Raw genomic sequence first — 57,671 nt, forward strand, 5'->3', positions numbered from 1 at the left:
TTTTACGCAGAACCTCTGGTACCTGGGCAACAAAATCGCCCCCTCCGCCCGCGAGCTGACGCTCAAGCGCCTGATCGACTTCCAGCTTGAGTTCATGCACGCCTTCGAGGATCTCATCCGCCGTCCCACCGACCAGGAGGCCGTCATGCGCGACCTCGCCATCCGCTGCCTCTCCTAGCAAACGCGCGGCGTTTGATCCGATTGAGGGGCTGCGCCCCTACGGAGCCAGAAAGGCTCCTACCCCCGGTCGGGGAGATGTTACCAGAGGATCCAGGGGATATACTGGTTGCCGTCGAGGGTGAGCCAGTCCGAGCCTTCGGTGCCCAGCGTGCGCACAAGATCCAGGGGTACGCCCCGCCGGAGCACGGCGTTGACCACGAGGCGGCTGTCGCGGGTGCCGCCGTCGCGCAGGTCCACGAGCTGGATTTCGGCCTCCAGGCGCAGCAGGTTTCCGCCTTGGGAGGGCTGGGGAATGAGCTTGATCGCGGTCACGCTGAGCACGTAGTCCTCAAAGGTCGAAAGGCTGGTCTCGCAGCCGGGACCGATGAGGGTGGAGAGCCGGACGGGCTTGCCCGCGATGATCGCGTCGAAGCCGATGAGGATGTTCTCGGCGTTCTTGTAGCGGGAGAGCAGCGGGTCGCTCAGGATCGGGTTGGCCTGGAGGAGTTCGCGCAGCTTGGGGCGGACGTTTCTGAGGTCGAGCCGGTCAAGGTAAGGCCGGGGCGCGTTCTGGACAAGCTCCTCGATGATGGCGTCGTTCGCCGGGAATGTCTCGGGCGGCAGCGGGGTGTCGTCGGCCCGTAGCTGGCAGGCGGCGACGATAAACAAAAAGGTGGCAAGCGGGCGTAAACTCAGGCGGGGCATGGGCGGGCAGATGAAAAGTACGAAACGCCACTGTGGCCGTTCCGCCGCCGGGGGACGAACCTTTTTTGCAAGGCGGAGGGCAGTGTGAAGCCGGAGGCTTGGGGCAGCCTGTGAAGGAAAGGAACGAGAGGTTGGTCCTGCTGTATCCAAAAACGGATACGCGATGAGAAACCTTACCACAGAAACCAGAATATACGCTGGCTTTGGCTGGTGGTTTCGTTGCCGTCCTTGTCGGTGCTGGTGTGGGTGGAGGTCAGTCCACCAAAGGAGTGTGCTTGGTCGCGCTGGAGCGTGAACTCTGAACGGATCCCGCTTTGAGGCGTGACGGGCTCGCCGGTGGCCTCGATTACGAGAGGCGTGCCGTCGGGAGCTGTTGCGTGGATCGTGCGCTTGGAGCCGGGTTGGGGCGCACAAAAAAACCGGCGCGGAACGGGCCGCGCCGGTTTTGCACACAGCATAAGGGACTTGGTTAATTGGCTTGGAAACTGGGGGCGGGGATGACCACGTTTTTGACCAGAGCGCGCGGGAGCGTGCGGCGGCGCGGGCGCGGCTCGCTGACTTCGGGCGAGCAGGTCAGATCGCTCCACGGGCACGGGTCGTAGTGACCGTAGTTTTCCAGGATCTCCTCGCCTTCGAAGATATCGCGCAGGGCGACGGAGCACAGCGGGTCGCCGTCAGCTGGAGCGCCGGAGTTAGGCTCGTTGGAGTGGTTGACGTAGCGGGCGTTGTCGAGGCAGACGATGATGCTGTCCAGCCGGGCCGAGTAGTAGCCGTACACGCGGGCGGCGTTGAGGATGCCGTTGATGGTTTTGTTCGTGCGCGAGTCGGCCACCGTCTCCAGATGGGCGCGGCTGAGCAGGAGCACGTTGTCGAGGGTGGCCTTCCACCAGACGGACCCGGCGGGAATAAACGTCCGGGCGAAAAGGCCGCAACCGTGGATGGGGCTGGGCCGGACTTGCGCGTAGCGTTCGAGGACACTGGCGGCGGGTTTGAGAGAGAGTACGTTTCTAGGCATGATGGATCAGTGAGGGAATCGACTGGCCGATCACGCAATCCCGACGGAGTTGACTCCGTCCGCAGCCGATATTTTGCTCCACTGTCCCTGTCTCCACAACGGGTTTGACCACAGGAACAAAAACCGGGCGTTCAAGCCAAGAATTGAAGGTGGTTGTGTTGCGTTGAGTAAGGTTGCCGCGGGTCCGGTAACGGACCGCTCGCGACGGTTATATCGACGGAGAAAATATGTGTCCTTATTTAGACGAAATGTCGAGATTTCAATGCAGGTTTTCTGCAAATTTTCCGGCGGGGGTGCGGACCGGTTTCCGGGTCGGGGGAGGGCATTTCCCGCCGTCAGCAATACGCTCGACAGCGGGTGGGAGAGGGGGCAGGCTTTGGGGGATGAAGTCCGTCCTGCCGCCCGCTGCCGTGCGCCTGTGTGCCGCGCTCGTCCTCCTGCTCTCGCTGGCCGCTCCGGCCTGGGCGTTGCCGGACCGCGAGATCGCCGGGCGCGAGGCGGTTGACACCTGGCTGGCGCTGGTGGACGGCGGCAAGTACGCCGAGAGCTGGGAAGCGACCGCGCCGGTCTTCCGCACCGCGATCCCGAAGGAGCAGTGGGTCGAGCTGTTGGCAAAGGTGCGGACCCCGCTGGGCAAGGTCGAGAGCCGCAAGCTCAAGGCACTCTTTTACACCGACGCGCTGCCGGATGCTCCGCCGGGGGAATACGTCGTCGTGCAGTTCGAGACGAAGTTCGCCGGGCGCGAGGACACCGCGCTGGAGACCGTCACCCCGATGCTCAACGCCGAGGGGACGGCCTGGCAGGTCTGCGGTTACTATATCAAGTGACGTCTCGTTTCTTTTTAACCGGCGGGGATAATGCGTTGCGGTTCGGGGGCGGGACTGTCAGGGTCGCCCGCCATGCAATCGAAGCCTCAACTGCTGATTTTTGCCACTTGCGACGGCGTGCACGTCGAGCCGTCCACCGGCAAGCACTACCTGATGGGCATTTTCTCAAGCCTGCGGGCGCGGGACTTTCCGGTCGTGCATCCGCAGATGGTCTGGTTCATCAGCCTGACCGATGTCAGCGTGGGTGAGCATACGCTGAATCTCTCACTGGGCCTGCCCGGCATGCAGCCGCTCATGTCCGTGTCGCGACCCTTCGAATCGAAGAGCCCGCTGCACCGCATCCACATTATCAACCAGCTCCAGAATGTCCATTTCGACCAACCCGGTGACTACACGGCGGCGATTGAGGTTGACGACGAGCCCATCCTTGTGACGTCCTTTGGAGTCATTGCCCTTGGCAATCCCCCGACATTATGAGTGAAAAACAGTTTGAACTGATCGGCGTTGGCTCGCCGATTGTTGATAGTCTTGCCCAGGTCGAAGAGACCTTCGTCGCCTCCATCCCCGGAGAAAAGGGCGGTATGGAACTGGTGGACGCCACCACGATGGGCGAATTGATGGCCCAGGTCGAGTCTCCCATGACCGAAGCCCCCGGCGGCTCCGCCGGAAATACCGCCGTGGCTGTGGCCCGGCTGGGCCTGCCCACGACCTTCCTCGGCAAGATCGGCAACGACGCCGGCGGCGAGTTTTACAAGGACCGCTTCGTAGAACTCGGCGGCGATGGCTCGCGCTTCAAGGTGGGCGCGGTGCCCAATGGCCGCTGCCTGTCCCTCGTGACGCCCGACTCCGAGCGCACCATGCGCACGGACCTGGGCGCGGCCATGACCCTCTCCCCGGATGAGGTGAGCGTGGAGGACTTCCGCGGCTGTCGGCACGCCCACATCGAGGGCTACATCCTTTTTAACCGCGAACTGATGTTCAAGGTGCTCAACTCGGCCAAGGCCGCCGGGTGCACGGTCAGCATCGACCTGGCCTCCTTCGAGGTGGTCGGGGCGACCAAGGACATCCTGCCCGACATCCTGAGCGAGTACGTGGACGTGGTTTTTGCCAACGAAGGCGAGGCGGGCGCGTTGTTCGACTCGACCGACTACGAAAAGATGGTGGCCGAACTGGCCGGGATGTGCGAAGTCGCCGTGGTCAAGCTTGGCAAGGCCGGTTCGCTCATTCAGCAGGGTAAGACCCTGGAGAAAATCGCTCCGGTGCTGGTCAACCAGTCGGTCGATACGACTGGCGCGGGCGACCTGTGGGCGGCGGGCTTCCTTTACGGCTGGCTGCGCGGGCGTCCACTGGCGACCTGCGGCCACTACGGCTCGGTCATGGGCGCGGAAATCGTCCAGGTCATGGGTGCGGCTATCCCGCACGACCGCTGGCCCGGCGTTCGCAAGCTGCTCGAAGCCTGAGCCACGTGGCCTGAGCGAGCCTGGTGTACCCTTACCGAAGTTCTTGCATTAAATTTGGGGGTTCTGCGCCCCCAAACCCCGGTGCGTGACCGCACAGGACATTGAGGGGCGCTGCCCCTACGGAGCCCATAAAGGCCGCTACCCCTGATAGCTGGTCCAGCCGGACTCTGCGTCGGCGTTGACGGGGCAGGGGCGGGTATTTAGGGTATCGGCATCTCCGGCTCTATGGACAACCCGCACTCAACCACTTCCTCCCTGCTCGTGACGGGCGGGCTCGGTCTCGACACGCTTGTCATGCCCGACGGTGAGGTGCGCCACGAGATCGGCGGCTCGGCCTGGTTCGCCTCGCTGGCGGCGGCGTTTTTCCTGAAGCCGCGCCTCCTCGGCGTGGTGGGCGGTGATTTTCCGCTGGCCGAGCGCGACCGTCTGGAATCACTTGGGGTGGATACTGCCGGGATGGTCGTGCTCGCGGACGAGAAGACCTTTGCCTGGAAATGCCTTTATCACGCGGACCCGGACAAGCGCAAAACCCTGGAACTGCACCCGAACGTGGAAGAGTCCTACCGCCCGCGCCTGAGCGAAGCCGAGCGGCGCTGCCCGTTTCTGCTGCTGGCCAACATGCGGCCCGACTTCCAGCGGCGCGTGCTCGATCAGATGGCGGGCGAACCGTTTGTCGCGCTCGACACCATTGACTTCTGGATCCGCGAGCGCCGGAACGAGCTTTTGCAAATGATCCGCCGGACCCGCCTGCTCCTGCTCAACGACGAGGAAGCCACCCTCCTTACCGGCGAGCCGGACCCGCACCGTGCTGGTCGCGCCCTGCTGGCGCTCGGGCCGGAGTTTGCCGTGGTCAAGCTCGGTTCGCGCGGCTCGCTGGGCTTTGCGCAGCGGGAGGATTGGCATGTGCCCGCGCAGTTGGTGGAAAATCCGGTCGATCCCACCGGGGCCGGGGACAGCTTCGCCGGGGCGCTCATGGCGACGCTGGCCGTTGCCGAGAAACGTGACGCCGCCGCCCTCCGCGTCGCTATGGAGGCCGGGGCGCGCATTGCCGCGATCACCGTGCAGGGCTTTTCCGCACGGGCGCTGATCGCCGGGTTGGAGAGGGAACGAGCCGGAGGCTGACGTTTTCGCTTTTTTAACCACGGATTTCCCGGATGCCGCGGATTATACCATTTGAAACCTGAAATGGTAAAATCGGAAAGTATCCTGTCCTTGTTGCTATTGTTAACAGGAAGGACGGGAAGTGAGGAAGGCAACATCTCCGAATGAGCTTGTCGTTCTTTCCGGCCTTCCTGTTAAATCCCAGCCTCTGTACGCGGTAGCCATGCGATTTCCCCGAACGCTTGTCCCCAAATGCAGGATCCCGGCGCCGCTCGGGAAGGGCCATGTCCGGCTTGCGTTTTGGGGAAGTGAGCGGTAGGGTGGCGGTTTTTATCGAGGCATACCCATGAAGGAGACGGACAGCATCCACGAACTGGTTGAAGGCATCGCCCGGCAGGCCCGCGCGGCCGCCTTGCAGACGGCTGTGCTCAGCACGGAGCAGAAAAACCGCGCCCTCAACATCCTTGCCGATCTGATCGAGGAAAACGCGGCCCTGCTCCTGAACGAGAACGCCCGTGACCTTTCGACCGCGCGTTCGCTGGAGTTGGCCAAGCCGATGATCGAACGGCTGACCTTTACCCCCGAGCGCATCAAGGCGATGGCCGCCGGTGTGCGCGAGGTGGCCGCGCTGCCCGATCCGGTGGGTGAGGAGCTGGAGCGCACCGTGCGCCCGAACGGCCTCGACATCCGCAAGGTGCGTGTGCCCATCGGCGTAATCGGAATTATTTACGAGTCGCGCCCGAATGTGACGGTTGACTGCGCCGTGCTCTGCCTCAAGAGCGGCAACGCCTGCATCCTGCGCGGAGGCAAGGAGGCCATCCATTCGAACCTGGCGTTGGCCGAGCTCATCCGCCAGGCCCTGCAAAAGTCCGGGCTGCCCGAGCACGCCGTGCAGATCATCCCCACGACGGACCGCTATGCGCTCAACGAGCTGCTCAAACTCAGCCAGTACGTCCACTGCATCATCCCCCGTGGCGGCGAGGGGCTGATCCGCTTTATCACGGAGAACAGCCGCATCCCCGTCATCAAGCACTTCGATGGCATTTGCTCGGTCTATGTGGACAAGGCCGCCGATCCGGCGATGGCCGTCGCCGTCACCGTCAACGCCAAGACCCAGCGCGTGAGCGTGTGCAACGCGGCGGAAAATCTTTTCATCCATCGGGCTTGCGCGCCTGAACTGTTGCCCGCCATCGCCCGCGCCCTGAGGGAGAAGGACGTGGAACTGCGGGTGGACGACAGGGCGGCGGCGATTCTGGAGCCCGCGGGCATCCCGACCGTGCCCGCGACTGAGGACGACTACCGTACCGAATACCTGGACGCGATCATCGCGATCAAGGTGGTGGACTCGGTCGAGGAAGCTATTACGGACATCAACCAGTACGGCAGCGGGCATTCCGAGTCGATCATCACCGCCGACGCGGAGGCCGCCCGGCTGTTCCTGGCCGGGGTGGACGCCTCCACGGTTTACCACAACGCTTCGACCCGTTTCACCGACGGTAATGAGTTTGGCCTGGGCGCGGAGATCGGCATTTCCACCGACCGCCTGCACGCTCGCGGCCCGATGGGCCTGCGTGAGCTGTGCACTTACAAGTACCAGGTCCACGGTACCGGCCAGATCAAGTAAAGCCGTTTCTCACGCGTTTTGATGCTCAAAGATATCAAACAGGAAGGGCGGAAAGTAAGGAAAGGGATACCACCTGTTTTCCTTGGCGTGCGTTTCGTGCTTCCTGTTTAATCCCTTGCTTGATCAAGGCGGTTGGTCGGTAGATCCCATTTCTGTGGAGAAACTGTATAAGGGCGGGGGCATATCCTTCCTTACTTTCCGCCCTTCCTGTTAAACTCTTTTTGAATATCAAAAAACGGGCGGTGTGGCCTGAGTTGCAAGTTCTCGTGGGGTTCATTCTTTCTGCGTGTGCCAAGTGGCCGCATTTTATAATGCCAGCGAGGTCAAAGACGCTTGGCAAGGCCGGGCCGGGCGCTCACAGTGTGGGAAATGGAATGGATTCTCCTAGCCGTTGTCGGGGGCGCGTTCGTCATCGTGTGCGTGGCCGCCGTTATGACCCACCTGCGCAATTTCCGTAAAATGGAGGTGCAGATGCGCCAGCTTGGCGAGACGCTCGGGCTGGAGTTGACGGTTCCGCCCGCCTCCATGCTGGGGCTCTACCGGCGTAACCCGACGCTCTACGGCCGCTTCCGGGGGCGTGAGATCTCGATCTTTCCCAAGGGCTACGGGCTGGACAACACACGCCAGACGGATATCGCCATCCGGGTGGCGACCCGTGCTCCGTCGAAACTGCGCTTCACCGTTGCCCGGCAGAAAGCGCTGGCCAAGCTCGGTCAGGTCGGGCGGCTCAAGTACACCCCGACAGGCGATCCCGATTTTGACCGGGAGTTTTCCATCCGCTCCAACGATCCGGAGAAAGTGGCCAGCTTCTTCGGCCGCGAGCGCCAGCGGGTTTTTGAAACCGAATGGGTCGAGGGCAACGGCTTTCTCGAACTCAGCGACGGGACCCTGACCTATCTGGAGTTCGGGCTACCCTACGACGAGAGCAAGCGGCTCGTGCTCGAACACATGGCGGTGCGCTGCTGCGACCTGGCCGAGGAGCTTGACTTGCTGCGCGGTTAATGGAGGGCCCCGAATCCCTGTTGGAAACATACGGGCGCGCGGTCAACGCCCGAGATGCTGCCGCCGTAGCCGCGTGTTTCGCCGCCGGGCACAGCTACCGGGTTCACGGGCTGGGCGACGGCGCCAGCGCCTGGAATTCCAAGGCCGCCTCCACCCCCGCGGCGATTGAGGAGGAGTACCGGCGTTTCTTCGAATTGGTGGAAAGCTTCGAGGCCCGCTACACCGACCGCATTGTGGACCTGCCCGGCCGCAGTATTGCCTGTGTCGTGCGGGTAGCCGGTAAGAACCGCGACGGCTCGACCTTCGACATGGCCAACGCGCTGCACCTGGCCTTCGACCCGGATGGCAAAATCAGCGTTTTCCGCAACTGGTACGGCTGCGCCTGAGCTCAGGTCGCTGGATGCTGCGCATCCGGACGGGATGCCTTTGGAGAAATGCCCCGAGTGCCTGCTGACGCGCTCAGGCTGCGGGCGCTTCGGGTTCGTCGGCTCCTCTGTTTTTGCGGTCCCGGCGACGATGCTGCATGCTCTTGAACAGGCCCCAGAAGATGTAGAGCAGGAATACGATCGCGAAGGAAAAGCGCCAGAACTGGAACATCAGCGCGACCAGAATAATCAGACCAATAAAGTACCGGACCTGCAAGTGTGTCTGCCAGCCCACGTGCTTGAACGACGGGTAGGGGATGAGGCTGATCATGAGCCAGGCGATGAGCAACATCAGCGGCGGTAGCAGCAGGGAAAATGCCTTCAGGTCGAAGTTGAGGATAACCAGCACGAGCGAGGCCACGGTGCCAGCGGCCATCGGAGCCGGCAGCCCCAGAAAATCATCCGCCCGGGCGTGGGCCGAGCCGATGTTGCCGGGCGGGATGTAGGGGTTGGTCAGCACGTTGAAGCGCGCCAGCCGCACCCCTGCGCACAGCAGGTAAATAAACCCGATCAGCCAGCCAATCTGACGGAAAAAGGGATAGCCGTTGGTGGGGTCGAGGATGAGGAAAAACATCATCAGCGCCGGGGCCATCCCGAAGGAAACCACGTCGGCGATGGAGTCGAATTCCTTGCCGAAGAGCGACTCGCGCCCGCCCAGCCGGGCCACGCGTCCGTCCAGAGCGTCGCAAAACGCAGCCCCCAGGATGAAGAATACGGCCTCGGTGAAAAGCCGGGCGGGGTCTTTATCCTCAGGCGCGTACTTGCCCTGGATACACCAGATGATGGCCAGAAAGCCGAAGAAAAGGTTCCCGGCGGTGAAAAGATTGGGCAGGATGTAGATCCGGCCCGCCTCGGCGGTGTCTTTCCAGAGGTTATCCTGTTTTTCCGTGGGCTGTTCGGACATGGTGAGAGTTTACAGAGGGTGTCCCGGCGCGGGCATGGCGGTGTATGCGTGCGGCTTCGGTGGCGTCTTATTTATAGAGGCTTTCGATGTACTTCCAGAAGGACTGGTGCTGCTCGACGAGCGTCTCCTCCTTGTACGGGAGCTTGAAGCGGAAAATGAAGTCCGCCAGCGAGTGCTGGTGGAGGATGTAGTGGCTATAGAGCGTGTCGCCGCGCTGCTCGAAGTAGATGCGGAACTCCCCCGCCCGCAAGCGGTAATAGGTGCGCCCGTCCCGGATGAAGTGTCCGAGTTCGTCTTTGGGGTGCGCCAATTCCTCGCTGGTGAGGCTGGTGAATTTTTCGATGAGCGGCATCTGAACCTCGATACCGAGGTTGTTGAGTTCGCTCATGGCCTGTTCGCTGAAGTTGACCTGATACATGGTCGTGGATGCCGGGTATTTTCGACGCTTCCGCGTCGAGTGCAACTTTTAATGCCGCCAACGGTTTACCTGATCAACACCGGGCAACTCCCCCGCCCAACCCTCCAACCATTATGAAAATACTCAATCCTCTCGTACTGCTTGGCCTGGCGGGGAGCCTGTGCGCCCCGCTTGCCCTCCACGCCCAACCGGCCTACGGGCCACGCGGTTATGAATACGCCGGTCCCCGGGCCGGGCAAGATGACTTCTCCGGGCCGAATGCCCGGGGGAACGGTTTCTATCCCGGAGCGATGAACGCCCCGGCCCCCGGACCGCAGCAATCCTACGCCCCGGGCCCGCGTGGCCAGCAGCGCGGATACGGTCCCCGTCAGGCCTACGGGCAAGCTCAGGGTGGCCAGCCTCAGGACTTCGGTCCCCGGGCGATGGGTTTCAACAGCCCGCAGGACAGGAACTTCGCCGCCATCCCCGGCCAATGGGCCATGCGCCCGCAGTTCGACTCCCGTGGGCAGGCCCCAATGGGCAGAGCGTCGTTTGAAGCCGGCTTCCAGGGGCAGCAGGCCGGACCGCGCGGTTATATGCGCGACATGAGGTCGCCGTCTTTTGCCCGTCAGGGTGGCCGTCACGGCGAGTTTGGCCCCGAAGCGAACGCCGATGGTGCCGGTTACGGTTTCGAGTCGCAGCAACGCCCGCAGGGGCGGCAGCGGGGAGGGCACATTGCCTACCGCCAGCAAACGACTGCGTTTTACGGTACCTATGGCCCGATGCCCGACCGCCCGATGAACGTTGCACCCCAGTCGGGTCCGCAGAATGACCGCGGCCAGCGTTGGCACAAGTCCTCTGCCCGGTATGGCGATGAAGGCGGTTTTTCCGCCCGGAAACAGGCCTCGAATACCTCCGCCGCAGCTTGCCGGGAATGCGGGCAGTCCCGCGGCCAGCCGCAGGAGCGGGTCGCCCGTCAAGCGCAATCCCGTCAGGGAGAGGTCAGCGAAGTGCCTGCCCGCGAGGTTCGTCAGGGCCGTCGGAGCCAGGTGCCTCCGTGGTTCCAGGGTGAGGCGTCGAGTGAAGACGCGGGTGCCGCGCATGAAAGCGGGCCTGTTTCCCGATGATTCATTCAGTCGTCCATACCCCATCAAAAGGGCCTCCGCTTTGGCGGGGGCTTTTTTGCTTTCGGCTTCGGGAGGGCGTGCTATACCCTTCGACGTATGCACTCTCTGCGATTTTTGTGTCTGATCTCCCTGTTTCTCTCTTCGCTTACGCTGGTGGGGCAGGATGCGGTGGAAATGCCTCAGGCGCCGCAGGCCAGTGAAGCCCAGCAGGAGCAACCGGCCCAGCCCGCCTCAGAAGAGGGCGAGGGGAGCGCATCCGGCGTGGTCGGCCTGGCCGCCGCAGCGGCAACGACGTCCGAAGCCATCAAGAACGAGCAGAAACCGTCCTCGCCCGTGGGCCAGGAAGCCGAGGGGGAAACCCGCAAGCCGGGCCTCTTCCACAACCCCGAGCAAAAGCTCGAGCATATCGAGGCTCCGTTCAAGCTGGAGGGCGGTATCTGGAGCGTGACGGTCTTTGGCATTACGACTGGCGAGTTGACGGTGAGCTTCGTCGTCCTGCTCTTTGCGGTTGTTTTCCGCAATATCATCGCGGCCTTTATCTTCCGTCGCTTGCGTGTGCTTACGACCAAGACGCAGTTCGACTTCGACGACCAGGTCATTGACGCGCTGGAGAAGCCCGTCTCGTGGTTCATCCTGTTTATCGGCATCTACGTTTCGCTGGCCATTCTGCCACTGGACCCGAGCATCGGGCTTCTCATCCAGAATCTCTTCCACGGCTCGACCATGCTGCTCATCGTGTGGGGCATGCTGCGGATGACCGATGTGGTGGCGGTTGTCCTGAGCCGCCGGATCAAGGATACCCGGTCCGCGCTCTTTGGCTTCATCCCGCTGCTGAAGAAAACGATGAAGGCCTTTATCCTGTGTGTGGGCCTGCTCATGGTGATCGACAACATGGGCTACAACGTCGCGGGTATCCTGACCACGCTTGGTCTCGGTGGTGCCGCCATCGCCCTGGCCTCGAAAGACACGGTGGCGAATTTCTTCGGCTCGCTTATGATCGTGATGGACCGCCCCTTCAAGGTCGGCGACTGGATCATGGTCGGGGACAAGGTGGACGGCGATGTCGAGTCGATCGGCCTGCGCTCGACCAAGGTGCGCACCTGGCCCAAGACCGTCATGTCCATCCCCAATTCCATCCTGGCCAACGAGTACATCAATAACTGGTCGCGCATGCCCAAGCGCCGCGTGAAGCAGTATGTGGGCGTCACTTACGAAACCAGTGCCGAGGACATGGAGGGCATCGTCGAGGACATCCGCAAGCTCCTGCGTGAAGACGAGGGTGTGCAGCAGGATTTTATTCTCGTTAACTTCACTGACTTCGGGGACAGCTCGCTGGATATTCTCGTGTATTACTTTACCACTACAACTGCGTGGATCGAGCACATGGACATTCGCCAGCGCATCAATTGCAAGATCATGCGCGCCGTCAAGGACCGTGGTCTCTCCATCGCCTTCCCCACCCGCTCACTCTACCTGGAGGGCGAACTCGCCCGCCGCATGGCCGGAATGAACACCCCCTCGGAGGGGGCCTCCGAAGGTCGCCTGCCGGGCGACTTCGGTCCCAACGCGCCGATGTGAACTTTTGCCTGGGGAGTGCGGGTATGGTTAAGCCCCGGCTTCCCCGGCCAGTTCATCCACCAGGTCCGTGGCGCACTGCGCGGTGGCGATCATGCGAGCGCTCAAGCGGTTTCTCATCACGAAATAGGCCACCATGGCCGGGATGCCGATGACCAGTCCGCTTGCCGTGGTAATCAGCGCCTCGCCAATACTTCCGGCAAAGGCCTGCGGCTGGCCCATGCCGATGCGCTCCATGGTCTGAAACGCGCCGATCATTCCGCTGACTGTGCCCAACAGCCCGATCATGGGCGCGGTGGCCGCGATCACGTTCAGGTAGTTGACGGGGCGGTTGATGGTGTTTTCCTCGGCCTCCAGGCACTCGATGAGCAGGGTCTCGACCTTTTCCCGGTTCGCACCGGGCAGTTCGGGCCGGGCCTTGCTCAGTGCCTTGGCGAGCGAGCGCCCCAGCACCGTGTCGCTGGTGCTGAGCGTCTGCCGCGCGGCGTCAATATTTCGGTTGCCCAGATGGACGGAAATTTCTGGTAGCGATGCGTCGGGGATGAAGCGCTTTCGCATGGTCTCTCGCCAGGCGTAGAAGATGAAAAAAAACATCAGCAACGAGCACAGTCCAAGCGGCCACATGGCCCAGCCGCCCTCGCGGATCATGGTCCACAGGCTGCTGCCTTTTTGCGCGGGGGCGGCCTGGGCGAAGGCGGACAGCGTGCTGAATAAAAGAAAGGCGGCGGCGGTCAGGCGTTTCATGATAAGAAAAGGTCAAATGCGAATCAGCGTTTGGAATCAGTTTCGCGGTCCTTGGGGACAGCAGGTGCGGAAAGTTCGCGGTAAACGGGTTCCAGCTTGGCAAGTCCTTCGTCCTGGGGCCAGCCCAGATGACGGGCCAGCATCTCGCCCGCCAGGGCGCGGGCCTCGGCCTCTTCTCCGAGGGCCTGCGCGGAGAGTATCGCCACTGCGTAGCAGTGTGACAGGTAGGCCATCGGGTACTGGCTGGAAAAGGTGACGGGCGTGAGGGCGCGGGTTAGGGCGGATTCGTATTCGCCCGCGTCGTAGTCGAGGCGGGCGAGGATGTACCAGCCCAGCGCGGAGTCGCCGTAAAGGGGGCGGGCGGTGGTCCAGGTTTCCGCAAGCGCCCGTGTGTCGTCCTTGAGGGGAAGGTTGTAGTGGCCGAGCAATACAAGGTCGTCCAAGCGGTTCCGGACTTCGGGCGCGGAGGTATATTCAAGCAATGCCTTGGCCACGCCGACCGATAAGTACGGGTCGCCCGCCTCCCTCGCTGTTTCGACTAAAGTAATAAAATAGGCCCGATCTTTCTCTGAGAGAAAGCCCAGGTACGCCCCGCGCTGGCGGTAGAGCGCCTCCAGGATGGGCAGCGCCTCGGCCGTGCGCCCGGTGGCTAAGAGCTCCTCGGCGGCGAGCTTACTCTCGCCTCCGGGGAAGTCGATCCGCTCGACTTCGTCCGACGTAAAGGTGTACTCGGCCTGCCCACCCGCGTGGGTCCGGATAAACGTGAGCGAGCCCTCCTTTACTCCCGCAGCCCGGCCCTCGTAAACCTGCCCGGTGCGAAGGACAAGTACCTGTGTGCCGGACAGATCGCTGAGCGTTGCCATATCGTTCGTCGTTTGCGCGGGCACGAGCGAAGCGGCTGTCCAGGCAAAAAAGAGAGCAAGGAGTTTTCTCACGGCGTGGCCTCCGTTTGTGGCGAGTCATCTTCGATAGTTGTGTATCCATTATTGGATACGGACTGACGAAGTTGCTCTATCAGTTCGCGAGCTTGGGTGTATTCCGGTGCTTCGGATAGGCGAGCGTCGCTGGTCATTTCCTCCAGCGTGCGGAGGGCGGCCCCGTTGTCGCCGATGGCCTGGAAGGCCAGAGCACTCTGCCAGTAGGCGCGGGCCAGCAGGTCCGGGTAGGCGCGGTACAGGGTGTAAACTCGCTGATAGTAGGGAATGGCGTGGGTATGGTTTCCTTGTTGACGGGCGATGTCGGCCAGCGTGAGCAGGGCTTCGGCGTGGGGCCGGCCACGCCCGGCGGGAGATTGTAGTTGTTTTTCCAATACGTATTGCGCGGCGTCCGGCTTGCCCATGTCAGCCAGCACGCGAGCGTGCAGGAGGGCGGCTTGTGGAGCTTCCGGTGAGAAAGGGGTTTCGGCTTCGAAGCGGCGAAGCCATTTATCAGCGGCGCTATTGTCGCCGGAGCGGGCAGCCAAACGGGCCAGCCCGAGAAGTGCGGTGCCGTTGCGCTCGCTACGCGGATAGGCTTTCAATTGGTGGGTGAAGTAGTCCTGCGCATCCGGACTGTTGAACTCGGCCAGCAGGGCTCCGAGCGTAGAAAGGCCTTCGGCGTCGAGGTGGTCGATGGGGACTTGCTCGACAGTCTGGAAGAGCAGCGCGTCGGCCCGGTCGGCGCGGCCTTCGCGGCGACTGAGGCTCGCAAGGTAAAGCGCCAGTCGGGAAGCGCGTGTCAGTTCTTGGCTGTCAAGGGCGGCGTTGCGCTCATCCTCCAGCCATTGAGCGAAAGTGGGGCTTGCGAGCAGGGAGCGGGTTTGGGCATCCGGGGCGAGGCCAAGATCGATGTCGCCCTGCTTTGCGCTTACATACAGGCTCTCCAGCGCTTGAAGCAGCGGGGCGATTTCTCCGGCTGCCGGGTCGTCGCCGGTGCGCTCCAGCGCCGATATGAACTGCGGGAAACCCGCCGCCGGGTCGCCCTGGCGGGCCTTGGCCCAGCCGATCCAGTAGAGGGCTTCGGCCAGGCGGGGAAGTTGGGCTTGCCGGGCTTCGTTCGCGTAGTTTTTAAAATGTGAAATCAGCTTGTCATAATTTTCTGATACGCGATAGATCTTTCCGGCTTGGAAGGTGGCGTAGCTGTAGAGTGCGCCGTCTTCCGGCGTGAGGGTGGCGAACTGGGCGACCGCCGCGTCGAGGTCGCCCAAGCCCATCAGGGTGTCGCCGAGCAGGACGCGGACGGCGGCGGCGTGCGGATCGGCGGGGTGGTCTTCGAGGAAGGATTCGAGCGCTGCCTTGGCCTCCGTGTAGTTGCGCATCGAATACAGGGTGGCGGCGCGACGGTAGGCGGCCTCGCTTCGAAGAAATGGAATGGGAGATGAAGCCAGCAGATTATCAAACTCCGCCAGTGCGGCCAGGTAATTGTATTCAAAAAACCATGACATACCTGTCCATAGACGGGCGCGTTCGGAGAGCGTGCCTTCTGAATGGTCCGCGATGACGGAGGAGAAATCCTCCCGCGCTCCGGTGTAATCTTGGGCCAGTACCTTGGCGTAGCCCCGGCGGAAGCGCCAGTGCGGCTGGCGTTCGTCGTCGGGGTATTGGGAGATAAGGCGGTCGAGCGCGGTGATGGCCGCCGGGGTGTCATCGCTTTGCAGGAGGGCCTCGGCGCAGAGATAGAGCGTCGCGGGGGCGAGCGGGTCGCCGGGGTAGGCCAGGAGAAAGGCGTCTGCCCGGCGCAGTGCCAGCGGCCAGTCCTGGCGGGCCTGAGCGCAGAGAATCCAGCGGTAGTGGGCCTGGGCGCGAAGGGTGTCGGGCAGTGAAATATCGGCAGCCATTGCTCCGAAAATCAGCCCGGCTTCGCGGCTGCGATTGTCACGCAGGAAGGCTTCGCCGAGGCGCAATTGCCAGGCGGGGGTATAGTCCTGCGAGCGTTCGAGCTCGGCCAGTTCGGCGCGGACTTTTTCAATCAGCCCGCCGAAGTATTCCTCCCAAAAGGCGGCGTTCTGAATTCCCTGCGGGTTGCGGCGAGTACGCTCCTCGCGGATCTGTTCGAGTTGGACGAGGCGGGCGCGCTGGAGTTCGATCAACTGGGCGCGCGGGGGGACGTTGCGGTAGGCGAGAATGGCGTCGGTGGTGCGTCCTGTTCGGGAAAGATAGTCTCCGGCGCGCAGCCCGGCGTAGGCGAGGACGGCCAGCTCGGGCATGGTGGTGATGGCCCACGGTTCACTGAGGAGAATGTCGGCGGCGCGTTCGTCGTGGCCGTAAGCCTGAGCGGCCTGCACGGCGCGAAGCCGGGCCTGGGCGCGGAGGGTCGGCGGGACGCGGGGGCTGGCGGCAAAGGCCAGCAGGCTGTCGAGGCCGGTCTGGGTGTCCCCGGTGGCAAAGGCGAGGTCGGCCTCGCGCAGGACGCTAAGGAGGGCCTCGGGGCGGTCGGGGAAGCGCTCGCGGTAGCGGCGGTAGGCGTCAGCGGCGCGGGTGTTTTCGCCCAGTTCCTGACAGGCTTGCGCCAGCCCGAAGAGGACAAAGGAGGCCTGCGCGTCGTCGCCGGGATATGTTTCCAAAAAGGTTTCGTACAGTTCGGCGGCGCGGGCGGGGTCGCCGTTCATGCGGGCGGCGTGGGCCCAGACCGGGAGGAGCCTTTGCTCGATTTTCCGGTAGGCGGGCTCATCAGCGTAGGTTTGGGCGAGGGCGGAAAAGCCGTTGGCGGCGCGGGCGTAGTCGGCCTGCTCAAAGGCGGTGACAGCCTCCTGAAGCGTCGCTTCGAGCCCCTGCTGACGTGTGACGAGCTGGGCGCGCAGGCCGGTCCCGCCGAGCAGGGCCAGCGCGGTCAAAAGAAGGGCTGCCCGCACGCGATTCACTATCGCGCCAGCTTTACCGGGCCGGGCCGGGCGGGCAAGCGGGAAAGCAGGCTGTGTCGGCTACTGGGTGTAGGCGTAGACGAAAATGTTGACGCCGAGCTGGGTGTAAAAGCTGTGCGCGTAGTCGCTGATCTCCTGCGTGTAGTAGTAGCGGAAGACGCGCCAGTCGCCGTCGGGCTCGTGGACCCAGGCGGGCATGGCCTCCTCCTGGGTAAAGATCTGGTCCTTGCGGCCGTCTTCGCGGGTGACTTCGTAGCTGGTGCCGGTGTAGGCGGCCTCGGAGAGGCGTTCGGAGAGGCCCTCGGCCCCCTCGCGGATGCGGAAGCCGATGAAGGTCGTCCACTGGCCGAAGTCGTTTTTACCCCAGCCCATGGCAAGGATGGGCATGGCGAGGACAGCGAGCCGACCGTTGACGGTCAAGCCCATGGCGGCGTAGGTGCCCTGCGGCCACTTCTCGTTGACGACGTAGTCGCGCACCGTGTCGGGCAGGACGGAGGCGTCGGGCAGCCCCGAGTAGAAGGCCCGGAACAGGGGGTGCGAACGTGGCAGCGGCAGAAACGCCTTGTCGGGGTAGATTGAGGAAAACGCCTCCTCCAGCTCCGGGGTGACGCGCCACTCGGCGAAGCTGTGCGATTGGCCGTACTGGGCGCTGTCGCGCAGAAACGACGGGGTGATACCCGCGTCGATGTAGATGAACCCGCCCCGGTCGAGGTAGGCGCGGAGGGCTTCCTTTTCGGCCTCGGAGAGGGTCCAGTCGCTGCGGTCGGCGTAGTTGACGTAAATAAACGGGTGCTCGAAAATTCGCGGGTCGTCAAAGGTCTCGATGTAGAGCGGGTCGGGGTCGAGCGGAAGGGTGGTTTCCTTGTTCAGCTCGGCCAGCAGGGCGGTGAGGCCGTCGGGGTAGTTGCGGCGCAGGACGTTGCCCTGGACGAGCTGGATGACCTGGGTAGGCTCGGGCGCGAGGAGGTTTGCCGGGGCGGCGGCAGAAGCGGGTTGGCTGGCGGTGTTGGCGTCGGGGGCCGGAGTGGGGGCGGCGGACACGGCGGAGGCCTTGGCCTGTGCGGGGGGCGCGGGCGCGGCAGGCGCACCCTGCGCACCGGAGTGGGGGGCGGCGAGAAGGAGAGCGGCGGCTACAGCCAGCCAGGTAAAGGCGTTGTTCATGCTCAGGGGGTCTCCTTGGATTGCCCGGCGGCGGATTTATCGAGATAGATCTGAATGAGCGGCGTCAGCGGGGACTTGGGATGATGCTGGATGTACTGGCGGAGCGCGCTGGGGCCGCCGGGCATCTGCGTGCGGATGATGAGGTCGGCGGCGTTGCGCTGAATGAAGGGGTCTTCGTCCTCCAACGAAGCGGTCAGGATGTCCTCCCAGCCGTCGAGGCGGCGCTTGGCGATTTCTTGCAGGCTTTGCTGGCGGATGGCGATTTCCTCGTCCAGGAGCAGGTCGAACAGGATGGCCTCGACGGCTTCTTTGTCCTGCATGGTGCCGGTCATAAAGACCAGGGTCTGGCGCACGTCGGGGTAGGGGCTCGCGAGCATGGTGTCGAGCAGTTCGGGGGAGGCATTTGCGCCCTGGCGCTCGTAGTTGCGCAGGGCGGCGGCGCGGACCTCCGGCGAGGGGTCGGCCAGGAACTGCACCCCCTGCTCGGGATTGTCTCGGGCGTAGCCCAGGTCGAAAAACAGGTCCACGGCCTCGCGGCGCAGGATGGGGTCGTCGAGCTGGGTCAGGGTGGTGATGTGGGCGGGGGTCCGCGAGGGGTGCTGGCGCAGGAGCTGGAGGAAGCGCAGAGCCTGTTCCTGCTTGAGGCGTTTTGCCTGGAGGCGAGAGTTAAGCTCGTCAAAAACCGCGTCCGCGCCCTGCGAGCGGAAGCGCCCGAGAAGGGCCTCGGCGGCGATTTCGTCATCCTCGTCCTGGCTGAGCAGGCGCAGCAGCTCAAGCTGCGCGGCGTCGGGCTTGAGGGCCAGTTCACGGGTCAGACGCAGGCGTTCGATACGGCTGCCGTTCTCGATCCAGCGTCGGGCTTCGCGGTTAAAGGACGCTGGCTCGGCGAAGCGGGCGGCCAGGCCGACGGCTTCGAGCCGGACCTGCGCGTCCTCGTCGCTCATGAGCGCGAGGAAGGTGTCCCCGGAGACGGGCAGGTTGAGGTAATAGTAGTTGGTTAAAAGGTTACGGCGGACGATGACATCTTCGTCCAGATAGGCGTCCATCAGGGTTTGCTGGACATCTGCGGGGACGGCGAACTGCGTGCCCGGCTGCAGGACTTCGGTGGCGCGTTTGACATCCATCATGGCGGGGATGGCGGCGGAGGCGGTGCGTCGCAGTTCCACGTCCTCGTCGCCGATGGTCCGCAGCACGGGCACGACGGCTTCGGCCGGGGCCCCGCGGTTCCACTCCATAACGGAGACCAGCGCGGCGCGGCGCACGCGCACGGAGTCATCGCCGAGGGCCGCGATGACGGCCTTCTGGGCTTGGGCGACGGGGTACTTGCCCAGCAGCATGACGGCCCCGGCGCGGAACTCGCTGTTGCCCGAGTGCAGATCGGCCAGGGCGCGGTCGATGGTGGCCTGCTCCTCGGCGCTGAGCTTGGGCGGGGGCAGGAGGCTGGGCGGGAAAAGGTTGCGCGGGAGGTTATTGCGGCCCCCGCCGGTCTGGGCGCACAGCGGAAGTGCGGCGACGGCCAGCGCGGTCACGGCGAGAAGTCTTTTGATGGAGGCGCGGGTAAACATCAGGTCAGGCCGGCCCGGCGGCGCAGGATCCATTCGATCCCGGCGGCGAGCACGAGGAGGAGGGCAAAGGGCAGGTTGCGGGTCCAGTGGACGCGGGATTCGCGCATCGGCACATCGGCCCGGAGGGGGATTTGGTCGAGCTTGTCCACGTCGCGCCAGCTTACGTACTCGCCGCCGGAGACGCGGGCGAGGTCGCGCAGTTCGCGTTCGCGGAAGGCAAGATCAGCGTTTTCGCGGCCCAGATGGGCACCGGCGAACCACGCTTCCTGGCGCAGTTCCTCGCCGTCGGGGAAGCTGACCCGGTATTCGACGCGGGCTTCGCCGGGCTGCTCAAGCGCAGCCGTTCCCTGATAGCGACCGGGTCGGGCGGGGTCGGGGACGAGGTTGACGGGCGGGCCGGGCTCGCCGCCGTCAGGGGTGAGAATGGCACTCACGCGGGCGTCTTCGGCCGGGCGGAAGTCCGGCCCGCGCACGTCCACATCAAGGGCGACGGGCTCGTCCACTGCGACGATGGTTCCCTGAAGGGGCATTTCCAGCCGGGGTTTGCCGCCGCTACCGAGCCAGCCCAGCAGGTAGCGCCAGAAAAGCTCGTGCTGGCGCTGGCCGTGCTCGCTGCTCATGCGCCAGCGCCAGGTGGCGGCGGTGCCGAGGTAGGCCACGCGGCCTGCGCCATAGGCGTGGACGCTGAGCAGGGGCAGGGCGTTCTGGCGGATGGCCAGCACGGTGCGCGCCCCCCGGGAAAGCTCCGTCGCGACAAAGGCCGTGCGGCCCTCGGGCAGGAAAAGCGGCGGCGGGCGGAAGAGCGATCCTCCGGCCAGCGCGGTGAAAACCGGGTCGGGGGTTAACTCCAGCGGGGTTTGTTTCGGGCGCGCAAGCGTTTCGCTCTGGCGGACCGGGAGCAGGTAGCGCAGGTCGGCGGGGAGGTTTTCCGGCGGGCCGAAAAAGACCACACCCCCGCCGCGCAGGGTGAGGAAATCGAGGAGGGCCTGACGCTCGTCCTGGTCCATCTCGGCCACGGCGGCGGTCTCGACGATGAGCGCGCTGTGCTCTACAAGGCGCTCCCGCACGGCGGAGAAGCCCGCGTTTTCGTCCTGCGGCTTGTCCTCGAACCCGAGATAGGCGAAGCGTTCGTCGCTGATGCGGATGACGGCTCGCAGGTCCCAGTCGGGGTCTTGCCGGAGCGTCTCGCGCAGGAAGCGGTAGGTGTCGTTGAGGTGGCTGCTGAGGTAGAGCGCCTTCATCACGCGCGGTTCGGCCACGTCGGCGGCGGCAAAGGCGAGGTCGTTGCTCTGGTTGCGGTCGTCGGGGACGGGGTCGGCCAGCCGGGCGCGGTAGTTGTGGAAGCCGGAGCGCTCGGGCACGGTGGTGGCCGGGACGTGGACGGTTTCGCCGGGCTTGAGCGTGACTTCCTGCCGGATGAGCACGGTCTCACCGTCGGCGATTTCGACCGTGGCCGTGACTGTTTGGGAAAAGGTGCCGGTGACGGCGGCTTCCAACTCCAGCGGCTCGCCCACGAGGGGTTCGGCGGTGCGAACGGAAAGCTCCACCGAGGCGTCGCCGCCGCGGTTTTCATCGCCCACCCCGATCACGGTGACCGGCGCTCCGGCGTCACGCAGGGCCAGCGCGGCGTCCATCAGCGGCATGCCTTGCAGGGAAATCCCATCGCTGAGCAGGACCAGCCCACCCAGCGGCCCCTGGGCCGAATCGCGGGCCAGGACTTCCTCCAGGCTGGAGCCGATGGCGGTCTGGCCGCTTTCGAGGGTGAGCCCGGCGGGCGGCAGGGGCAGGAGCCGGTCGCTGAAGGCGTAGGCGTCGAGTTGGTGATAGCGCCGCTGGAGGCGGCTCATTAAATTATCCGGTGAATCGGTGGCCACCTGCGCGGCGGCGAAGTCGATCCGCGCCTGCCCGTCGAGATCGCGGGCGTGCATGCTGCCGGAGGCGTCCGCCAGCAGGGCGAGCCGGAAGCCGTCCGCGTCGGGAGCATGGCGGACCCAATACGGGTTGAGCGCCAGCAACGCGGCCATCACCACGGCGGCAAGCCGCAGCAGGAGGCTGGCCCACCCCAGTCCGTGCGGCAACTCGCCACGCTGCGCCCGCGCCAGCCGGATGAGGGCGGCGATCAGGAGCACGGTGGCCACGAGGACGGCCAGCGGCGGGAGGGGAGAGTCGAAATGCATCAGGGTTCTTCAGCCAGGTTTTTAAAATATTCCTCGACCAGCGAGCGGTACTTGTCCGGTGGTGGGGCCGACTGGCGCTTGTAGTTGACGCGCTCCTCGATCAACTGCTGGCGCAGGTACTGCTGGAGGATCGTCTGGGCCTGATTGAGCAGGGCGGCGGCTTCGCCGGGAGCGCCCTCGCTGGAGCCTTCGCCACCGCCGGTGGGGGCGGACATGCGCTCGCCCAGCTCGGTCAACTGGTCGTTTTTGAGAATCTTGCCCGCCTGCTGGAGGTCGGTTCCGAGCTTGCCGGCTTGCGGTTGGCCCGATTCGCTTTCACCGGACTTGCCCTCGCCGGGGCTACCGCCTTTTTGCTCACCCTGAGTCAGGCGCTGTTGCTCTTTGGCCACGCGGTCCATCAGCTTTTGGAGGCTGGCGGCGGACATGGCGGGGACCTGGTCGCGGGCGTTGCGCAGCCCCTCGGCAAAGGCTTCCAGGCCCTCGGCGGCGTCGCCTTGGAGCTCGCCCGCCTTGCCGTAGCGTCCATAGAGCAGGGCGTTGGCGGAACGCTGCATGGTGGCGTCGGTGCGGGCCTGGGTGGCCTCGCGGCTGGCGCGGGCAAGTTGCTCCCCGGCCTGGGGAAAGGCATCGCTCATCTCGACGGCCTGGCGCTGGACCTCGGCCATGAGCCGGGCGTACTCCTCGTTGAGTGCGAGTTGTTCCTCGCGCAGTGCGCCTTTGGCCTCGCCTTCGCCCCCGGCGGCCTCGGCTTCGCCGCTTGCCTGTGAAGCCCCGGCCTGGCGTCCGGCCAGACTCTCGGCTTGCGCGGCAAGCTGCCCCATCGCTCCGGCGGCGGCTTGGCGGACTTGTTCGTCGAGCATACCGGCGGCGTTGAGCAGGGACTCGCTGGCACGGGCTCCGGCTTTGGCGGCCTGGGCGGCTTCGCCGCCTTCCATCGCACCGGAAGCAGCCTGCATGGTGCGCACGGCCTCGGAAATTTCATGCCGGATCTCGGCCATGTCGGCCTCGCCGATGAGGGAATCGGCGGCTTCGCGGGCCTCCTGACCGAGCTTCTGCTGGGCCTGGCTGAGCTGGGTGCGTTCGCTTTCGCCGGGGCTGAATCGCTCGGCCCGCTCGTAACGCTGGTTCTGTGCGGACTGGTCCTCGGCCAGGCGGTTGAGCTTGTCCATCAGCTCGCGCATCTGCTGCATGCTCATGGCGTTCTCACCCTCGCCGTCCTTGGGTTCGCCCTCGGACTGGGCGTTGGGCTGCTCGGAGGGGCTGCCCTGCCCGCCGCCACCGGAGGGCGGCATGGTGGCCTTGAGAAAGCTCTCAAGCTGCACGAGGTTGCTCAGGGCCTCCTCCTGAAAGGGAATGGAGGCGGTCAGTCGGTCGGCGTTGATCTCCTCCTCGGCCTCGGCCAGGCGCTTGAGCGCATTGTTCATCATCAGGAAAAATTCGCCTCCCTCGACCTGCATGAGCAGTTGGCCGATATCGGCCAGCAGGTTGCGTGATTCGGTCTGGACCTTGTTCAGGTCGGCCCCGAGCTCCTGCCGGGCCTGCGTGCGGGCTTCGCCGTCGAGCAGGCCGGTGCGGTAGGTCTGGCGGATGACGCGCTTCAACTCCACGATGAGCGCGCGCAGGTCGATTTCTTTCTTTTTGGTCTCATCGCCGCCCTGGGCGTCGCCGGACTCGGGCTCGGGGCGGTCGAGGTCCTTGAGCACCTCGACGAAGTACAGGTCGCTCTGGGTGACGTTCGGGACCGGTTCGCGGTTATCGGTCACGGTAAAGTAGTACGAGACCACGTCCCCGTGCTCGACCCCGAACTGCGGGATATCGAGCTGGGTGAGGAAGTTTCGCTCCAGCAGCGGCTCGCCTTGTCCCCGGGCGGTGAATACCTCGCGGGGGCGGCGGGGCAGGCCCGAGACGGAAACGTGCAGCTCGACCCGGGCGATGCCGAAATCGTCCGCCGCGTACAGTTCCAGCGGGAGGATGTTGTCGGGCTGGGCGGTGGTGTCCTGTGCCGGGTCCACCACGTCGGCCACGGGCGGCTCGTCCGGGGTCACGTCGATCTGATAAGTCTCGGTGACGGCCTTGCGGTCCTCGACGTTGACCAGGGTGAGCTGGTAGTCGGTGTCTTTGGTCGCGGTAAAGCTGATGCTGCCCTCGAAGGGGAGGGTTTCCTCGCCCAGGCGCAAGGAGGTGCGGGTGCGTGGAGTGGTCTCGACGGTGAGTGTGACGGCGGTTCCCTCGACCGGGAACAGGTCCAGCAGCTTCGAGAACTCCAGCGTCTCGCGCCGGGTGTAGGCGGGCGGTTCGAGGTGGATTTTGACCGCTTCGAGCCGGGGCGGGTCGTAAACCGTCACCGTGTAGGCGGGCGAGCGCAGCGAGGAGGTCTCGACCCGGTAGGCCGTGTCTTCCTGCAAGTCAAAGAGCGTGAACTGCCCGTTGCCCTGCTCGTCGAGCATCATCGGGTAGCGTACGTCGCGGCCGTTTTCGCGTAAAACAATGTGCGGATCGCGCTCCCAGCGGTTGATTTTCGCGGTGATGGTGAGATCCGAGCCGCGCGGGGCTTCGGCGTCGCCGGGCTCGACGAGGAGACCGGTGGGCTGGCCGCTGAGCCGGTCGCGCTGGTGGTAGCTGGCTTTGCTGTAGAGGCTGCTCTGCTGGCTGGCCTGAAACAGCATAAAAGCCGCGATCACGATAAAGACCGCCGCCAGCGGGTGCAGCCGCCGGGGCAGGGTGGCGGTCCGGAAAACAATGGCCTCCGTATCGCGCTCGACCTGACGGATAAGGGCCTCCTCCAGCGGGTTAAAGGGCGCACCCCGTTCCAGGATTTCGACGGCGGTGGTGAGGTTTTCCCGCAACTCGGGGTGACGGCGCTCGACCAGCCGGGCCAGCATGGCAACCGTCGGTCGGCGGCGCAGGATGACAAGGATGCCCCCCACGAATGTCACGCCTGCCACCAGCGTGAGCACGTTGAAAAAGAGCCACGCGGTACGCTCCTGCCAGGGGGCGGCGTACACATCCAGCCCCGACCCGGCGAGCACGGCCAGGCTGAAAGCGCCCAGCAGGCTGAACACGAACAGCACCAGCATGAGCACCAGCAGCATTTTGCGCTGGAATTGTAGCTTGTGGTAAAACTCAGGCATGGGCGGCCTTTCCCTGGGGGCGTCGTCGGCGCGGCGCGGCCAGCAGTAGCTCTGCCAACAGGCACAGGAGCGCCCCGGCAGCCAGCCACGGCCAGAGAGAAATCCGCCCGGCTACGCCCTCACCTGCGGGTGCGGCGGCGGAAGGACTGGCGTTGGCGGCGGGACTGCTCATGAGGGCGCGGACATCGCTGAGCATGGTGGACTGGTTGATCGACTCGCTGCGGGCGACGTTGACCTGGATCATGTGCGGCCCGAGTGCGGTCACGCCCGGCTCGGCGCTGACGACGGGGGCGACGGCTCCGGGCGGGAGCGGGAAATCGGCGGGCAGCGGCTCGTCCACGGTGAGGCGGATCACGGTGTCGTCGGCCTTGACGGCCTGGGCCAGCGTCTCCCGCAGCACGGGCAGGAAGGCGTTGCGCAGGGGCAGGTCGCTCCAGCGGGCGTCCAGGCTCAGGGCGCTGATCAGCAGCTCACCCTTGCCGTAGGTCTCGCGCAGCAGCAGCGGGTCGCCGCCTTCGGTGGCCAGCAGGACGGTGGCGTTGGCGTCGGGCTGGAGTTTCACGTACTGGTAAATCTCGGCCAGATAAAGGTCGCGGGCGGAGTCGCCGGTAAAAACCTCCGCCAGCGGGCTGCCGGGCTCAAGCGTGGCGATGCGGAAGGGGTCGCGCTGGTCGCGATTACGGCCCGGTACGCCGAGAAAAGCCGTCTTCGTCAGCCCGGACTCGCGCAGGAGCCGGAACTGCCGGGAAGCAGCTTGCCCCGGCGTGATGAGCGCCACGCCGCCCCCGGCCACGTAGTCACGGAGCAGTTCGAGCTGCACCTCGTCGAGGTAAGCGGTGGTGGCGGGCAGGTAGAGCACGTCGATCAGGTCGGCCACGGCCGAGAAATTAAAGTCCGGGGCCGCGCCGTTGACGGTGAAGGCAGGGGGCATGTTCTCGCCGCTGGCGCTGAGCGCCTTCTGGACAAAGGCCACCTCCTCCAGTTTCTCCTGCTCCTGGGGGCCGGGCAACAGGGCTACGACCTGTGCGGGGGCGGGCGCGCCGAGCCAGACGGCGAAGCGGTTGTCCCCGGCGTAGGCGTCGTCGGGCAGGGTGATTTCGCCCGACTGGTCCTCGGGCTGATCGATTAAAAAGGCCACGGTCTGCGTCTGGCCGGGGGCAAAGGAAAGGGCTTGCGAATCCGTCTTACCGTCGTGGAGTAACCCAATAGTGACATTCTGTCCGGTTTCGGCGTCATTGCGGACGCGGGCCATCACACGCAGGCGTCCGCCGGGGGCGGGGTAAGCGCGGGCGTCGAGAATGGCGAGGTTGGGCCGGTTGAAGTCGCCCACCTGGATGGCTTCGACTTCGACCCCCTCGTCGAGCCGGGGCCAGGCCGGGCTCTGCCAGGTGCTTTGCTGGAAGTCGCTGATCAGGATAAGCTTGCGGGGGCCGTCGGGGCCGAGTTCGCGCAGGGCGGCCTCAATGGCCGGGGCCGGGTTGCCGGTTCGCTCGCCCGGCGGGAGGTCGGCCACGATCTGCTCCAGTGTCCGGGCGGGGGAGCCGACGGGGACGGTGGCGAGCACCTCGTCGTCAAAGATGACCAGTCCGGTCGGGTTGCCGGTGTCGGCGAGGGATTTGACGGCCTTTTGGGCTTCTTCCCAGCTCCCCCAGCCGTGCATGCTGGCCGAGGCATCGAGCACGATGACGGTGCGCTCCTCCCCGGTCGCGGCCAGCGGGGAATCCGCCGGGGGCGTCCAGACTGGTTGGGCCAGCGCCAGCACCGCAAGCGCTATGAAAAACAGCCGCAACAGGAGCAGGAGCAGGTCACGCAGGCTGCGACGCTTGTCGCGCGGAAGCTGTGAGGGGCCGATGAAGCGGACCGAGGGGAAGCGCAGGGGCCGGGCGCGGGCGCGATTGACCAGATGGGCCAGCAACGGCAGGGCGAGGCCGGCCAGCGCGACGAGCAACAGCGATTGTCCGAAGCCGAGCATGCCTTAGCGCAGAGCCTCCCGGTGATGCAGGTAGCGGGCGAGCGCGTACCCGAGGGATTCGTCCGTGGTCAGGCGCAGCAGGTCCACCTGCGAGCGCGTGAAGCCGTCCCGAAGTTTGTTCATGAAGTCACTCATTTGTGACTTGTAGCCGTCGCGGGTGGTTTCCGCCCAGGAAATGATTTCGCGCCCGGACTCGATGTCGTGGAAACGGGCCACGCCCTCGATGGGCAGGTCGAGTTCGTCGGAGTCGAGCACCTGGACGGCGAGTGTGTCGCAGTGTCGCAGGCGGAACCGTTTGAGGTGTTCGGGCAAGAGGTTTTCGGCCTCCAGCATGTCGGAAATGTAAATGACGATACTACGCTGGCGCAGTTGATTACCAAAAGTTTGCAGCATAGCGTCGTGGTCGGCGGGGCCAGCCGGTCGCAGGCGGGTGAGGGCCTGGAGGACGCGGTCGAGCTGGCCGGTGCGGTGGCCCGGCGGGACGACTTCCTGCAAGGTGTCTCCGTAAGCGAACAGGCCGACGTTGTCGCCCTGGCGGACGGCCATGTAGGCGAGGCAGGCGGCGGTCATGCAGGCGTAGTGAAGCTTCGTGCAGGCGGCGCGTTCCCCCCGGTAGTCCATCGAGGCCGAGGTGTCGAGGACGAGCTGGAGGTTCATGTTTGTCTCCTCCTGGTAAACCTTGGTGTAGAGCCGGTCGGTGCGGGCGAGCAGCTTCCAGTCGAGGTACTTCAAATCCGCACCGGGGGTGTAGTCGCGGTACTGGAGGAACTCCGTCCCGAAGCCGTGGAAAAGGCTGCGGTGCATGCCGGAGAGAAAGCCCTCGACCGCCGTACGCGAGAGCAGGGCGTAGTTGCCCAACTGTGCCAGGTGGGCGGGATCGAGCAGGTCGTGAACGCTGGGCGGCATGAAGCGGGCCGAAGGGCTTAGGGCCGGTGGGAGAAAGGACGCATCCGGGTTCGTTTTTGGTAAGGGCGGCAGCCGCGCGGTGCTAGCTCTTGAGGGTGGCGAGGATGTCCTCGATCAAACGGTCGGAGGTGACGCCCTCGGCCTCGGCGTGGAAATTCGGGATGAGACGGTGGCGCAGAACAGGCGAGGCCAGGGCGCGAATGTCGTCGATGGAAACCGCGTAGCGACCATCGAGCAGCGCGCGGGCCTTGCCAGCGAGCACGAGCGCCTGCGAGGCGCGGGAACCGGCCCCCCACTTGATTTTCTCGCGGGCGATGGGCAGGCAGTCCGGATGGCTCGGGCGGGTGGCGGCGGTCACGCGCACGGCGTAGCGGACGACTTCCTCGGCCACGGGCACGGAGCGGACAAGCTTTTGCAGCTCAAGGATTTCCTCCGCCGTGAAGACTGCCGCCGGGCCTTTGCCGCGCGGGGCGGTGGTGGCGGCGACCATAGCGACTTCCTTTTCCAGTGGCAGGTAGTCGATGCGGATGTTTAGAAGAAAACGGTCAAGCTGCGCCTCGGGGAGCGGATAGGTACCCTCCAGTTCGATTGGGTTCTGAGTGGCGAGGACGAAAAACGGGGGCTGAAGCTTGTGAGTTTGTCCCGCAGCGGTGACTTGGCGCTCCTCCATCGCTTCGAGCAGGGCGGCTTGAGTCTTTGGCGGGGTGCGGTTGATTTCGTCGGCCAGCAGGATGTTGGCGAAGACCGGGCCGGGGACGAAGCGGAAGTTGCGCTTGCCGGTGGCGGGGTCTTCTTCGACCACCTCGGTGCCGAAGATGTCGGCGGGCATGAGGTCGGGGGTGAACTGGATGCGCTTGAAGCTGAGCGAAAAGGTCTCGGCGATGCTGCGCACGAGCAGGGTCTTACCCAGGCCCGGGACGCCGGTGAGCAGAACGTGCCCGGCGGAGAGCAGGCTGATCACGATTTGCTCGATGGCGTCCTCCTGCCCGATGACGGTACGGTTGAGTTCTTCGAAAAGGCGTTGGCGGGCATCTTTGACGCGGGCGACGATCTCCTCGCCGCTGACGGGCTGGCTGGTCTCAGGCATAATGGGTGGTAAAATGTGCGGGAAAGCGGCGTGCTTTTCCTGTCGGGACAAACTTGTGAGAGGGAAATGTTCACAATTGTTCCCTTTCGGTCAAAAGGCAAGGCCGTTACAGGGATCAGCCGGTGGATAACTCTGTGAATATCTGAATTGTACGCCGCAAGGAATGACCGGGGATCCGCGGCGAATTAATAATTCGTCCCCTCGGAACACAAAACAGCCGCCCGGTAACCCGGACGGCTGCATATGCATACCTGAATAGGTTTCTATTCGCTACCGGAAATCATGCCTGTAACTCCATGATTTCCGAAAATATTGTCATCGTCAGCATCTCCTCGGCATACTCCTGAAAATCCTCGTCGGCCACGTGCTCGGAAGTGGAGAGGAGTGCGAGGACCATGGCGGCCCGGCGCTTGAGGCGGTCTTCCACGTAAGACTCCGGGTAATTGGGCAGGTGGATGAGGCTGAGCGCGTCCTTGATCACATCGCCCGCCAGTCGGGAAAACTCCTTGTGCCGATCCGGATTGGATTCGCCGAGCGGCAAGGCGGCATCATTGGTGAGAGTTGCGGTTTTCATGACAGGGGCGGGTGAAGTATGTGCTTATCATCGCATAAAGCGTGGCTTTTACCCATCGGGTGAATCCTGTATTTTTCCAAAAACGTGAAAAAGATCCGGAAACAAAAAAACGGGTTCCGGCTGAAGGGGAGGCAGTGGCAGGAAGAATGGTTTTAGACTGGAACCGACTATTCTTTTGCTATAGCTGAATTTATTAACTCATGGGAACGTTACCCAAACAACCGAACAAGAGCTTAATCGACGGCATCCGCTGCCTGCAGGAAGTCCTGAGCCGGTCAACCCCGGTGGGCGTGGCCCAGGTGGCCTCGGAACTCGGCATGGAAGCCACCCGTGTGCACCGCATCCTGCGCACGCTGTCGGCCTCCGGCATGCTGCGCTGGACGGAGAAGCGCAAGTACGCGCCCGGCCCTGCCGTTCCTGTGCTGGCGACGCAGACTATGCACGCCTCAGGCTTTTACAAGGCCATCGGCCCGATGGCCAAGCTGCACAAGGATTTGAACATGATTACCGCGATGGGCCTGCTGTGGAATCGCTCGGTCTCGTACCTCTACCACGCCGAGCCCGACCAGCCATTGATCAGCGCCATCAGCAGCTTCGATGTCTGGCCCGCGACGACCTCCGGACTGGGAGTGGCGCTCCTGGCCTTGCAATCGGACGAGGAGGTGAGCGAACTCTACGAGGGCCGTGAAATCCCCTTTTACGATTCGCTTCCGCATCTGCTGGAGACGCTCGCCCGCGTGCGCGAGTGCGGCTACGCCGTCCACGACAACACGCTCGCCATCAGCATCGACGATGTGTTTCAGGCTGCCATTGGTTTCAGTTCGCCCAAGGTTTCGCCCAGCTCGGCCAGCAAGTACGTTCCCCGGCTCATCCAGTGCAAGGAGGAGATCCTCAAGGAGCTGCATGGCTGAGTAAGAGGATTGGCCGTAGAGGGGACAATACAACGGACGCGGAGAGTGCATATCTTCGCGTTTTTGTTGTAAGCCGTTATTATACAACGATGCTTCCTTTAGGGACAGGTGGCGCTGCTGCTTGGTCCGAGACATGTTTTGCTTATTTCTGGGGGGTTTTTGGCGCGGAGAAAAACTCATTAAATTTCAATAATAGCAAAAAGTGTTGCAATGTTGGCGCAGCCCGGTAGGGTACGTTCTATCCTTTAACTCCCGTCCATGGAAATGGGATGGGGGTGTTTGAAACCGCTTGTTATTAACCCTACCGTTGTTGACCCGATGCCGAAAAAATCATCCGTACGTTTTCTGAAGTTTCCGTTGAGCCTGAGCGTGCTGCTGGCCGCTGCCGCTTTTGGGATCGGGTGCGCCGGGCAGGCGCAACCGGCTTCGGTCACGGTTTTGAGTGTCGATGACTACGGGGCCGTTCCGAACGATGGGGCGGACGACAGCGCCGCCATCGCCGCCGCACTCAAGGCCTCCTCCGAGGTGGCGGGGCCGGTGCGGCTCGTCTTTTCCGAAGGGACTTATAATTTCCGACCCGCATCGACCCCGGCTGAGATGGTCCGCATCGAGGATAGGCGCGACCTGATCGTGAGCGGGCAGGTCGCGGAGGATGGTGCTCCGGCCACCCGGCTGGAGATCAACCTCGAACTGGTCAATGACACGCTCGGTGCCGGGCATTTCGTGATCGAAAACAGCGAAAACATCATGGTCGAAAATCTGGTCCTCGACTACAACCCGCGCTTTGCCAGCGCGGGTAAGGTGGTGGCCGTGGACCGGGAGCAGGACACCGTCGAGGTGGATATTTTTCCCGGTATGCCCCACTTCGACGGCATGCGCTGCTACTCGGCCAACAGCTGGGATCTGGAGACGGGCGACCTGCTTCAGGTCGAGGCCCTGACGATCGGGCTGGACCGCAAGCGCATGGCCAACACCTGGCATCCCGTCGAGGGGGCCGGAGGCGTGCGCTACCGGATCGAGGGGATTGGATTTTCGGACCGCGTGGCGGTGGGCGACGGGATTTCGTGGCACTTCACCGTCAATGGCAGCGAGCGTAATTTCCTCATCCTGTATTCCGAGAACATCACGTTGCGTAACATCGACATCTTTAACACGCTCGGAGCGGCCATGCTCGCGGGCTACAACAAGGATATCGTCATGGAGGATGTGCGAGTGATTCCCGAGGGGAACTCGCTCGCCGTCGGCCCGCGCGACGCCTTTCACCTGTCGAACAACCGGGGTCGTCTGCTGATGGACGGGGTGCAGGTCAAGGGCGTGCGCTGGGACCCGATTGTCAGCCGGGGAACATTTAACGAGATCGTGGAGATCGAAGACGATGGCGCGATTATCGTCGAAGTACCCTGGCCGCGAATGACTTTCGAGTCCGGCAATACTCTGCTATTCCAGGTGGGCGAGGTTCCTTACGAGCGTGTGGTCGCGTCGGCGGAGTCGCTGGGCGACAAGCGCTACCGTATCCGCTTGAGCGATCCGGCGCTGCCGGAGGTATCGGTCGGGGACTTCGTGGCCAACACCTCGTACGAGTTCGACGATGTTGTCATCCGCAACTGCACGGTGGAGGGCAACTACGGGACGGGTATCGTCTTTATGACGCAGAACGCGCTGATCGAGAACAACCTCTTTCGCAACAATGCCTACAGCGACATCGGACTGGGGCCGACCAGCCAGGATGCTGGTCCGTTCGCCCGGCACGTCATCATTCGCGGCAACACTTTCGACGGCTCAAACTGGGTGCGCAAGCACTCGGGTGCCTCTGGGCACGACGGCAGCATCACGGTCTTTTCCAATCAGAAAAAACTGATGGATGTGCCCTACAATCAGGACATCCTGATCGAAGACAATGTCTTTAAAAACCTCGATCACCGCGAAGGGCTGGCTGCGGTCAACGTGAAAAATGCCAGCGATGTCGTGCTGCGCGGCAACAGCTATGAAAACGTCAGCCAGCATCTCAAGGTCGGCGAGCACACGGTGGACGTGACGGACGAGGACTGAGCCGAGGCGTTTTGCCGGTTGTTCGTGTAGTTGAAATCAACTACGCGGTTGAAGATATACGTCGTCAGGCGGTGGAGGGCGCTTACGACTGCGCGCATCCCTCGAAGATGACCGCATGGGGCAGGTCAAAACTGTTGTTGCAGATCTGAATGCCGGATGAACGTCCAAGGCTCAGGCTGGGGCAGTCGGGCTCGGTGCTGTAGCCGGGGAGCGCTGTGACGGTGTTGTTTTCGAAGACGAGTCCCTCAATCCGGTTGCCGCGCAGGACTCGTGGGCCCGGCATCCGAAATCGGTTGCCGGTGATGCGGATATTGCAGTGGTAGGGAGTTTCGCTAAGCATCGGAAGGCCGCGCTCGTTGGGCGAGATGGTGATGGCTGGGGCCTCCGGACTGAGCATGACGAAATCATTGTTGCGGATGAGTACATCCCGCACCGGACCGCACTCGAACCACGAGTTGGCGTCGCCTTCGATGAGAATGGCCGTCATGGTGCAGTTCTCGAAGCGGTTGTTTTCTATGCGTACGCGACCCTCGGTGGTGAAGATAATGCTGCGAGCGCGGTTGTTGCGCACGGTGTTGCCCGTGAAGATGACGTCCGGGGCGCAGGACGTGTTTTCCATAAACGAGTTTGGCCGCAGCAGGTCCGCGACGGACTCGGTCAGCTCCAGTTCGAAGACCCGGCTGTTGAGGGCGCGGAAGGATTTGACGGTGCGCTCGCCATAGGCGACGAGATCGTCGCGGGTGGAGAAGCGGATGGTTTCTCCGGGCCGGGCGAACTCCAGGCCAAGTTGCTGGAAGTGCATCAGTTCCCCACGCAGCGTATGCGAAGCAGTGGCTTCCCGTACGGTTGCGGAGATGCCGTGGACGTTCAGCGCGTCGTCGAGCATGTGCTCGAAATGCGAGTCGGTGACTTCGATCAGCCCTTTGCACAGCACGAAGTGAGTGGCGTCGGCCGTGGTAGATATTAACCGGCCGCTGCACTCCGGGCGGGCGACACGCATGCGCTTGATGCGGACGTTTTCACAGCGCTGAGCGATCAGCCCCATTCCTCCGGCGTGGTGGATGGTGACATCGTGGAATCGGATGTCGCAGCAGTTGTCCATGAAAATGGCCGGGCTCATGCGATTGGGCATGTATTTGCCTTTGGATACAAAGGCGTCGCCGACCTGCTGTGGACGGTCTGTCAGGTGTGTGATCCGGTAGGTGTCTGAAGCGAGTTTTTCAAAGCGCGGGGCTTGCTGGTGCTGCGGGTTCCATGTGAGGAAGTTGCCTTGCCGACTCAAGGGAAGCGGGGTGGCGCTCGCGGCGTCGAGCCAGTGGGTCCAGTGGATGTCCTGCCACCACTCCTTGCCTGGAGTAACAGAGTACGGGGTGAGGTTGCCCGGTGGCGGTCCGCCTTCGCCGTGAAGGAGGCAGCCTTGGTGGAGATAGAGGTTTTCCGGATCCGAAAATTTTACCGTGATCGTGTCCGCAGCTTCATCGACTGCGATAATGGTCCCCTGCATGTGCAGGGGGACATCCCAGTCGATGGAGATGCCCTCGAAGATAATGTTTTCGCAATGGTGCAGGCTGAGCGGAATAACGGGCTGGCCGTGAGCGATGAGTCGGGCACCCGGTCCGGAGATGGTGAGGTCTTTAATCCCTTCGAGCGGGATCGGCAGGATGCGCAGGCCGTCGTCGTGGTTGGTCACGTGCAGGTAGCGCTCGGGCCGTTCGGTCGGGTAAAGATGGTAATTGCCGGGCGTGAGGTGGAGCGAGGTGCCGGTGTGCGCGCACTGATGGATGGCGTCGGCGATGAGGGCGGAGGCGTCTGTGCCGACGGGCGGCGGAGTCAGGTGGATGGCTTTGTCTGGCCGGGGCATGTGTGCGGGACGGATGGGGAATATAATTATCCTGTCGATTCTCTTCAATCACCAGCGCGAGAGCGTTCGTATGAGACTTAGTAGAGAAGAATTTTATATTTGACGCAACGCGAAATTGCTATAATTAAAGTTTTATAGCCTAGGTTATGTGCAGTGAAGTCGAATTCTCCGATTCACTCGCCGACCAGCAAATCCCGTCAAGTACACCCCCAACTACAGGACCCATCATGTCGCTTAAAACAGCAATAAATCCCCTCACGAATGTTTCGCGCCGCTGTGTCGCTGGCGCCTTCACCCTGCTCTTGTGTGCATCCGCCGCCCCGGCCGCGACGCTGGCGCAGTGGACCCTGCAAAACGAAGAGCTGGGTACGAACTTTAGTGATTTCCCGCTGATTTCAGATCAACAGCAGGCGAACACGACCACCAGTGGCCTCACGCAATACTTCCCGACGTCGAATTTAAGCACTGGTTATGGTGTTGTTGAATCGACCACGACTGGAGCGCAGCCAGGCGGGCGTTTCTTTGAAATCAATTCGCGTCAGATTACGAACAGGAATAATCCGAGTACACCTGTTTCAAGTAGCGATTATTTGGAGTTCTCGGTGACGGCAGCAGCTGGCTACCAAATCAGTTTTGACTCGATTTCGATGGATATTACCGGAGCAAGCAATCTGAACTCCACCTTGCATTACGAAATGCTTTTCTTCTATTCGACGGATGGGGGAGAGACATTCACGGCCCTTGGTACAGCTTTTGCCGCCAATACAGTTGCATTCACGACCGATCCGTTTACGAACGTGTCCCAGTCCCTTTCCTCACTGGGGGCGTTGACAGGCGAAACGATCTTCCGTGTTGCTTTGGCAGATAATTCCAGCACCGCCGAAAAGTCCGTCTACTGGCGTAATCTCCAGGTGACGGGCGATGTCAGCCAGATCCCTGAAGCGGGTAGTAGCGCGATCCTGCTGGGCGCCGGCGTGCTGGCGTTTCTTGGACTTCGCCGGAAGTTCCGGAAGTAGTGTAGCTGGTTTTACCGAGATTTAGGACGGATGATGCCCTCTGTCTTGTCGGCTGGCGATCGCCAGTCGGCAAGCGGGGGGCTATCTGGCCTCATAAAGGTCTGTGAGTGGTCGGTTTTTGGTTGGCCGCGTTCATGGCCGGTTCAAATTGGTGCAGCGCCTCCATTACGGGAGGCGTTTTTTTATGTGTGAGTATCCCCAGCGGACAGCCTGATGAGTGGCAGATGGAGTGGGATTTTTGTGGGCATTAATTTGCTATATAAGCAAAATAAAATTGACTTGTCGGCATTGTTGGAAGACCTTCACAAAAGTTAAAGCCCCCCCGGTACATCTTCACTTGTTGCCTGTTTATGAGTACACTTTTCTCGATGCCACTTTCTGTGTTCGCCCTGACGGCGGTCGCTGTTTCCATGTATGCGCAGGTCGATCCCGGAATTCCGGTCCCGACACTGCCCGCTGATGGCGAGGTCAGCTACATGCCGACGCCGGATTTTTTCTGGAGTGAGGTGGAAGGGGCCGAGGAGTACGAGATCCAGATCGCTGGTGATCCATCTTTTGAATCCATCATTGATAGAGACCATATCGTGATCCCGCGCTATGTGGCGGATAAGCCTCTGCCGTGGGGAGGGCATTACTGGAGGGTGCGCAGCTACACGGCTGATGGCGAAGCTAGCGCCTTTTCGGAACCGGTGCGCTTCGAACTGAAGCGGCCCGAAAATATATATGAGATTCCGGATGGCGCCGATGCGCAGACGATACAGAGCATCATCGCGGAGGCGGTAAAAAATACGCCGGCACTCGTTCAGTTCGCGGTTAACGGCCACTACCGGCTGACCCCGGTGGGACAGCGCGAATTGATAAAGATGAAGGGCGTGGAGAACCTCATCGTTGATGGCCGTGGATCGACGGTTGTCCTGACCAGCGCTTTGGCGGGATTGGCGGAGTTCATTAATTGCAAAAGTATTCTGGTGCGGGACATTACCGTGGAGTTCGATCCGATGCCGTTCACGGTTGGTGTGATCGAGGCCGTGGACGAAGATACGAGGACCATTACGATGCGGATGGATAACCCCGGCATGATTCCCTTTGACCAGCCATTGGTCCAGAACCATTGGGAATGGGGAGTTTTGCTCGATGGGGACATTCCCGGCAAGCTGGCCGACGACGCGCCTATTGTGATGTGGACCGAGGCCGAGAGCGTGGCCAGGAGCGCGGGCGAAGATGGCGAGCCACGCTACACGGTGCGTACTTCGAAGTCCTACCTTCCGTATTTCAAACCCGGCCTGAAATGGATCCAGTTTGTCCGTGCCGGTGGCGGCTCGCTGTTCCGGACGGATGGTTCCGAGGATGTCACCGCCTACGAGATTACGAACTACGGCATCTCTGCCGGCCATTACGCGGCCCTCGGTGGTACGCGCCTGAAGGTGTTGCATTGCCATTCGCGGATGAAGGAAGGGAACTGGTTCGGCAACAACGCCGACGGGCTCCATGTGCGCTCGAACAAGATCGGCCCGTGGGTGGAGGGGTGCTCGTTTGAAGGAGTGGGGGACGACGCCATTGCGTTCTACTCGAAGGGCATTTATATTTTTGAACAGGTCTCGGACCGGACGCTGCTCGTGGATCGTACGATGTTTAATCTGGAGCCGGGGGACAGGGCGACAATCTTTGACCCGCGCGCGGGCACGCTCGTCGAGGATGAGATCGTAGTGGAGTCGGTGCAACCGTCTTCGGAGGTCCGGGACGGAGTCCGGCGGGAGGGCTTCCTGGTCACGTTTACCGAGCCTTTTAAAGCGCAGATCGAGACCAGCAACGAAGACCCGCTCAAGAACGACCAGCTCTTCGGTCGTGAGAGGATCAATCACTACTTCGCCATCCGGCATAGCAACTTTAGCAAGATCCGCCGGTATGGAAATGTCATCCGTGGCGCTCATGGTGTCATTGAGGGTAACACGTACGAGCACATTTCCGATGTTGCGATCAATCTGCGTAATGAGCCCGACCTGTGGCGCAACGGTCTGCACAGTGAAAAAATCTGGATCCTCGACAACACGATTCTGGACAGCGGATTTTCGCGGGGTTCCTACGGGCAGGGCCAGATCCAGGCGATCATGTACCGGCTCGGCTATGCGAATGCCGAAGCCCGCGCGCACCGCGATATCGTTATCGCGGGGAACACGATCCTGAATTGGCAGGAGTGTGCGATACGTGTTTCAAATGTCGATGGGGCCAGGATTGTGGATAACACCGTCGGCAGTGATTTACTGGCTTTCGACAACGACCGCAGGCATGTCGGCATACTGGTCGATAACAGCGAAAACGTATGGATCTCCGGCAACGAGTTTATCGATCCTCGCACACTGGATGCGGAGATCGAAGTGACCGAAAATACGGATAATATTGTTCAGGAATGAGACCGGCCCGAGCCGGGAGTACTGCGATAATACCCCTCCGATAATCTCTACCCCGATGAATATATGCTGATACCCCGGCAAAAATCTCCCCGTCCGGCCTTTACATTGATTGAGTTGCTGACCGTCATTGCGATCATTGGTGTGCTGGCCGCGATCTTGATCCCGGTTATTGGCTCGGTGCGTGAGCGTATGAACGATTCGCGCTGCGTGAGTAATCTGCGCCAGATATACGGCTACTGCCTGGCCTATGCCGCCGACAACGGGCAGAAGCTCCCCACGGTCAACCACACCTTCTACAACGACCTCTGGCCCTACGCCTATCCCGAGGAATCCAATCCGGTCATCTCGGGACCGGGCTTTCCCGATGACTTGAAGGGGACGGTGTTTGAATGCTACGCGATGAGTGAGTCCGAGGGGGCGGCGAATATGCGCAGCTACGGCATAAACTCCTACTTGCGGCCCTTCTACCTGGAGCATCAGGAGGAGGACGACCAGGATCCATCCGGCCCGCGCCTGACGGCTGTGCATGAGTTGCCGAAAACCGTTTTTATCAGCGATACCTACAGCGACAGCCGAATTCGTCCGCCTGTGCTGCAGAAAGCTTTTCAGCGGCATGGCGGCCACGTGAACGCCCTCTTTCTCGATGGCCATGTCGAAGCCGTGACCGAGGACTTCCCCGGCGTGATGGACAGTGGCTCCACCTTCTGGCGCGGGGTGAATTAGAGCCCTTTGAAATATACTTCAGCTCGTGTCCCCCTGTCGTTACGGCAGGAAGCTGCAACGATTAAATAGATCATACCTGATTGCCAGGTTGCTGATCGGGAAACAGCTATTGGCAATCGACTGTTAAGCTGATTGCGATTCTTCGCTTCATCTGCGGCCGCGCCTTAATTTGAGAAACGCTAAGCCCGTTGTTGCTGCCTGACCAGGTTTCGTGTGTATCCATCTTGCGGATACACGAGGCTTTGGCAGGGGGGGCTGCCATAAGCATTTACACGCGGAATGCCGTGCATTGGTGGAGGGCGAGCCCGCCAGTCGTGTTAGTCGAGGGTTAGTCGAGGGAGAGGATGTCCCGCGAGGAGTTTTTATCGACGATGAGGCGTTCGCCTATATTCTCGTAGTGGTTGTTCCAGATGCGGACATCGCGGGCGGTGCGGATCTTGATCGCGGTGCGGGCGTTACGGAAGGTGTTGTTCGTGATCGAAATGTCGTGGTTATAAGGGGCGTCGAAGCCGTAGGAGTAGATGCCCACGCAACCGGCGGCGTCTTTGTAGCGGGGGAAGAAGCCGCAGTTGTCAAACAGGCAGCTGTCGATGAGGACGTTGGTGGCGTGGCCGCCTTCGCAGTGGGTGGGCAGCTCGGCGCCGAGCAAGACGCCGGGATTCATCGTGTTGCGGTAGATATTGTTGAGCAGGCTCAGGTTGCCGAAGCGGGCGAGGTGCCCGGCCCCGGCGATGTTGATAAACTCGGAGTTGCGGCACAGGTAGCGGTCGGGTTCCCAGCAGCGAGCCGCGCACATGGTCTCGGTGTTGAGGAAGTCCGGGGCCGGCTCGCGCAGGACGACGCGGTAGAGGCGCCCTTTGTCCTGCTCGACGGGCATGGCGACCGAGGCGACGGTGCAGGTGTGCTCGATGATGCCGTCGTAGAACTCGATCAGGCTGCCTGGCAGGATCGGCGCGTAGGTGTAGCGGCAGTGCAGGATGAGTTCGGTGGGGGAGATTTTCTCCTTCAGCGAGAGCCAGTTGGCGTGCATGTTCTGGCCGTCCATGCGTACGCCGTGGATGGACATGCCGTCGATGTCGATGATGCCGCCGCACTTGAATATCTTCCACGCGTCGCGCGGCCCGGTGAAGAGGCGGTTCCCGTCGGGGCGGAAGACCACGCGGCGGGCCGTGATGGTGTGGCAGTTCTCGGTCAGAAGGGAAAAGCCGTTGTTGTTGAAGGTGCGCAAATTTTCCAGATGGAGGTTGTCGCAACCGGCGATATAGACCTGGAAGTCCGTGCGCGCGCCCTGGTGCCAGGAAAGCAGTTCGCCCGCGGTCAGCTTGGCGGCGATGGCGGGACTGGCAAGGGTGAGCAGGCCCTTGCCTTGGGATTCCCACTTGGCGTCGGTCCCGTTGCCGTAAGTGATGCTTTCGCCCAGCAGAGTCTGCCCGTCGGAGGAGAAGCGGTTCGCGCAGTACACGCCCATGCCCGCCCATTCCGGGCAGTCCTCGAAGACCCGGACCGTGAATCCGGTGGCGTCGGTTTTGATAATCTCTCCGGCCGAGGTGAAGGCGGGCTCGCGGGTGAAGCCGAGATTTTTCAGCGTCAGCCGGGGGGCGGCTTCGCACCACAGCACAGCCGGGAGCAGGCCGTGTTCCTGCCCGTCGTTCCATCCGGCGAGGATGGTGGCGGGTTGGCCGTCATCGGTGACGGCGCCTTGGAGGGTGAGCCCCTCGATGCCGTCAATGAGGATGTGGCATTGCTTCTCGGCGATGTCGGGGCTGCTGCCAGCATCATGAACCATGCCCTGGGTGGGGTGGACGATGCTGCTGCGCAAGCGGTAGCAGCCGCTCTCAAACAGGAGATGCCGGATACCCTGCTGACGGGCGTCGTCGAGTGCCTGGCGGATGCCTTCAGCGGAATCGGGGTCACCCGGCCGGGTGTAGTGCTTGATTTCAAGCGCCTTCAGATGATTCTCCGTTTGGGGAGATAAAGTCGGGGGGGAGATCATGTCTTTCGGTTTGAATGGATGAGGCGAGGGTATCCCTGCCGGAAGTCCGTGGTAATATTTATGGTATAAATGTGCTTTTATAGCAATAAAAAAGCTCATTTCACGCGATAGGACGCGGGCATTGGAAAGTGTGTAAATTTGCGCCCGGCGCGGGTTTTCCATGCCTTCGGCCTGTCTATAAATTTCTATAATAGCAAAAAACGACTTGACGTCAATACGCTTCTTCCGGAGATTTATGGCCTCAGCCGGGAGGTTACTTTGCCTCTGTCTTTATCTGAAAACCCCTGAACCCCTGATCGATGGATGCCTTACTCCTGGTTTCAATTGTTCGAGCTTCCGCCACTTGCGGGGGCGGTCAGGGCGTCCGCATGAGTGGTGAGAGTGGGGTTTCTGAGCGGAGGCGTAAATTTGTCGAAAACAGGAAGAGAAACGGGTACAAGGATTAAGGCCGGGGTTGGGAGCTCTCAACCCGCCTGCGTGGCCTTGCGAGTTTTCAGCCCGAATAAACGGAAAAAGCACACAGCATGAATTTAAGCATTCTGGACTGGATCATCGTGGGAGGTTTTCTCGCCTTTCTATTCGGCATGGCTTTCATGGCCCACCGCTACACGAGAAGCGTTTCGGACTTCCTCGCGGCCAGTCGCTCGGCCGGGCGCTACCTGCTGACGATGGCCGACGGCATGTCCAGTATGGGTGCGATTGCTGTGATCGCCAGTTTTGAGAAGTTCTACCAGGCCGGTTTTGCCGCGAGCTGGTGGGGGCAGATGATGGCGCCGCTGGCGATGGTTGCCGCTCTCTCCGGGTGGGTCTCATACCGCTATCGCGAGACCCGCGCCATGACAATGGCTCAGTTTTTCGAGATGCGCTACAGCCGTAGATTTCGCGTTTACGCGGGGATACTGGCCTGGGTCAGTGGCATACTCAACTATGGGGTTTTCCCCGGAATCACGGCCTTGTTCCTGATCCACTTCTGCGGTTTGCCGGAAACTTTCCAGCTCCTGGGGACGACTTTCAGCACCTTTCCCTTTATCATGGCGGTCATGTTGTCGATCGCGGTTTGTTTCACCCTGTTCGGAGGAATGATCGCGGTGATGATTACAGACTTTTTTCAGGCGCAGTTCGTCAACATCGTGTTCCTCTCGATCATGGGGCTGCTGCTGTGGAAAATAAGCTGGAGCGATATTGTTAGCACGCTGGAGACGGCCCCGGCGGGCAAGAGCATGCTCAACCCCTTTGACCAGGGTGAGATCAAGGACTTCAACTTCTGGTTCTTTATGATCTTCGGGTTCAAGATATTCTACAACCGCCTCGGCTGGCAGGGGTCGCAGGGTTATAACTGTGCGGCCAAGAGCCCGCACGAGCAGAAAATGGCCGGTGTGCTGGCGGAGTGGAGAAACGGCGTCAATTACCTGATGTTCCTGCTCATGCCGGTGTGTGCCTACGTCATCATGCACAATATCGACTTCGCCTCGGTCGCGGGCGCGGTGCAGGGGACGCTCGGCCAGATCGGTGATGAGCAGACCCGCAGCCAGATGCTCACACCGATTGTGATGAGCAACCTGTTCCCGGTCGGGGTGATCGGGCTTTTCGCCGCGGCCATGCTGGCCGCGGCCATTTCCACGGACGACACCCAGTTGCACTCCTGGGGGAGTATTTTTATTCAGGACGTGGTCCTGCCGTTCCGCAACAAGCCCTTTACTCCGAAGCAGCAGATCGTGCTGCTGCGCTGTTCGGTGATCGGGGTGGCGATCTTCGCGTTTTTCTGGAGCTGGCTCTTTCCCCTTCGCGACTACCTGCTGATGTACTTCCTGCTCACCGGCACGATTTATCTCGGCGGATCGGGGGCCGTTATTATCGGCGGTCTGTACTGGCGGCGGGCCACGACTCAGGGCGCCTGGGCGGCCATGACGATTGGCCTGCTGGTGGGCGCGGCCGGGATCACCCTGCAAACGGTCTGGCCGTCGGTCCCGGCGCTGACAAACCTGGCCCCGGCCTTCCCGATCAACGGCGCCTGGCTGGCCATGATCGCGTACATCAGCTCGATTATCGGTTTTGTCGTCGTTTCGCTGCTGACGTGCAAGCAGCCCTTCAATCTGGAAAAAATGCTCCACCGGGGCAAATACGCCCTGCCGGACTCCCGGCAGAAGGGTGATGGGCACCAGACGGGCAAAACGCTCTGGGGTCGCCTGTTCGGGTTCAGCGATGAATTTACACGCGGAGACCGGGTTATTTACCGGCTGAAGATTGGCTGGACGATGTTCTGGTTTACCACCTTTGTCGTGGGCACGATCGTGGGGCTGACGGTCGGCATCCCGGACGGTGTCTGGGGGCGCTGGTGGCTCTTTACGGTTGTCCTCAGCGGCATTGTCGGGGTCATCACTGTCGTCTGGTTTCTCATCGGCGGCATGCGTGACTTGTGGGATCTGCTGCGGATTCTCCGTGAGGTCAAGCGGGACGATTCGGACGACGGCTCGGTGCACGAATTCGACGAACACCGGGATGATCACGACGTGCCGCCCGATACGCCGGTGACTCGCCCGTCCTCTGTTTCCACCGCGCCAGTAATCGGTAAGTAGGCTCCCGTCATAGGGCTGGTGTGTTCAGGAAAACGGATTCCAGAAGATTAACTTGTGTTGACACGACAGGAAAGATGGCTTTATATTTTTAATTATAGCAATTTTTAGGCGATCCTTGGCATCGGCAGGATGTCGGATCGTCCATGAGTAGCCCCCCTTATGCTTGTTCCCCTTGCATCACCCCCGTTGGTCCGACTGCTTCTGGCCGTGGCTGGTTATTTGAGAGCCCGGACGGCGCGACTCTATGCGCGGAGGAGGATGGTGGAAGAGGCTTTCTTTGCTCCCGGCGCGGCTCGGGGCTTGTACACTCCAACCCTCTTCAGCCATGCGTATCCCATCTGACTCTTTTAATGGCTTTCGGGCCGGATGCCCGCCCGGCGGCTTCGCGCTTATCATCGCATTGTCGCTGATGAGCTTCATGATCCTGTTGCTGATTGGGTTTACGACTTTTATCCGGGTGGAAACCGGGACGCAGGCGGTTGTCAGGGAACAGGAAAAAGCGAGGCAAAACGCGCTTCTGGGGCTGCGGATGGCGGTGGGCGAATTACAGAAGTACCTCGGTCCCGACACGCGGGTAAGCGCCCGGGCCGAGTTGCTGGACAGTAACCCTTCGACCGATACGGCGGAGGGCGTGACGCAGCCGTATTGGACCGGGGTCTGGAGCGCCCCGGAGTTGAGCGCGCCGACCGGGTACCCGGAGGAGTTGAACCCCAGGGCCACCCCGCAACTGCTGACCTGGCTGGTCAGTGGCAATACCAATACAGTGAGCTACCGGCCCGATGAGGATACCCTTGACGATGCTAACAGTAAAGTGCTGGTCCCGGAGTTGACACTCGGCGATGGCTCAACCCTGCCCGAAGTCCGCGCCCCGCTGGTGCGGACGGAGGAGGGCGGTTTCGCTTACTGGGTGCAGGATGAGGGAGTGAAGGCAAAACTGTCCGCCGTGGCAGCGAATTTCGACGCTGAGGACGACCCTCTGCTGCCCCTGAACAGCGGTTCGGAGGCGTTCAGCGATCATCTGTCCGCCAGTCTGATTACCAACCCGACGGATTGGCGCGCGGTTTACACGATGGACTTTGCGATGGCCGACGGTGAGGAGCCGGACCAGCTCTCCCACGACGTCACCCTGAACGGTTACGGGGTGCTGGCCGACTCCCTGCGCGGCGGTTTGAAATACGACTTGAGCTCGATCCTCTCCATGAGCGAGACGGAGTTTGACGCCGATGTGGTCCCGCTGATGCCGGGCGAGCGTGTTTACGAGCCATACGCCCCCAGTGGCACTTTCAACTATCGCGGCCCGAAGTGGAATATCCTTCAGCGTTATGGCGCGTTGCTCGACGGAAGCAACCAGACGCGCGGCTGGCAAATCAGCGGAAGTGATGTTGTCAGTGCCGGAGTTTACCCGGTGATGGAGCGCTTTCAGCTCTACGTCACGGTTAACATTTCCGACAACCTCGGCGACGCGACGGACCCCGGCGCCGCCGTTTATCGTCCGCGTCTTTACTTTATCCCGGCGATAGTGCTCTGGAATCCGTACGACAAACCGCTGACGGCTCCGCGGGGCTATAAAATCATCATGAAGGCGCAGGGAGACCCCTGGGACTACGTGTACGCGGCGGGATATTACGACGGCAGCGGCAACTGGAAAAGCGCCACCGTGGTAGATGGTTCTGAAAGCGGAGCGGTGATCGGCGGTTTCGAGCCGATGCTCCAGAGTTCGGAGCCGTACCGATTCTTTCTTGAAGGTGCCTCGGACGCGGCGGTTGTTATCCCGCCGGGGCAGGCGGTGGTCTTCACCATGATCGAAAACAAGGACGCCAACTCCGGCAGCCGCGAGTACACGATGCGGCCGGGGCAGCGCGGGCTCGGGTTTTACCTCGACGCCAACAGCGACTTCCGGCTCAGTGCCGACGACCTGACCGAAATGGGCGGAGGCGATATTTACCTGGATATCCGCGGGGATGAGTGGGACAACTCCTACACGGCGGCCATGATTTTCCAGTCCTATGATGTCAGCACGAACCGCCCCCTTCAGTGGATCGGGGAGTTGCGCTGGGCGACGAATGGCGACACCACGCTGGCCCCCACTGTCTCCGAGCTGGGCAGCCATAATTTCAATGACGGCGACCCCAACGGCCCGGCACCTTTCATTGTGGGGGTGAACTCGATCCCCTCCAGCAGCATTGATGAGGTGTTCCTCGTCGGCAACACCGCGCCCTTGGGCTACGAAATGGGTTTGAAAATTCCCGACGCGAACATCCAGGTCAGTCTTCCGGAGATGATTGACGGGTTTCGCCCCCTGAGCCAGCACAACCCGAGGGCCTTCGCCAGTTCGCGGGCACTGGGTAAGCAGGCGTACCGCAATTCCAATTACTACTCGGGTACGGTCTTTCAGAATGTCGGTCTGGGGCAGTACGCCGACCAGGATTACCTGATCGAGACCTGGGACGGCGACCACACCGCGGCCTACACAGGTGACCGCGATACGGCGGGCGGGGCTCGGCGCGTGGCCTATTTCCATCTGCCCGATTCTGTGGACGAGGTGCGTTCGGTGGGCGATCTGCGCCACCTGGACCTGTCCTCGACGGATGTCCTGAGAAATGCCAACAGCACGGCAGCCAGCTTTGGCAACAGTAACTACGCGCCGTCCTTTATCATTGGAGAAGCGCGGGCGGATACATCGGTGCCTTTTGACAGCTACGTCCCCACCAATCTCGCCTCTGCCGATGCACGCAAGGTGGTGGATCATCACTGGATCGCCAACCGGCAGTTCTGGGACCGCTTCTTTGTCTCGACCGTTCCCGCTACCGGCGCGGTCGGGCTGCCGCTGGCGAATGGGCGGATGCAGCCGGTGGGCCTGAGTGGCACTGCCTTGACGGAAAGCCAGATCGAAGACCTGAGACAATTTCGCCGCGCGGCTTCCAACTTGATGGTGGACGGCGCGTTCAACGTGAACTCGACCTCGGTCAAGGCGTGGATGGCCCTGCTGTCCCAGTACGTGGGGCGTACCGTGAAGGCCGAAGACGGAGCGAGCTACACGGACGGTGAAGAGTCGCCCTTCGTCGATCTTCCGAATCCGCTCGGCGGCCCTGTGCCCGCGAACGCCAGCACGGCCAGCGAAGAGCTTTACAACGGGTTCCGGCGGCTCGACCAGGATGAGATCCGCGAATTGGCCGAGGCTATCGTCACGGAGGTCAAGCGGCGCGGGCCGTTCCTGTCGCTGGCGGATTTTGTGAACCGGCAGCTTGTCAGTGATGCGACCACGTATGCCGAGAGTGGCGGCAACCTGCCTTCGAGCCAGCCGACTCCGACCCAGTTGGCAGAGGACCCGAGGTTTTTTGGCACGCTCCAGTCAGCGATTGAGCGGGCGGAGCTGAACGCTGACTTTGAAGATAATCTGGTGAACTTGAGCGAGTCCCCGTGGAGCGACACCTTCGATATCGAGACGAACCTCGCCGCCGCAGCCGGTTCGTATATGGAGGGTGCCCCCGGTTACTTGACTCAGGGTAAGCTGCTCGCGCGGCTGGGGCCGATCCTCAGCGCGCGCTCCGACACCTTTACGGTTCGCGGTTACGGTGAAAGCCGGGACCTGAATGACAGGGTGACGGCCACCGCCCGCTACGAGGCGGTCGTACAGCGCCTGCCTGACTACGTCAGCTCGACAGACGATCCCGAAGTCCGTCCCGGCGATTTGGCCTCGGATGACAACAAGAACTTCGGGCGCCGCTTCCAGGTTGTCGGTTTCCGCTGGCTCAACGAATAAGCGAAAGATGACCATGCCCCTTTGTATTTCCCTCTCCCCCCGCCTGCTTCGACTCCTGCCCGCAGGGCTGGCTCTCGCCATCGCCTCGGGCGCATGGTTGGGTGCTGGATTGTGGGCGCAGGTGCCGGAGGAGGAACTGGTCGAGTTCTCCTTTCAGACGTATTTCTACACCGGCTCGGAGGCCGACACCGCCTCTGTGCCTCGGGGCGAAAATGCCCTGTACTACCAGCAGGGGGCCGAGTTCAAGCCTTTGACACTGGCTCCGAACAATCTGGGCCTCAAGCACACCTTTCGGGGGTCTCTTCCTTTCCGGCTCTACGTGCAGCAGACGAACGAGGACGGGCAGACGGTTTACCGTCCAGTGGCTGAAGCCGTCGGTAAAAACGCGGGTGAGGGCTCGCACCGGGTGCTTTTCATTCAGCCCGCCGGCGAGCAGTTCCGGATTGCCTTGATGCGCGCCGATGCCGCAAGAGTGGCACAGGGCGAGGTCCTCATCATGAACGTCGGCGGCCAGGCTTTGGCAGCGACTTCCGGTGAAGGTACTCTTGTGCAAATCGGCCCCGGCGAATCCAAGGTGATGCGCTATGACGAAGGGGAGGATTCATCCTTTTCCCTGAAAATCGCCAGCCGCAAGGGCGAGGGCTGGGATATCATCCACACCTCGCGCCTGGCCTATCGTAACCCGCGCCCGCTCTTCCTGATCGTTTATCCAACGCAGGACGGCAAATTCTGGCACGTCCGTTTTCTCAAGCTCAGGCAGTAGCAGTGGTGCTTCAGACCTGGCCGGGAGCCTGAACGCGTTCTCCGGTAGATGTGATGCGCGAATAATGCGTTTGGGGAATGCTAGTCTGTCAGCTTCGGGTTTGGCTTCAAGGCAACGGTATTTGCGTGAGTGATGTCAGTGGTCTAACTGGTTCTCCAACACGATAGAACGGTAGTTCTTTCCGATCCGGTAGATGAGCAGCATGTTGCTTGCCTCCTGTCTGAGTGCGAGTTGCTTGTGGTGGCGGCGTACCCATTTGCCTTCGTCGTCACGGGCGCCAACAATGAGCGGGAGAGGGGAAGCTTTTGCTGTCGGGGTGGAGATCAGTTGCCCTGCCCCCGGGGCAAGCCCGACTTTTTCCTCCCCGATCATGGCCACCAGTGGTTCATTGCTGATGTTGAGTGTGAGCAGGGAGCCAGGGGGGATATCGCCCCGGCTGGCAGGAATGGCGAGAATGTTGTACTGTTCACTGTCGGCGCTCTTTTTGGGAAAAAAGAACAGTAGCACGTGTGGGCAATTGGGGGGGAGGCTGACTTCGCCCACAGCGGTACGGTGGATGCCTTGTCCGTCCGGGCTGGGGGCTTCGTTGACGAAAATCACGCGGTCGCCGAAAGCCTCATGTGTGGGGGAAAAACGCCTGTCAACGGCTCCGACGGGATGCGATGTGTTGGTGCTGTCTACAAAACGGAAGGAGGGAGGGACGTACGGACCGGCCGGAGTATCGTAGGATGGTGTGCCAGGCGGGGTGTATTTTTCCCAGAGGAAAACCTGAAAGGTTGTCGGGGGTGGGAGGTCGGGGGGCGTTTGGCTGTGCTGCTGGGCGCTGAGACTGGAGCAGGAGAGGAGCAAGACCGCGAGGAGCTTGACGAGACCGAACGCGACGCAGTGATACGGGGCGTGTGAGCGCTGAAAGAATCGGGAGTGCATGGTTAAATGTCTTCCTTGCTGAGCCAGCGGAAACTGACGACGACGAAGCGCCGTCCGTGGGCTTTGTTAATGTCGCTCAGCTCGGAGTCCTCGGTGTCGGGGCGTTGGCTGCTGTCGGTGTACGCGGGGAGGCGCTGGACGACGGCTTCGCAGTAGGCGTAGCTTTCGGGGGGGCTGCCGGAGGAGGAGAAGGGGGCGCGGTATTCCCCGTAGGCGCGGATGAGGAAGGTGTCAGAACGGGCGCTGAGCACGCTGCCGAGCCGGGCTAGAACATCCGCCTGGCTGAGCCAGCCGGGCACGTTTTCCGTCGTATAGCCTGCACCGGATTCCGTGCCGTACCAGTTGGCCGCGGGGACAGAGCCGGGGCGGTTGCGGATAGAGGAGTCAACACCGTCGGTCAGGGCAGCATTTATGTCGGCATTTTGGATGGCCGCGTCGAGTGCGCCGCGCAGGTGACGTTCATGTTCGTCACTGGCCAGGAGCGTGCGGTTGACGAATTGCCCAAGGCTGGTGAAGGGGCCGCGTAGCCGGACCTGTTTGACAATCTCGTCGGCCAGCCGGGAGATCTGCTCCTGTGTGAGAGCTCGGTAGCCCGTGTAGGCGAGCGGGGCGTCGGCGGCATTTGTGCTGTCGGCCGGAAGTGCCGTGGTCGCCGGCGCACTCAGGCGGGGGAGAGGGACCTGTCCCGGCTCCGTATCTTCACTGGAGCCGTCGGTCAGCGTAACGGGCTTGCCGAGGGTGGAGGACAACAGTGCCTTCCAGGCCTCGACCGAGGTGGAGTTGATGTTGAAGGCCCCGTCGATCAGGAGGTTTTCGGCGGATGCCGACAGGTCGGGCGCTTCGGTGGCGTTGCTGTCGAGCGCGACCAGCCTGGGGTTGCGCGGAGCGTACTGGTCGTTCTCTCCGCCGGTGGTATTGAGATTGGTCAGGGTGGAGAAGAAGTAGCTGTCCCAGAGAGCGTCGTTGAGCAGATACGAGTAGTCGTAGAGGAGCCCCCGGAAATTAAAATACCGGAGGTTGTCGCCGGTGCGGGTGAGGGCACCCCAGTCGCGGTAAGTCTGATCGGTCGGGATGGCTACGTGGGCGCGGCTGTTGCCAATCGGGTAGGCCGGCACCTGGTTGTCGAAGTGGGAATTACTGTTGCGCTCGCGGAAGAACGCGACGCTGGCGTTGCGGTCATTCTCGTCGGGGGCGCGGTTGTCGTCGTTGTAATAGTACAACGGAGCGTTGGCGAGCTGGCCGATGGAGAACAGGCTGTCCAAGCCGTAGGGGGCCTCGAAAAGGATGGCGTTGTCCACGGCGTAGTCGGCGGAGTAGCCGACGCCTTCGAGTTCCTCGCCGAAGTTGTTGTTAGTGTACTCGGTGGCGGTGAAGTAGGAGGGGTTGTGCGCGGGGTAGGTATCGACACTGCCGGCGCTGTTGGCGTAATTGAAGGGGAGCGGACCCGAACTGAAGGCGCGTGGGTTGAAATCGGCAAGCCAGCGCAAGCGGGCCGCCGCCGGATAAGCGGTGCCACGATCCGGGAGCTGGGTCCAGGTGCGGGAAGCCTTGTAGCCCCATGAGTGGTTGCGCAGGGCGTTGGGCAGGGGGCTGCTGTTGCTGTAGGTGTAGGCTTGGAGGTCCCCGTAGGGGAGGGCTCCGGTGGAGGGTTCGCCGTGCTTGAGGTAGTAGTTGGCCGAGAGGATTTCATCGCCGCCAAGGGCGGTGTTGGCGTGGATCAGCTCCAGGGAGATGGCGCGGGGAAGCACCTTGTCGCTGGTACGGTAGGCTGTCATCAGCTCGGGGTCACCACCTGTTGATGTGTAGTGGGAAAGCACTACAGGCTGTTTGCTGCTGTCGAGTAGCGGCAGGCGGTAAAAGTACCCGGCGGGAAGCCCCTCTCCAAGCGTGAGGACAGTCTCGGGGTTGTAGTCATGCCAGGGAGAAGAACTGCTTTTGCTGCCACCCAGATCGACATTTTCCTGCAGGCTGTAAACCTTGCTCTGGCCGGGCTGGAGGGTGACGTTGGGCAGCTCCAGTTCGATCTCACTGATGTTGACCTTGTACTCGAAGGTGTAGTGCTCGTCGTTGGCCGGGTTGTGGTCCGGCTCGTCGCCCTTGCGCAGTTGGATGTAGAAGCGCAGAATGCGGCGGCTGTCGATGGTGGTGGGGCGGTAGGAGTAGCCGGCGGAGAGGTTGCTATCGAGTGTCGCATAGGTGATGCGAACCTTGTAGGTCGCGCTCTGGAGCGGCACGTCGTACGGGTTCCAGAGGGAGACGACGGGCATGAAGTGGAGGAAGATCTGGTCGGCGGAGTCGCGGGTGGGCATGGTGGTGAATTCCCAGCCGGTGATGACGGGGGCGTAGCCGACGGTGTCGTCGGTGGCTGCGCGGACGGGGAGGCTGCCGCGGGTGCCACCGCCCACAAGCTCAGTGTTGACCCAGGAGCGGAGTTGACTCCAGCGCGGGCCGCCGGGGTTTTCGCTGGCGGGCCAGGTGCCCTGAAGTGGCCCGAATATCTGGCCAGTCGGCTCGGTGGCGGACGCCTGCAGCCCGGCGGTCAGGTCTTTTTTCAGCCCGCCGTGGCGGGCGTCGCTGAGGACGCCGAAGCTGTAAGTGGTCAGGTCATGAAAATAGTCGGTCGGGTCTGCTTCGGTAAGCAGCTCGAGGGATTCCAATGTCAGGATGGTGCTGAGCTGTGGGCTGTCGGAGGGAAAGGCGCTCAGCCCATCCACCTGGGTGATTCCGTACTGGGAAGGAGCGAGCAATGGCTGGTTAACGATATCGACTTCCTGCGAAGAGATGTCGGGGAGGTTGATTTTCGCTTTGATGCCTTCGTCGCTGATCCAGTAGGCGTACGCGCTGTTGCCGTCGGCGATGGTTACCTTCTGGGCGAGGATTTCGGGAGCGTCGGTACTGCCATTACCGGCCACCATGATGATGGCGTTCGCGCCGAGTTCGGCGTCCTCCGCATCGAGGACAAGCGCGTTTTCATTGCCGCTCACGAGATAGGTCAACAAAGCGGTTTCCTCCTCGCCGGTTTCGGCGCCGTCCTCGTCCAATTGCGCCTGGGTGCGCCAGACGCCCGTCCAGAAGGGGTGGCTGGGGGGGCTGGTGCCGTCGGGGGCGGTGGTGATGTCCGCGCGCGCGCTCACGCGTTGGTCCGGCCCGAGCGCGGTCTGCAATTGGGCGATGGCCATATTCAGGCCCATGAGCGCGTTGAGTTCGGCGATTTGCTGTTTCTGCTTCAGGGCGGCACTGTGCGTGCTGACCCGTGCCAGCGAACTGAGTGAGAGGATGAGCAGGAGGATGAATCCCATCAGCACCATGGCAACGATGAGCGCAAAGCCGCGGCTGCGGGAAGCTGCCGGGGTGACGGTACGGGTACCGTTCTGGGGACAAAGGGGCGGGGGCATGTTGCTGTGTGTGGGCGGGGCTGCCGCTGGGTCAGAGGTTGTGGCGCCAGGGTTCGAGGGCTTCGAGCGAGTCGGTTCCGTGGCGTTCGATGTAGTCGTAAAACAGCCGGGACATTCCCTGGTGAAAAACCGGATGCGAACCCTGCTCGTGCAGCGGGCCTGTTTGCAGGATGCGGAAGTGCTCGAAGCCGATGGAGGCAAGATCGCTTTCGGCGAGCACACCTTCCCAGGACAGGCCGGGGTGCGGTTCGAGCCACTCACCGTAAAGGGTGACGCCCCCGGCGTAGTCAACGAGGACGGCTCCATACTCCTGGAGGGCGCGGGCGATGGTGCGGGCGGCCGGAGTCAGCTCAAAGCGACCCAGGTCGAGCTCGGGGGAAAGTTGCAGCACGCAGCCTTCGGGGAGTCCGCCGGGGAGCCAGCCGTCTGTCCACGTGGCGGGATGCTGGAAGCACTGGAGGCCGGGAACGGGACAGGCGAAGGCGAGCTTGTGGGCGATGTGCCCGGCGTCGATTTCGTCTTTCATGATCAGTCCCGCCAGCAGGGGGACTCCGCTGGCGCGGCACGGGCCGTAGGCGTGGACGCTTTCGTCGTTGTGGATGCCGTCGATCTCGCCGGTAAATACGCCCGGTCCTCGCAGGTCGTAGGCGATGGCGGCATTGGTGTGCCAACGGCCATCGGCTTCGCGGCGGCATTGCCAGAAGTCATAGGCGCGCTGGGCGGCGGTATCGACGACGACCATGTGGGCGTCCTGCTGCGGGTCAGGAAGGGCTTCTGCCGGAATCGGCACACCCGCGCTCACACTGGGGTGGAGGCCGAGGGGGTGTGGGTGCTGTCGCAGGCGGTGCTCCATGACTTTGATATGTCCCTGCGACAGGTGGCAGCGGTGGAGCTTGGGGTTGAGCTGGTAGCGCGGTGTGGCCTCGTCGGCGCAAAAGACCGGGATCGTCCAGTTGTGGAGGTTCAGGTGGAGCCCCTCGAGGCCTCCGGTCTGGGACTGGGCCAGTAATTTAATCCACTGCGGGCTTTGTGTGTCCGCCGTCACATCGGATCTGATGCGCTGATTCCAGAAGCTGTCGGCTGAAAAGAAAGGAGTGGTGAAGCGGGGCATGGGTGGTAAATCTCCTGTCGGACCGTTGTGGGATAAGGCGGACCATGACGGGGTTTAGGGGGGCAGAATTTAAATGTATCTTTAAGGTACATTAAGAGTCAATTAAAAAACAGAAACGCTGTTTGCTGCACGTCAGGAGGATTGGACAAGGGAAGCTGGATGCAGCTGAGAGAGGAGTGAATCCTTCTTTTTAAAAGGTTCAGGCCCGATCTATAATAATGAAAGCGCCTTGAGGGGACTCGCAACCTGGTTCGCAGAAAAAGCTTGCCATCGACAGATTTTTGTAAATGTTCCTTAAAGATACATTTAACCAAAACCCCGATCTCCATGAAAAATACCTCGTTTAAAAAGTGCTCCAAAGTCCGGGCGGGTATCGCCGCCTTTGCGTTTTCTCTTTCCATGATTGCGGTGCCGGTGACATCGTCGGCTGCCATCATTTTCTACCAGGGGTTCGACTACGGTTCGACCGCGGGTGAGCTGAGCGCCGTGAGTGGCGGCGAGTGGTCGGAGCAGGCCACGCGCCCTGCGGCTTATGAGACGGAAAGCCTCACCTATCCGGGCATCGAATCTACAGGGGGCTCGGTCCTGACGGACTCGGGCTGGAGCAGCAGTAGGACCTCGACCACCCAGACGCTCAATATCGACATCAGCAGCAAGTCGGAGATCTGGGTCAGTGTCCTGTTGTCTATCAGCACGGCGACCCCCGGGACCAGTAATTCCGCTGAAATAGCTCTGCGTGTGCTGCAAAACGACTGGCAGAGCGCGGTCACCCGCAGTGTGGGCAAGACTTACAACAACGACAGTGGTTACATGTCCGGTACGACAGCCCTGAATGGCGGCAGTTTCGCCGAAGTTGGCACCAGCGTAGTGCAGGTCGTGTATCGTCTGGCCGAGGGCTCGGCGGCTGAATTCTGGGTCAACCCCGATGGGACTCCCGTTGTCGGCGAGGGCCAGTTAATCGGCAACAACATCGCCAACCTGACCACGATCGAGACGCTGACCATCAGCTCGCAGGGGCTGGGGATGCGGATGGATGAGTTCATTGTTGCCGACTCTTATGCCGACATCGTGGTGCCGGAGCCGGGGCACATTGCCGTTATTGGTGGCGTGGTGGTCTTGCTGCTGACGGCGTTGCGTCGCTCTTTTCGTCGGACTCGCGCCTAGGGGCCGACGGTTGTTGATTTTCCCTGGGCGTATTTGGACGGTGCCTTCCGGGGCGGAATAGCCCCTGTTTTTCGAATACGCCCCAGGGGGTGTTTCCCGGATCGCAAAAGCGGTATCGGCACGTTATATCTGGCTACTTGAAAAGAAAAAGAATGCTCCTTCAGACCAAGTTCAAAAGCCGCGACGAAGCGACTCGTTATCAGATTGCCAAGAACCTGATCAAACGCAAGGTGCTCAGCGGCGAGGTTGGGCATAACCAGCAGTTGCAGCCGGAAATGGACATTTGCCGCGATACCAACCTGTCCCGCACGACCGTGCGCAAAGCCATTGCCGACCTGGTCGAGGAGGGTTTGCTCGTGCGCTACCGGGGGCGTGGCACGTTTGTGAATATTCGCCGCACCCCGTCGCAGAAAAAGCTGCTCGCGCTTCTGGTGTGCCAGCATACGAATGTCAACGGTGCCTACGACCTGCTGATTCGCGGAGCCCAGGAGAGCGCCGGTCGGCTTGGCTACCAGCTTTTGCTCGCCAACTCCTACAACGAGATCGACACGGGCATGGAGCAGGCCATGCGCCTGAACGAACTGCGTGTGGCCGGTACGCTTGTTGTCCCGCTGCAAAGCGCTTCGCCCGACCAGACGACCGCGTCCGTCATCCGTACGCTGCGGCAGGCGGACCAGCAGGTGGTGCTGGTGGACGATCTCTCCAGCGATCCGGCCATTTCCAGCGTTTCCAGCCAGAATCGCGAGGCCATGTACGAGCTGACCAAGCACCTGATTGATATCGGCCATCGCCGGATCGCTTTCTTGACCAGTGTGCAGACTGAGGCGGTGGTCGAGCGCGAGGAGGGCTTCCGGCAGGCCATGCAGGATCACAACCTGCCTTTGCCGCCCGAGTATTTTCTGGAGGTGGCCGGACGCTCGCCTTCCCGTCAGGGCATACAGGAGATCGATGTTTTTATGGCCATGCGGGAGCCCCCCGAGGCGATCATTTGCCTGCACGACCTGATTGCGCTCAACGCGATGGCGCGTTGCCGTGAGCGGGGGTGGCGGGTGCCCGAGGATGTGGCCATCGTCGGCTTTGACGACCTGCCGCAGTCTGCCACCAGCTCTCCACGCCTGACCAGTGTTCACCAGCCGCTGACCGAGACCGGCGCGCGCGCGGTCGAAATACTGGTCCAGTTACTGACCGACGAGGACGCCCAGCCGCGCCAGGAGCGTCTGCCCTGCCAGCTCGCAGTCCGCGAGTCCTGTGGCCGCGGCCTTGTCCGCCCTTCCTGACTTTCCCGATTCTCAAACCAAACTTAACCCTCCCATCCGTAACCCGTAAAACCGTATCATCTATGAAAAACCTTAAATCCCTCGCCGCGTTGATCGCTCTTTTGTTGCCGCTGGGCATCTCAACTGCTTCGGCCGCTGACGCTCCTGTTGGCAATGCTGTCGAAATGGACCTCCAGGTCGACATCCCCAAGGATGCCTGGCGCTACCAGTTCTACCAGAACTCGATCCCGCTCGAACTTGACCAGAACTATCTGCTGACCTTCTGGGCGAAGGCCGACCGTCCGGTGGAGTTTGCCGTGGCGGCCAAGCAGAGTGCTCCGCCGTGGGGCTTCCTCGGGCTGAACACCTCCACCTACGCGGGCACGGAGTGGAAGCTCTACCGCATGCCCTTCGCCGCGACCAAGGCGATCCCCGGCAAGTCCCGAATCTCCTTCTCGCTCAAGGAAAAACAGGCGGTGAAAATCTGGATCGCTGACGTGAAGATCGTCCCCGCCGGTCCCGCCGGTAAGGATGCCGCCAACATGGTGCGCAACCCGCGCTTTGAGCAGGGCTTCGGCGAGTGGTACAGCGAGGGCACCAAGGTGGGCGTCTATTCGGTGCAGGTTGTCCAGCAGTCCGCGATTCCCGCCGCGGCGGCCGAGTAAGCGACGAGTCTTTCGTCGTCTGGATTGAAACGTTTTATTAAACAAGCCCCCTGCCCGGTTCGCCGGGCGGGCGGGCGCTCATTCCCCGTATCCATTATTCATGACACCGCGCATTCTATTTCTCGGTTTGACGTTCGCCTTTGGCGTGGCCTTGCAGGCGGAAACAAACCCTCCGCCGGCCTTGCCGCCGTTGACGATTGATGGCCAGAACTTCGTCGATCCCGACGGCAACGTTGTTAAATTCTGGGGGGTCAATCTGACCGCTCTTTACCCTGACCGGGCGGCGGCCACGGCGACTGCGCAAAACCTCGCCGAGCGGCAGATCAACCTCGTCCGCCCGCACCACATGCTCCGCCAGAGCAAGGACTGGAACCCGCAGATGGTCAGCGGCGCACTGGTGGACTACCGCAACGATTCGCGCACCTGGGACAAGGAAGCGCTGGACCGCTTCGACTTCCTCAATGCGGAACTGGCCCGGCAGGGCATTTACCTGGCCTTTTCGGTGCACTTCTCGCGTCAGTACCACCCCGGCGATGTGACCATCCTGGAGACCGACGCCGCGGACGCTGCCGCCTGGAGCGCCGCGATCAGCGAGCTGGAGGGCTGGCCGTGGAAGAAGGCGATCGACGTGCGCAAGGCTTTGCCGGCGATTGACGAGCGCGCAGCGTTGCTCAACGAGGAGTTTATCGAAAACCTCCTGACGCACGTCAATCCGTACACCGGACGCAGCTACGCGGAGGACCCGCAACTGCTGATCATGGAGGTCGTGAACGAGTCCTCGCTGGAGTACGCCGTCATCTGCAAGAACCGTTTCCCGGAGCATTGGGATAAGCAGCTTCAGGCGAGTTGGGAGGCGTATGCCCGCGCCAACGGGCTGGACAAGCCGGGCGATCTCTACGCGCCCGTCGGCCTCAAGGCCATCGAGTTGCGTGCGAAGTTCCTGCGTAAGCTCGACACGGATTACTACAACCGCATCCGCGCCAAAATCGAATCGCTCGGCTGTGAGGTACCGATGATGTACTCTAACCTCTGGCGTGGTGACAATGCGCTGGCCATGCAGGCCGAGCTTTCCGACGTGACCGAAAACCACGCTTACATCGACCCGCTGGTCGTGCGCGACCTGGACGACGGCTTTAACCGTGCGGCCAAAAATTCTCTTCAGGGCAAGCCGTACTTCATCGGCGAGTTTAACCAGGCCGAGGGCTCTGCCAATATCAAGGAGCACGCTCCCTACCGCACGATGCTGATGGTGGCCGCGCCCGCCTATGCCAACCTCCACGACTGGAGCGGCATCGTCTGGTTCTCCTGGAACCACGGCACGGACATCATCGAGGCGGACGGCTGGACCAGCGAGGAAGGGCGCAATCCGCGCCTGGGTACGATGGTGGCCGACGCCATGATGACCGACCACCTGCGCACGGCGGGGATGCTGTTCCGTAACGGCTGGGTTTCTCCGAGTGCGCAGCCGATAACCGTGTGGGTGGAGGAGCCGTACTTCGCCGGTAACTACGATCGCCTGATGGAGGGTAAGCACAAGGTGCTCCCCGGCTGGCAGAGCGTCCACGGCATTCGCCGCGCCTACGGCAAGGAGCCGGACGAGCAGTTCGACGC

Annotated in this window: 43 protein-coding genes (2 of these 43 cut by a window edge); 22 read left to right on the forward strand and 21 right to left on the reverse strand. The window is 62.2% G+C overall.

Going from position 1 to position 57,671, the window contains the following annotated elements; translation table 11 throughout:
* Positions 1-178 carry the final stretch of a DNA polymerase III subunit delta gene (holA, locus tag H5P28_RS14850; protein ID WP_185676494.1) on the forward strand. The gene continues 917 nt to the left of window position 1, outside the view, so 178 of the gene's 1,095 nt are visible here — the last part of the coding sequence; its start codon lies beyond the left edge, outside the window; its stop codon occupies positions 176-178.
* Between the two features lie 80 nt (positions 179-258).
* Here holA and H5P28_RS14855 read toward each other — a convergent pair whose 3' ends face one another.
* The 3 genes from H5P28_RS14855 to H5P28_RS14865 all read right to left on the reverse strand — a co-directional run bounded on the left by H5P28_RS14855 (position 259) and on the right by H5P28_RS14865 (position 1,879).
* Positions 259-864 (reverse strand): hypothetical protein, encoded by a 606-nt coding sequence (locus tag H5P28_RS14855; protein ID WP_185676495.1) that lies wholly within the window; start codon positions 862-864, stop codon positions 259-261.
* A 173-nt stretch (positions 865-1,037) separates the two neighbouring features.
* Positions 1,038-1,322, reverse strand: a complete 285-nt coding sequence (locus tag H5P28_RS14860; RefSeq protein ID WP_185676496.1) for a hypothetical protein — start codon at positions 1,320-1,322, stop codon at positions 1,038-1,040.
* An 11-nt stretch (positions 1,323-1,333) separates the two neighbouring features.
* On the reverse strand, positions 1,334-1,879 hold the full coding sequence (locus tag H5P28_RS14865) for an SET domain-containing protein (protein WP_185676497.1): 546 nt from the start codon (positions 1,877-1,879) through the stop codon (positions 1,334-1,336).
* Positions 1,880-2,262: 383 nt separating this feature from the next.
* On the opposite strand from H5P28_RS14865, the gene H5P28_RS14870 reads away from it, so the two are divergent.
* From H5P28_RS14870 to H5P28_RS14900, 7 genes are all read left to right on the forward strand, one after another.
* On the forward strand, positions 2,263-2,706 hold the full coding sequence (locus H5P28_RS14870; protein WP_185676498.1) for a DUF4019 domain-containing protein: 444 nt from the start codon (positions 2,263-2,265) through the stop codon (positions 2,704-2,706).
* Positions 2,707-2,778: 72 nt separating this feature from the next.
* A complete protein-coding gene (locus tag H5P28_RS14875; RefSeq protein WP_185676499.1) occupies positions 2,779-3,183 on the forward strand; it encodes a DUF6941 family protein in 405 nt (134 codons plus the stop codon).
* Positions 3,180-4,166 carry an adenosine kinase gene (locus H5P28_RS14880; RefSeq protein WP_185676500.1) on the forward strand — a complete coding sequence of 329 codons (987 nt, stop codon included), beginning with the start codon at positions 3,180-3,182 and terminating at the stop codon, positions 4,164-4,166. The genes H5P28_RS14875 and H5P28_RS14880 overlap by 4 nt, the downstream gene beginning before the upstream one ends.
* 225 nt (positions 4,167-4,391) lie before the next feature.
* Complete coding sequence (locus H5P28_RS14885) at positions 4,392-5,288, forward strand: PfkB family carbohydrate kinase (protein ID WP_185676501.1); 897 nt, start codon at positions 4,392-4,394, stop codon at positions 5,286-5,288.
* A gap of 325 nt (positions 5,289-5,613) precedes the next feature.
* Entirely contained in the window at positions 5,614-6,891 is a 1,278-nt protein-coding gene (locus tag H5P28_RS14890; protein WP_185676502.1) for a glutamate-5-semialdehyde dehydrogenase, read from the forward strand.
* 369 nt (positions 6,892-7,260) lie between these two features.
* Complete coding sequence (locus H5P28_RS14895) at positions 7,261-7,893, forward strand: hypothetical protein (protein ID WP_185676503.1); 633 nt, start codon at positions 7,261-7,263, stop codon at positions 7,891-7,893.
* Entirely contained in the window at positions 7,893-8,279 is a 387-nt protein-coding gene (locus H5P28_RS14900) for a nuclear transport factor 2 family protein (RefSeq protein ID WP_185676504.1), read from the forward strand. The genes H5P28_RS14895 and H5P28_RS14900 overlap by 1 nt, the downstream gene beginning before the upstream one ends.
* 73 nt (positions 8,280-8,352) lie before the next feature.
* On the opposite strand, the gene pssA is transcribed toward H5P28_RS14900, so the two are convergent.
* Together pssA and H5P28_RS14910 are read right to left on the reverse strand one after the other, a co-directional pair.
* Positions 8,353-9,222, reverse strand: a complete 870-nt coding sequence (gene pssA, locus H5P28_RS14905; RefSeq protein ID WP_185676505.1) for a CDP-diacylglycerol--serine O-phosphatidyltransferase — start codon at positions 9,220-9,222, stop codon at positions 8,353-8,355.
* Positions 9,223-9,289: 67 nt separating this feature from the next.
* Entirely contained in the window at positions 9,290-9,640 is a 351-nt protein-coding gene (locus H5P28_RS14910) for a type II toxin-antitoxin system RelE family toxin (RefSeq protein ID WP_185676506.1), read from the reverse strand.
* 113 nt (positions 9,641-9,753) lie between these two features.
* On the opposite strand from H5P28_RS14910, the gene H5P28_RS14915 reads away from it, so the two are divergent.
* Together H5P28_RS14915 and H5P28_RS14920 are read left to right on the forward strand one after the other, a co-directional pair.
* A complete protein-coding gene (locus H5P28_RS14915) occupies positions 9,754-10,746 on the forward strand; it encodes a hypothetical protein (RefSeq protein ID WP_185676507.1) in 993 nt (330 codons plus the stop codon).
* A 96-nt stretch (positions 10,747-10,842) separates the two neighbouring features.
* The gene (locus tag H5P28_RS14920; RefSeq protein ID WP_185676508.1) at positions 10,843-12,324 is read left to right on the forward strand and encodes a mechanosensitive ion channel family protein; all 1,482 of its coding nucleotides are present in this window, start codon (positions 10,843-10,845) and stop codon (positions 12,322-12,324) included.
* Positions 12,325-12,351: 27 nt separating this feature from the next.
* Here the strand turns inward: H5P28_RS14920 and H5P28_RS14925 are convergent, their stop codons facing one another.
* The 11 genes from H5P28_RS14925 to H5P28_RS14975 all read right to left on the reverse strand — a co-directional run bounded on the left by H5P28_RS14925 (position 12,352) and on the right by H5P28_RS14975 (position 29,476).
* The gene (locus tag H5P28_RS14925; RefSeq protein WP_185676509.1) at positions 12,352-13,065 is read right to left on the reverse strand and encodes a MotA/TolQ/ExbB proton channel family protein; all 714 of its coding nucleotides are present in this window, start codon (positions 13,063-13,065) and stop codon (positions 12,352-12,354) included.
* Positions 13,066-13,088: 23 nt separating this feature from the next.
* Positions 13,089-14,000, reverse strand: coding sequence for a hypothetical protein (locus H5P28_RS14930; protein ID WP_185676510.1), 912 nt, complete (start codon positions 13,998-14,000; stop codon positions 13,089-13,091).
* Positions 13,997-16,894 (reverse strand): tetratricopeptide repeat protein, encoded by a 2,898-nt coding sequence (locus tag H5P28_RS14935; RefSeq protein ID WP_185676511.1) that lies wholly within the window; start codon positions 16,892-16,894, stop codon positions 13,997-13,999. Before H5P28_RS14935 ends, H5P28_RS14930 begins: the two co-directional genes overlap by 4 nt.
* Positions 16,895-16,963: 69 nt before the next feature.
* Entirely contained in the window at positions 16,964-18,064 is a 1,101-nt protein-coding gene (locus H5P28_RS14940) for a DUF4159 domain-containing protein (protein ID WP_185676512.1), read from the reverse strand.
* Positions 18,065-18,066: 2 nt separating this feature from the next.
* A complete protein-coding gene (locus H5P28_RS14945) occupies positions 18,067-19,629 on the reverse strand; it encodes a HEAT repeat domain-containing protein (protein WP_185676513.1) in 1,563 nt (520 codons plus the stop codon).
* Positions 19,629-21,806, reverse strand: coding sequence for a vWA domain-containing protein (locus H5P28_RS14950; RefSeq protein ID WP_185676514.1), 2,178 nt, complete (start codon positions 21,804-21,806; stop codon positions 19,629-19,631). Before H5P28_RS14950 ends, H5P28_RS14945 begins: the two co-directional genes overlap by 1 nt.
* Positions 21,806-24,937: a hypothetical protein gene (locus H5P28_RS14955; protein WP_185676515.1), complete on the reverse strand. Its 3,132-nt coding sequence runs from the start codon at positions 24,935-24,937 to the stop codon at positions 21,806-21,808. The genes H5P28_RS14950 and H5P28_RS14955 overlap by 1 nt, the downstream gene beginning before the upstream one ends.
* Positions 24,930-26,909, reverse strand: coding sequence for a vWA domain-containing protein (locus H5P28_RS14960; RefSeq protein ID WP_185676516.1), 1,980 nt, complete (start codon positions 26,907-26,909; stop codon positions 24,930-24,932). Before H5P28_RS14960 ends, H5P28_RS14955 begins: the two co-directional genes overlap by 8 nt.
* Before the next feature lie 3 nt (positions 26,910-26,912).
* Complete coding sequence (locus H5P28_RS14965; RefSeq protein ID WP_185676517.1) at positions 26,913-27,815, reverse strand: DUF58 domain-containing protein; 903 nt, start codon at positions 27,813-27,815, stop codon at positions 26,913-26,915.
* An 82-nt stretch (positions 27,816-27,897) separates the two neighbouring features.
* Positions 27,898-28,902, reverse strand: a complete 1,005-nt coding sequence (locus H5P28_RS14970; RefSeq protein ID WP_185676518.1) for an AAA family ATPase — start codon at positions 28,900-28,902, stop codon at positions 27,898-27,900.
* A 280-nt stretch (positions 28,903-29,182) separates the two neighbouring features.
* Positions 29,183-29,476 (reverse strand): hypothetical protein, encoded by a 294-nt coding sequence (locus H5P28_RS14975; protein ID WP_185676519.1) that lies wholly within the window; start codon positions 29,474-29,476, stop codon positions 29,183-29,185.
* Positions 29,477-29,676: 200 nt separating this feature from the next.
* On the opposite strand from H5P28_RS14975, the gene H5P28_RS14980 reads away from it, so the two are divergent.
* Both H5P28_RS14980 and H5P28_RS14985 read left to right on the forward strand, forming a co-directional pair.
* On the forward strand, positions 29,677-30,387 hold the full coding sequence (locus H5P28_RS14980; RefSeq protein WP_185676520.1) for an IclR family transcriptional regulator: 711 nt from the start codon (positions 29,677-29,679) through the stop codon (positions 30,385-30,387).
* Between the two features lie 318 nt (positions 30,388-30,705).
* The gene (locus H5P28_RS14985; protein WP_185676521.1) at positions 30,706-32,436 is read left to right on the forward strand and encodes a right-handed parallel beta-helix repeat-containing protein; all 1,731 of its coding nucleotides are present in this window, start codon (positions 30,706-30,708) and stop codon (positions 32,434-32,436) included.
* An 82-nt stretch (positions 32,437-32,518) separates the two neighbouring features.
* Here the strand turns inward: H5P28_RS14985 and H5P28_RS14990 are convergent, their stop codons facing one another.
* Positions 32,519-34,297, reverse strand: coding sequence for a right-handed parallel beta-helix repeat-containing protein (locus tag H5P28_RS14990; RefSeq protein WP_185676522.1), 1,779 nt, complete (start codon positions 34,295-34,297; stop codon positions 32,519-32,521).
* A 227-nt stretch (positions 34,298-34,524) separates the two neighbouring features.
* On the opposite strand from H5P28_RS14990, the gene H5P28_RS14995 reads away from it, so the two are divergent.
* The 3 genes from H5P28_RS14995 (at position 34,525) to H5P28_RS15005 (ending at position 38,447) form a co-directional block, all read left to right on the forward strand.
* Positions 34,525-35,313: a hypothetical protein gene (locus tag H5P28_RS14995; protein WP_185676523.1), complete on the forward strand. Its 789-nt coding sequence runs from the start codon at positions 34,525-34,527 to the stop codon at positions 35,311-35,313.
* A 368-nt stretch (positions 35,314-35,681) separates the two neighbouring features.
* Entirely contained in the window at positions 35,682-37,724 is a 2,043-nt protein-coding gene (locus tag H5P28_RS15000) for a right-handed parallel beta-helix repeat-containing protein (protein WP_185676524.1), read from the forward strand.
* Positions 37,725-37,787: 63 nt separating this feature from the next.
* Complete coding sequence (locus H5P28_RS15005; protein WP_185676525.1) at positions 37,788-38,447, forward strand: prepilin-type N-terminal cleavage/methylation domain-containing protein; 660 nt, start codon at positions 37,788-37,790, stop codon at positions 38,445-38,447.
* 328 nt (positions 38,448-38,775) lie between these two features.
* Here the strand turns inward: H5P28_RS15005 and H5P28_RS15010 are convergent, their stop codons facing one another.
* Positions 38,776-40,440 carry a hypothetical protein gene (locus H5P28_RS15010; protein WP_185676526.1) on the reverse strand — a complete coding sequence of 555 codons (1,665 nt, stop codon included), beginning with the start codon at positions 40,438-40,440 and terminating at the stop codon, positions 38,776-38,778.
* A gap of 524 nt (positions 40,441-40,964) precedes the next feature.
* On the opposite strand from H5P28_RS15010, the gene H5P28_RS15015 reads away from it, so the two are divergent.
* The 3 genes from H5P28_RS15015 to H5P28_RS15025 all read left to right on the forward strand — a co-directional run bounded on the left by H5P28_RS15015 (position 40,965) and on the right by H5P28_RS15025 (position 47,542).
* Entirely contained in the window at positions 40,965-43,016 is a 2,052-nt protein-coding gene (locus H5P28_RS15015) for a sodium:solute symporter family protein (RefSeq protein WP_185676527.1), read from the forward strand.
* A gap of 325 nt (positions 43,017-43,341) precedes the next feature.
* A complete protein-coding gene (locus H5P28_RS15020) occupies positions 43,342-46,779 on the forward strand; it encodes a hypothetical protein (RefSeq protein ID WP_185676528.1) in 3,438 nt (1,145 codons plus the stop codon).
* Between the two features lie 7 nt (positions 46,780-46,786).
* The gene (locus tag H5P28_RS15025; protein WP_185676529.1) at positions 46,787-47,542 is read left to right on the forward strand and encodes a hypothetical protein; all 756 of its coding nucleotides are present in this window, start codon (positions 46,787-46,789) and stop codon (positions 47,540-47,542) included.
* Between the two features lie 135 nt (positions 47,543-47,677).
* Here the strand turns inward: H5P28_RS15025 and H5P28_RS15030 are convergent, their stop codons facing one another.
* From H5P28_RS15030 to H5P28_RS15040, 3 genes are read right to left on the reverse strand one after another with little or no spacing between them, the layout of a single operon-like run.
* Positions 47,678-48,469, reverse strand: coding sequence for a hypothetical protein (locus H5P28_RS15030; protein ID WP_185676530.1), 792 nt, complete (start codon positions 48,467-48,469; stop codon positions 47,678-47,680).
* 2 nt (positions 48,470-48,471) lie between these two features.
* Positions 48,472-51,864 carry a hypothetical protein gene (locus H5P28_RS15035; RefSeq protein ID WP_185676531.1) on the reverse strand — a complete coding sequence of 1,131 codons (3,393 nt, stop codon included), beginning with the start codon at positions 51,862-51,864 and terminating at the stop codon, positions 48,472-48,474.
* 31 nt (positions 51,865-51,895) lie between these two features.
* Entirely contained in the window at positions 51,896-52,975 is a 1,080-nt protein-coding gene (locus tag H5P28_RS15040; RefSeq protein WP_185676532.1) for a hypothetical protein, read from the reverse strand.
* A gap of 327 nt (positions 52,976-53,302) precedes the next feature.
* Here H5P28_RS15040 and H5P28_RS15045 point away from each other — a divergent pair, with 327 nt between their 5' ends.
* From H5P28_RS15045 to H5P28_RS15060, 4 genes are all read left to right on the forward strand, one after another.
* Complete coding sequence (locus tag H5P28_RS15045; protein ID WP_185676533.1) at positions 53,303-54,139, forward strand: hypothetical protein; 837 nt, start codon at positions 53,303-53,305, stop codon at positions 54,137-54,139.
* Between the two features lie 137 nt (positions 54,140-54,276).
* Positions 54,277-55,416, forward strand: coding sequence for a LacI family DNA-binding transcriptional regulator (locus H5P28_RS15050; RefSeq protein WP_221773440.1), 1,140 nt, complete (start codon positions 54,277-54,279; stop codon positions 55,414-55,416).
* A gap of 62 nt (positions 55,417-55,478) precedes the next feature.
* The gene (locus H5P28_RS15055) at positions 55,479-56,060 is read left to right on the forward strand and encodes a hypothetical protein (protein WP_185676534.1); all 582 of its coding nucleotides are present in this window, start codon (positions 55,479-55,481) and stop codon (positions 56,058-56,060) included.
* A gap of 100 nt (positions 56,061-56,160) precedes the next feature.
* A protein-coding gene (locus H5P28_RS15060; protein ID WP_185676535.1) for a hypothetical protein crosses the window boundary here: on the forward strand, positions 56,161-57,671 show its 5' portion. The gene runs 466 nt beyond the window's last position; the window shows 1,511 of its 1,977 coding nt (coding positions 1-1,511); its start codon is at positions 56,161-56,163; the stop codon falls past the right edge of the window.

This window comes from Ruficoccus amylovorans (assembly GCF_014230085.1).
In the GTDB taxonomy this organism is placed as follows: Bacteria; Verrucomicrobiota; Verrucomicrobiia; order Opitutales; family Cerasicoccaceae; genus Ruficoccus; species Ruficoccus amylovorans.

Coding starts and splice junctions, on each gene's coding strand:
- H5P28_RS15010 (WP_185676526.1), bottom strand. CDS start 40,440: ATGATCTCCCCCCCGACTTTATCTCCCCAAACGGAGAATCATCTGAAG.
- H5P28_RS14895 (WP_185676503.1), top strand. CDS start 7,261: ATGGAATGGATTCTCCTAGCCGTTGTCGGGGGCGCGTTCGTCATCGTG.
- H5P28_RS14950 (WP_185676514.1), bottom strand. CDS start 21,806: ATGCATTTCGACTCTCCCCTCCCGCCGCTGGCCGTCCTCGTGGCCACC.
- H5P28_RS14890 (WP_185676502.1), top strand. CDS start 5,614: ATGAAGGAGACGGACAGCATCCACGAACTGGTTGAAGGCATCGCCCGG.
- H5P28_RS14975 (WP_185676519.1), bottom strand. CDS start 29,476: ATGAAAACCGCAACTCTCACCAATGATGCCGCCTTGCCGCTCGGCGAA.
- H5P28_RS14885 (WP_185676501.1), top strand. CDS start 4,392: ATGGACAACCCGCACTCAACCACTTCCTCCCTGCTCGTGACGGGCGGG.
- H5P28_RS15055 (WP_185676534.1), top strand. CDS start 55,479: ATGAAAAACCTTAAATCCCTCGCCGCGTTGATCGCTCTTTTGTTGCCG.
- H5P28_RS15025 (WP_185676529.1), top strand. CDS start 46,787: ATGACCATGCCCCTTTGTATTTCCCTCTCCCCCCGCCTGCTTCGACTC.
- H5P28_RS14920 (WP_185676508.1), top strand. CDS start 10,843: ATGCACTCTCTGCGATTTTTGTGTCTGATCTCCCTGTTTCTCTCTTCG.
- H5P28_RS14970 (WP_185676518.1), bottom strand. CDS start 28,902: ATGCCTGAGACCAGCCAGCCCGTCAGCGGCGAGGAGATCGTCGCCCGC.
- H5P28_RS14875 (WP_185676499.1), top strand. CDS start 2,779: ATGCAATCGAAGCCTCAACTGCTGATTTTTGCCACTTGCGACGGCGTG.
- H5P28_RS15030 (WP_185676530.1), bottom strand. CDS start 48,469: ATGCACTCCCGATTCTTTCAGCGCTCACACGCCCCGTATCACTGCGTC.
- H5P28_RS14860 (WP_185676496.1), bottom strand. CDS start 1,322: ATGCTGTGTGCAAAACCGGCGCGGCCCGTTCCGCGCCGGTTTTTTTGT.
- H5P28_RS14990 (WP_185676522.1), bottom strand. CDS start 34,297: ATGCCCCGGCCAGACAAAGCCATCCACCTGACTCCGCCGCCCGTCGGC.
- H5P28_RS14915 (WP_185676507.1), top strand. CDS start 9,754: ATGAAAATACTCAATCCTCTCGTACTGCTTGGCCTGGCGGGGAGCCTG.
- H5P28_RS14925 (WP_185676509.1), bottom strand. CDS start 13,065: ATGAAACGCCTGACCGCCGCCGCCTTTCTTTTATTCAGCACGCTGTCC.
- H5P28_RS14880 (WP_185676500.1), top strand. CDS start 3,180: ATGAGTGAAAAACAGTTTGAACTGATCGGCGTTGGCTCGCCGATTGTT.
- H5P28_RS15015 (WP_185676527.1), top strand. CDS start 40,965: ATGAATTTAAGCATTCTGGACTGGATCATCGTGGGAGGTTTTCTCGCC.
- H5P28_RS14995 (WP_185676523.1), top strand. CDS start 34,525: ATGTCGCTTAAAACAGCAATAAATCCCCTCACGAATGTTTCGCGCCGC.
- H5P28_RS14965 (WP_185676517.1), bottom strand. CDS start 27,815: ATGCCGCCCAGCGTTCACGACCTGCTCGATCCCGCCCACCTGGCACAG.
- H5P28_RS15020 (WP_185676528.1), top strand. CDS start 43,342: ATGCGTATCCCATCTGACTCTTTTAATGGCTTTCGGGCCGGATGCCCG.
- H5P28_RS14870 (WP_185676498.1), top strand. CDS start 2,263: ATGAAGTCCGTCCTGCCGCCCGCTGCCGTGCGCCTGTGTGCCGCGCTC.
- H5P28_RS14855 (WP_185676495.1), bottom strand. CDS start 864: ATGCCCCGCCTGAGTTTACGCCCGCTTGCCACCTTTTTGTTTATCGTC.
- H5P28_RS14985 (WP_185676521.1), top strand. CDS start 30,706: ATGCCGAAAAAATCATCCGTACGTTTTCTGAAGTTTCCGTTGAGCCTG.
- H5P28_RS14900 (WP_185676504.1), top strand. CDS start 7,893: ATGGAGGGCCCCGAATCCCTGTTGGAAACATACGGGCGCGCGGTCAAC.
- H5P28_RS15040 (WP_185676532.1), bottom strand. CDS start 52,975: ATGCCCCGCTTCACCACTCCTTTCTTTTCAGCCGACAGCTTCTGGAAT.
- H5P28_RS15035 (WP_185676531.1), bottom strand. CDS start 51,864: ATGCCCCCGCCCCTTTGTCCCCAGAACGGTACCCGTACCGTCACCCCG.
- H5P28_RS15045 (WP_185676533.1), top strand. CDS start 53,303: ATGAAAAATACCTCGTTTAAAAAGTGCTCCAAAGTCCGGGCGGGTATC.
- H5P28_RS14980 (WP_185676520.1), top strand. CDS start 29,677: ATGGGAACGTTACCCAAACAACCGAACAAGAGCTTAATCGACGGCATC.
- H5P28_RS14865 (WP_185676497.1), bottom strand. CDS start 1,879: ATGCCTAGAAACGTACTCTCTCTCAAACCCGCCGCCAGTGTCCTCGAA.
- H5P28_RS14940 (WP_185676512.1), bottom strand. CDS start 18,064: ATGAACAACGCCTTTACCTGGCTGGCTGTAGCCGCCGCTCTCCTTCTC.
- H5P28_RS14945 (WP_185676513.1), bottom strand. CDS start 19,629: ATGTTTACCCGCGCCTCCATCAAAAGACTTCTCGCCGTGACCGCGCTG.
- pssA (WP_185676505.1), bottom strand. CDS start 9,222: ATGTCCGAACAGCCCACGGAAAAACAGGATAACCTCTGGAAAGACACC.
- H5P28_RS15000 (WP_185676524.1), top strand. CDS start 35,682: ATGCCACTTTCTGTGTTCGCCCTGACGGCGGTCGCTGTTTCCATGTAT.
- H5P28_RS14910 (WP_185676506.1), bottom strand. CDS start 9,640: ATGTATCAGGTCAACTTCAGCGAACAGGCCATGAGCGAACTCAACAAC.
- H5P28_RS15005 (WP_185676525.1), top strand. CDS start 37,788: ATGCTGATACCCCGGCAAAAATCTCCCCGTCCGGCCTTTACATTGATT.
- H5P28_RS14955 (WP_185676515.1), bottom strand. CDS start 24,937: ATGCCTGAGTTTTACCACAAGCTACAATTCCAGCGCAAAATGCTGCTG.
- H5P28_RS14960 (WP_185676516.1), bottom strand. CDS start 26,909: ATGCTCGGCTTCGGACAATCGCTGTTGCTCGTCGCGCTGGCCGGCCTC.